Source organism: Mesorhizobium sp. P2_F5 (genome assembly GCF_056403715.1).
The window spans coordinates 1-55,911 of the sequence record NZ_JBFUEY010000020.1; the positions used below are offsets into that span (position 1 = coordinate 1).

58 protein-coding genes and 2 pseudogenes (1 of these 60 only partly in view) are annotated in these 55,911 nt (G+C 61.1%); 28 read left to right on the top strand and 32 right to left on the bottom strand.

Annotation, left to right across the window (positions count from 1 at the left end; all coding sequences use genetic code 11):
* On the bottom strand, positions 1-440 hold a 440-nt coding region (locus tag AC1DYO_RS23905; protein ID WP_477266934.1), incomplete at its 3' end, for an aminotransferase class I/II-fold pyridoxal phosphate-dependent enzyme.
* Between the two features lie 274 nt (positions 441-714).
* Positions 715-1,641 (bottom strand): universal stress protein, encoded by a 927-nt coding sequence (locus tag AC1DYO_RS23910; protein ID WP_477266935.1) that lies wholly within the window; start codon positions 1,639-1,641, stop codon positions 715-717.
* Between the two features lie 91 nt (positions 1,642-1,732).
* Here AC1DYO_RS23910 and AC1DYO_RS23915 point away from each other — a divergent pair, with 91 nt between their 5' ends.
* Together AC1DYO_RS23915 and AC1DYO_RS23920 are read left to right on the top strand one after the other, a co-directional pair.
* Positions 1,733-2,116 (top strand): phasin family protein, encoded by a 384-nt coding sequence (locus tag AC1DYO_RS23915; RefSeq protein ID WP_477266936.1) that lies wholly within the window; start codon positions 1,733-1,735, stop codon positions 2,114-2,116.
* Positions 2,117-2,245: 129 nt separating this feature from the next.
* The gene (locus tag AC1DYO_RS23920) at positions 2,246-2,461 is read left to right on the top strand and encodes a c-type cytochrome (RefSeq protein WP_477267131.1); all 216 of its coding nucleotides are present in this window, start codon (positions 2,246-2,248) and stop codon (positions 2,459-2,461) included.
* A 163-nt stretch (positions 2,462-2,624) separates the two neighbouring features.
* Here AC1DYO_RS23920 and AC1DYO_RS23925 read toward each other — a convergent pair whose 3' ends face one another.
* The 4 genes from AC1DYO_RS23925 to AC1DYO_RS23940 form a co-directional block, all read right to left on the bottom strand.
* A complete protein-coding gene (locus AC1DYO_RS23925; protein ID WP_140561923.1) occupies positions 2,625-3,011 on the bottom strand; it encodes a translational machinery protein in 387 nt (128 codons plus the stop codon).
* Positions 3,012-3,072: 61 nt separating this feature from the next.
* Entirely contained in the window at positions 3,073-3,468 is a 396-nt protein-coding gene (locus AC1DYO_RS23930; RefSeq protein WP_477266937.1) for a lipoyl domain-containing protein, read from the bottom strand.
* Positions 3,469-3,838: 370 nt separating this feature from the next.
* The gene (gene fixJ, locus AC1DYO_RS23935; protein ID WP_477266938.1) at positions 3,839-4,453 is read right to left on the bottom strand and encodes a response regulator FixJ; all 615 of its coding nucleotides are present in this window, start codon (positions 4,451-4,453) and stop codon (positions 3,839-3,841) included.
* Positions 4,440-5,996: a PAS domain S-box protein gene (locus AC1DYO_RS23940; RefSeq protein ID WP_477266939.1), complete on the bottom strand. Its 1,557-nt coding sequence runs from the start codon at positions 5,994-5,996 to the stop codon at positions 4,440-4,442. The genes fixJ and AC1DYO_RS23940 overlap by 14 nt, the downstream gene beginning before the upstream one ends.
* 200 nt (positions 5,997-6,196) lie before the next feature.
* Between AC1DYO_RS23940 and AC1DYO_RS23945 the strand changes: the two genes are divergently transcribed.
* The 5 genes and pseudogenes from AC1DYO_RS23945 to AC1DYO_RS23965 all read left to right on the top strand — a co-directional run bounded on the left by AC1DYO_RS23945 (position 6,197) and on the right by AC1DYO_RS23965 (position 11,057).
* Positions 6,197-7,009 (top strand): universal stress protein, encoded by an 813-nt coding sequence (locus AC1DYO_RS23945; protein ID WP_477266940.1) that lies wholly within the window; start codon positions 6,197-6,199, stop codon positions 7,007-7,009.
* Positions 7,009-9,640 (top strand): annotated as a pseudogene (gene mgtA / locus AC1DYO_RS23950) (magnesium-translocating P-type ATPase). Before AC1DYO_RS23945 ends, mgtA begins: the two are co-directional and overlap by 1 nt.
* Before the next feature lie 23 nt (positions 9,641-9,663).
* Complete coding sequence (locus tag AC1DYO_RS23955) at positions 9,664-10,137, top strand: NUDIX hydrolase (protein ID WP_477266941.1); 474 nt, start codon at positions 9,664-9,666, stop codon at positions 10,135-10,137.
* Between the two features lie 62 nt (positions 10,138-10,199).
* Positions 10,200-10,469 carry a DUF6455 family protein gene (locus AC1DYO_RS23960; protein WP_140879680.1) on the top strand — a complete coding sequence of 90 codons (270 nt, stop codon included), beginning with the start codon at positions 10,200-10,202 and terminating at the stop codon, positions 10,467-10,469.
* A gap of 30 nt (positions 10,470-10,499) precedes the next feature.
* Positions 10,500-11,057: a hypothetical protein gene (locus AC1DYO_RS23965; RefSeq protein WP_477266942.1), complete on the top strand. Its 558-nt coding sequence runs from the start codon at positions 10,500-10,502 to the stop codon at positions 11,055-11,057.
* Between the two features lie 115 nt (positions 11,058-11,172).
* Here AC1DYO_RS23965 and AC1DYO_RS23970 read toward each other — a convergent pair whose 3' ends face one another.
* The 3 genes from AC1DYO_RS23970 to AC1DYO_RS23980 all read right to left on the bottom strand — a co-directional run bounded on the left by AC1DYO_RS23970 (position 11,173) and on the right by AC1DYO_RS23980 (position 12,823).
* Complete coding sequence (locus AC1DYO_RS23970) at positions 11,173-11,871, bottom strand: CBS domain-containing protein (protein WP_477266943.1); 699 nt, start codon at positions 11,869-11,871, stop codon at positions 11,173-11,175.
* Positions 11,872-12,003: 132 nt separating this feature from the next.
* On the bottom strand, positions 12,004-12,471 hold the full coding sequence (locus tag AC1DYO_RS23975; RefSeq protein ID WP_477266944.1) for a DUF2231 domain-containing protein: 468 nt from the start codon (positions 12,469-12,471) through the stop codon (positions 12,004-12,006).
* Positions 12,472-12,589: 118 nt separating this feature from the next.
* On the bottom strand, positions 12,590-12,823 hold the full coding sequence (locus AC1DYO_RS23980; RefSeq protein WP_477266945.1) for a hypothetical protein: 234 nt from the start codon (positions 12,821-12,823) through the stop codon (positions 12,590-12,592).
* A 110-nt stretch (positions 12,824-12,933) separates the two neighbouring features.
* Here AC1DYO_RS23980 and AC1DYO_RS23985 point away from each other — a divergent pair, with 110 nt between their 5' ends.
* From AC1DYO_RS23985 to AC1DYO_RS23995, 3 genes are all read left to right on the top strand, one after another.
* Entirely contained in the window at positions 12,934-13,278 is a 345-nt protein-coding gene (locus AC1DYO_RS23985; RefSeq protein WP_477267132.1) for a PepSY domain-containing protein, read from the top strand.
* Complete coding sequence (locus tag AC1DYO_RS23990) at positions 13,278-13,943, top strand: response regulator transcription factor (RefSeq protein WP_140561940.1); 666 nt, start codon at positions 13,278-13,280, stop codon at positions 13,941-13,943. The genes AC1DYO_RS23985 and AC1DYO_RS23990 overlap by 1 nt, the downstream gene beginning before the upstream one ends.
* A gap of 80 nt (positions 13,944-14,023) precedes the next feature.
* Positions 14,024-15,286, top strand: a complete 1,263-nt coding sequence (locus AC1DYO_RS23995; RefSeq protein ID WP_477266946.1) for a sensor histidine kinase — start codon at positions 14,024-14,026, stop codon at positions 15,284-15,286.
* Positions 15,287-15,293: 7 nt separating this feature from the next.
* On the opposite strand, the gene AC1DYO_RS24000 is transcribed toward AC1DYO_RS23995, so the two are convergent.
* Genes AC1DYO_RS24000 through AC1DYO_RS24010 form a run of 3 tightly spaced genes read right to left on the bottom strand, consistent with a single transcriptional unit; the run spans position 15,294 to position 18,414 of the window.
* A complete protein-coding gene (locus AC1DYO_RS24000) occupies positions 15,294-16,805 on the bottom strand; it encodes an FAD-dependent oxidoreductase (protein WP_477266947.1) in 1,512 nt (503 codons plus the stop codon).
* Positions 16,802-17,545 carry an FAD:protein FMN transferase gene (locus AC1DYO_RS24005; RefSeq protein WP_477266948.1) on the bottom strand — a complete coding sequence of 248 codons (744 nt, stop codon included), beginning with the start codon at positions 17,543-17,545 and terminating at the stop codon, positions 16,802-16,804. The genes AC1DYO_RS24000 and AC1DYO_RS24005 overlap by 4 nt, the downstream gene beginning before the upstream one ends.
* Positions 17,546-17,547: 2 nt before the next feature.
* Complete coding sequence (locus AC1DYO_RS24010; protein ID WP_477266949.1) at positions 17,548-18,414, bottom strand: FMN-binding protein; 867 nt, start codon at positions 18,412-18,414, stop codon at positions 17,548-17,550.
* A gap of 82 nt (positions 18,415-18,496) precedes the next feature.
* Here AC1DYO_RS24010 and AC1DYO_RS24015 point away from each other — a divergent pair, with 82 nt between their 5' ends.
* The 3 genes from AC1DYO_RS24015 (at position 18,497) to AC1DYO_RS24025 (ending at position 20,092) form a co-directional block, all read left to right on the top strand.
* Complete coding sequence (locus tag AC1DYO_RS24015; protein ID WP_477266950.1) at positions 18,497-19,015, top strand: cytochrome b; 519 nt, start codon at positions 18,497-18,499, stop codon at positions 19,013-19,015.
* Between the two features lie 4 nt (positions 19,016-19,019).
* On the top strand, positions 19,020-19,715 hold the full coding sequence (locus AC1DYO_RS24020; protein WP_477266951.1) for a VIT1/CCC1 transporter family protein: 696 nt from the start codon (positions 19,020-19,022) through the stop codon (positions 19,713-19,715).
* A 161-nt stretch (positions 19,716-19,876) separates the two neighbouring features.
* Positions 19,877-20,092, top strand: a complete 216-nt coding sequence (locus tag AC1DYO_RS24025; RefSeq protein WP_436249411.1) for a DUF1858 domain-containing protein — start codon at positions 19,877-19,879, stop codon at positions 20,090-20,092.
* Between the two features lie 3 nt (positions 20,093-20,095).
* Here AC1DYO_RS24025 and AC1DYO_RS24030 read toward each other — a convergent pair whose 3' ends face one another.
* On the bottom strand, positions 20,096-20,797 hold the full coding sequence (locus AC1DYO_RS24030) for a Crp/Fnr family transcriptional regulator (protein ID WP_477266952.1): 702 nt from the start codon (positions 20,795-20,797) through the stop codon (positions 20,096-20,098).
* 151 nt (positions 20,798-20,948) lie between these two features.
* On the opposite strand from AC1DYO_RS24030, the gene AC1DYO_RS24035 reads away from it, so the two are divergent.
* Positions 20,949-21,386 (top strand): pseudoazurin, encoded by a 438-nt coding sequence (locus tag AC1DYO_RS24035; protein ID WP_477266953.1) that lies wholly within the window; start codon positions 20,949-20,951, stop codon positions 21,384-21,386.
* Positions 21,387-21,491: 105 nt separating this feature from the next.
* On the top strand, positions 21,492-22,667 hold the full coding sequence (locus tag AC1DYO_RS24040) for an NnrS family protein (RefSeq protein WP_477266954.1): 1,176 nt from the start codon (positions 21,492-21,494) through the stop codon (positions 22,665-22,667).
* A 49-nt stretch (positions 22,668-22,716) separates the two neighbouring features.
* Here the strand turns inward: AC1DYO_RS24040 and AC1DYO_RS24045 are convergent, their stop codons facing one another.
* From AC1DYO_RS24045 to AC1DYO_RS24070, 6 genes are all read right to left on the bottom strand, one after another.
* Positions 22,717-23,586 carry an SUMF1/EgtB/PvdO family nonheme iron enzyme gene (locus tag AC1DYO_RS24045; RefSeq protein WP_477266955.1) on the bottom strand — a complete coding sequence of 290 codons (870 nt, stop codon included), beginning with the start codon at positions 23,584-23,586 and terminating at the stop codon, positions 22,717-22,719.
* A gap of 52 nt (positions 23,587-23,638) precedes the next feature.
* Complete coding sequence (gene nirK, locus AC1DYO_RS24050; RefSeq protein WP_477266956.1) at positions 23,639-24,745, bottom strand: copper-containing nitrite reductase; 1,107 nt, start codon at positions 24,743-24,745, stop codon at positions 23,639-23,641.
* Positions 24,746-25,186: 441 nt separating this feature from the next.
* A complete protein-coding gene (locus tag AC1DYO_RS24055; RefSeq protein WP_477266957.1) occupies positions 25,187-25,888 on the bottom strand; it encodes a CBS domain-containing protein in 702 nt (233 codons plus the stop codon).
* A gap of 66 nt (positions 25,889-25,954) precedes the next feature.
* Positions 25,955-26,125, bottom strand: coding sequence for a cbb3-type cytochrome oxidase assembly protein CcoS (gene ccoS, locus AC1DYO_RS24060; protein WP_023685546.1), 171 nt, complete (start codon positions 26,123-26,125; stop codon positions 25,955-25,957).
* Positions 26,122-28,401 (bottom strand): cation-translocating P-type ATPase, encoded by a 2,280-nt coding sequence (locus AC1DYO_RS24065; RefSeq protein WP_477266958.1) that lies wholly within the window; start codon positions 28,399-28,401, stop codon positions 26,122-26,124. Before AC1DYO_RS24065 ends, ccoS begins: the two co-directional genes overlap by 4 nt.
* Positions 28,398-28,805, bottom strand: coding sequence for a FixH family protein (locus AC1DYO_RS24070; protein ID WP_477266959.1), 408 nt, complete (start codon positions 28,803-28,805; stop codon positions 28,398-28,400). Before AC1DYO_RS24070 ends, AC1DYO_RS24065 begins: the two co-directional genes overlap by 4 nt.
* Here AC1DYO_RS24070 and AC1DYO_RS24075 point away from each other — a divergent pair.
* From AC1DYO_RS24075 to AC1DYO_RS24105, 7 genes and pseudogenes are all read left to right on the top strand, one after another.
* The gene (locus tag AC1DYO_RS24075; RefSeq protein WP_477266960.1) at positions 28,737-29,600 is read left to right on the top strand and encodes a LysR family transcriptional regulator; all 864 of its coding nucleotides are present in this window, start codon (positions 28,737-28,739) and stop codon (positions 29,598-29,600) included. The genes AC1DYO_RS24070 and AC1DYO_RS24075 overlap by 69 nt on opposite strands.
* Positions 29,601-29,856: 256 nt before the next feature.
* The gene (locus AC1DYO_RS24080) at positions 29,857-31,122 is read left to right on the top strand and encodes a Druantia anti-phage system protein DruA (protein WP_477266961.1); all 1,266 of its coding nucleotides are present in this window, start codon (positions 29,857-29,859) and stop codon (positions 31,120-31,122) included.
* Positions 31,123-31,126: 4 nt separating this feature from the next.
* Positions 31,127-31,264: pseudogene (locus tag AC1DYO_RS24085) on the top strand (competence protein CoiA family protein); the annotation flags it as partial.
* Positions 31,265-31,483: 219 nt separating this feature from the next.
* Positions 31,484-32,746: a hypothetical protein gene (locus AC1DYO_RS24090; RefSeq protein ID WP_477267138.1), complete on the top strand. Its 1,263-nt coding sequence runs from the start codon at positions 31,484-31,486 to the stop codon at positions 32,744-32,746.
* On the top strand, positions 32,743-34,647 hold the full coding sequence (locus tag AC1DYO_RS24095; protein ID WP_477266962.1) for a hypothetical protein: 1,905 nt from the start codon (positions 32,743-32,745) through the stop codon (positions 34,645-34,647). The genes AC1DYO_RS24090 and AC1DYO_RS24095 overlap by 4 nt, the downstream gene beginning before the upstream one ends.
* Positions 34,648-34,654: 7 nt before the next feature.
* The gene (locus AC1DYO_RS24100) at positions 34,655-35,674 is read left to right on the top strand and encodes a hypothetical protein (RefSeq protein ID WP_477266963.1); all 1,020 of its coding nucleotides are present in this window, start codon (positions 34,655-34,657) and stop codon (positions 35,672-35,674) included.
* A complete protein-coding gene (locus AC1DYO_RS24105; protein WP_477266964.1) occupies positions 35,671-41,196 on the top strand; it encodes a DEAD/DEAH box helicase in 5,526 nt (1,841 codons plus the stop codon). The genes AC1DYO_RS24100 and AC1DYO_RS24105 overlap by 4 nt, the downstream gene beginning before the upstream one ends.
* Before the next feature lie 22 nt (positions 41,197-41,218).
* On the opposite strand, the gene AC1DYO_RS24110 is transcribed toward AC1DYO_RS24105, so the two are convergent.
* The 5 genes from AC1DYO_RS24110 to AC1DYO_RS24130 form a co-directional block, all read right to left on the bottom strand.
* Positions 41,219-41,923 (bottom strand): hypothetical protein, encoded by a 705-nt coding sequence (locus AC1DYO_RS24110; protein ID WP_477266965.1) that lies wholly within the window; start codon positions 41,921-41,923, stop codon positions 41,219-41,221.
* A 160-nt stretch (positions 41,924-42,083) separates the two neighbouring features.
* Positions 42,084-42,884, bottom strand: coding sequence for a hypothetical protein (locus tag AC1DYO_RS24115; RefSeq protein ID WP_477266966.1), 801 nt, complete (start codon positions 42,882-42,884; stop codon positions 42,084-42,086).
* Positions 42,881-43,411 carry a hypothetical protein gene (locus AC1DYO_RS24120; RefSeq protein ID WP_477266967.1) on the bottom strand — a complete coding sequence of 177 codons (531 nt, stop codon included), beginning with the start codon at positions 43,409-43,411 and terminating at the stop codon, positions 42,881-42,883. Before AC1DYO_RS24120 ends, AC1DYO_RS24115 begins: the two co-directional genes overlap by 4 nt.
* Before the next feature lie 113 nt (positions 43,412-43,524).
* Positions 43,525-43,797: a hypothetical protein gene (locus tag AC1DYO_RS24125; protein ID WP_477266968.1), complete on the bottom strand. Its 273-nt coding sequence runs from the start codon at positions 43,795-43,797 to the stop codon at positions 43,525-43,527.
* A 407-nt stretch (positions 43,798-44,204) separates the two neighbouring features.
* Positions 44,205-45,266, bottom strand: a complete 1,062-nt coding sequence (locus tag AC1DYO_RS24130; protein WP_477266969.1) for a site-specific integrase — start codon at positions 45,264-45,266, stop codon at positions 44,205-44,207.
* 115 nt (positions 45,267-45,381) lie between these two features.
* Between AC1DYO_RS24130 and dusA the strand changes: the two genes are divergently transcribed.
* Positions 45,382-46,377 (top strand): tRNA dihydrouridine(20/20a) synthase DusA, encoded by a 996-nt coding sequence (dusA, locus tag AC1DYO_RS24135; protein WP_477266970.1) that lies wholly within the window; start codon positions 45,382-45,384, stop codon positions 46,375-46,377.
* A gap of 5 nt (positions 46,378-46,382) precedes the next feature.
* Here dusA and AC1DYO_RS24140 read toward each other — a convergent pair whose 3' ends face one another.
* Positions 46,383-47,087: a TIGR02281 family clan AA aspartic protease gene (locus tag AC1DYO_RS24140; RefSeq protein WP_477266971.1), complete on the bottom strand. Its 705-nt coding sequence runs from the start codon at positions 47,085-47,087 to the stop codon at positions 46,383-46,385.
* 13 nt (positions 47,088-47,100) lie between these two features.
* Entirely contained in the window at positions 47,101-47,334 is a 234-nt protein-coding gene (locus AC1DYO_RS24145; protein WP_477266972.1) for a DUF1289 domain-containing protein, read from the bottom strand.
* Between the two features lie 197 nt (positions 47,335-47,531).
* Between AC1DYO_RS24145 and AC1DYO_RS24150 the strand changes: the two genes are divergently transcribed.
* Positions 47,532-48,530 carry a nicotinate-nucleotide--dimethylbenzimidazole phosphoribosyltransferase gene (locus AC1DYO_RS24150; protein WP_477267133.1) on the top strand — a complete coding sequence of 333 codons (999 nt, stop codon included), beginning with the start codon at positions 47,532-47,534 and terminating at the stop codon, positions 48,528-48,530.
* 9 nt (positions 48,531-48,539) lie between these two features.
* Here the strand turns inward: AC1DYO_RS24150 and AC1DYO_RS24155 are convergent, their stop codons facing one another.
* Positions 48,540-50,060: a sensor histidine kinase gene (locus tag AC1DYO_RS24155; RefSeq protein WP_477266973.1), complete on the bottom strand. Its 1,521-nt coding sequence runs from the start codon at positions 50,058-50,060 to the stop codon at positions 48,540-48,542.
* 75 nt (positions 50,061-50,135) lie between these two features.
* On the opposite strand from AC1DYO_RS24155, the gene AC1DYO_RS24160 reads away from it, so the two are divergent.
* From AC1DYO_RS24160 to AC1DYO_RS24175, 4 genes are all read left to right on the top strand, one after another.
* Positions 50,136-50,759 (top strand): thermonuclease family protein, encoded by a 624-nt coding sequence (locus AC1DYO_RS24160; RefSeq protein WP_477266974.1) that lies wholly within the window; start codon positions 50,136-50,138, stop codon positions 50,757-50,759.
* Between the two features lie 48 nt (positions 50,760-50,807).
* The gene (locus AC1DYO_RS24165; protein ID WP_477266975.1) at positions 50,808-51,419 is read left to right on the top strand and encodes a glutathione S-transferase; all 612 of its coding nucleotides are present in this window, start codon (positions 50,808-50,810) and stop codon (positions 51,417-51,419) included.
* Position 51,420: 1 nt separating this feature from the next.
* A complete protein-coding gene (locus tag AC1DYO_RS24170; RefSeq protein WP_477266976.1) occupies positions 51,421-52,038 on the top strand; it encodes a uracil-DNA glycosylase family protein in 618 nt (205 codons plus the stop codon).
* Between the two features lie 144 nt (positions 52,039-52,182).
* Positions 52,183-52,674 carry an Lrp/AsnC family transcriptional regulator gene (locus AC1DYO_RS24175; protein WP_006333679.1) on the top strand — a complete coding sequence of 164 codons (492 nt, stop codon included), beginning with the start codon at positions 52,183-52,185 and terminating at the stop codon, positions 52,672-52,674.
* Between the two features lie 370 nt (positions 52,675-53,044).
* Here AC1DYO_RS24175 and AC1DYO_RS24180 read toward each other — a convergent pair whose 3' ends face one another.
* From AC1DYO_RS24180 to AC1DYO_RS24200, 5 genes are all read right to left on the bottom strand, one after another.
* Positions 53,045-53,617 carry a DUF3299 domain-containing protein gene (locus AC1DYO_RS24180; RefSeq protein ID WP_477266977.1) on the bottom strand — a complete coding sequence of 191 codons (573 nt, stop codon included), beginning with the start codon at positions 53,615-53,617 and terminating at the stop codon, positions 53,045-53,047.
* A 46-nt stretch (positions 53,618-53,663) separates the two neighbouring features.
* The gene (locus AC1DYO_RS24185) at positions 53,664-54,248 is read right to left on the bottom strand and encodes an N-acetyltransferase family protein (protein WP_477266978.1); all 585 of its coding nucleotides are present in this window, start codon (positions 54,246-54,248) and stop codon (positions 53,664-53,666) included.
* Positions 54,208-54,912, bottom strand: a complete 705-nt coding sequence (locus AC1DYO_RS24190) for a DNA alkylation repair protein (RefSeq protein ID WP_477266979.1) — start codon at positions 54,910-54,912, stop codon at positions 54,208-54,210. Before AC1DYO_RS24190 ends, AC1DYO_RS24185 begins: the two co-directional genes overlap by 41 nt.
* Before the next feature lie 6 nt (positions 54,913-54,918).
* Positions 54,919-55,788, bottom strand: a complete 870-nt coding sequence (locus AC1DYO_RS24195) for an NAD(P)-dependent oxidoreductase (protein ID WP_477266980.1) — start codon at positions 55,786-55,788, stop codon at positions 54,919-54,921.
* Positions 55,789-55,893: 105 nt separating this feature from the next.
* Positions 55,894-55,911, bottom strand: partial view of an ABC transporter permease gene (locus AC1DYO_RS24200; RefSeq protein WP_477266981.1) — the 3' end only. It continues 804 nt past the right edge of the window; only the last 18 of its 822 coding nucleotides appear in the window; its start codon lies beyond the right edge, outside the window; its stop codon occupies positions 55,894-55,896.

Genomic DNA, 55,911 nt, shown 5'->3' on the forward strand with positions numbered 1-55,911 from the left:
CCCTCGATCATCGAAGCGTGGTTCAGCTCGTCCGAGATGATCAGGCAGTTGGGCAAAAGCCGCGCAATGGTCGAGATCGAGGCTTCGTTGGAGACGAAGCCGGAGGTGAAGACCAGGGCCGCTTCCTTGTCGTGCAGGTCGGCCAGTTCCGCTTCGAGCTCGACCAGCGGGTTGCTGGTACCGGAAATGTTACGGGTGCCACCGGCGCCCGAGCCCATCTTGCCGGCCGCGTTCTGAAACGCGGCGATGACATCGGGGTTCTGGCCCATGCCGAGATAGTCGTTGGAACACCAGACGGTGATTTCCTCGGCGCGGCCGTTGGAACGCCAGATGGCGCGGGGAAATTTGCCGACAATGCGCTCGAGATCGGCGAAGACGCGGTAGCGCCGCTCGGCATGGAGCTGGTCGATCGCTTCCTCGAAGAACCGCTGATAGTTCATGTCGACTTTCCTTTGCCTGTTAAGCAATCGCTGGTGCCCGCACTGTCTCCGCCGCCTGGAATTTGATCCAACGGCGCAATTACAGTGCGGCGGCCCTTACCAAGTTTTGTTGCCTGCATGACATATCGCTCTGCGCCCGCCCGCGTTTGCTCGCGGTTTCTTGAACCGCACGTCATCGGCTACGCTCACTTTGGCAACGGTTAGACGTAGCCCTTTGCGGGAAAGGCCGACCTTGATTCATGTCAATATCGGAGAGCCTGAGATGTCTTTTTGCTCAGTTCGAGATGAAGCGATGCAACGAGCCGCTGCGCAGCACAGAACGCGTCACGCCGCCAAAGGTCATTTCCCTAACGCGGCTGTGCCCATAGCCACCCAGAACAATCAGATCAGCCGCAATTTCGTGCCCAATCCGCAGGAGCAAGTCCGCCGGCTCGGAGCGGCGCGCATCCAAAACTTCCGATCGCGCCTTCACGCCGTGGCGTGCCAGGAAGCGCTCGACGTCCGCAACATCGTCCCGAGGCGCGGTGTTTCCCCGGTCCACGGAGACGACCACAACGTTGCTGGCCTCGATCAAAAGGGGCATTGCATCGACGACAGCGCGGCGCGCTTCCCGCGTGTCGCTCCATGCTATCAGGATGCTTGCAGCGCTGATCGGCGCAAAGGTTTCCGAGGCCACGAGTATCGGGCGGCCGGCTGCAAGGATGAGACTTGCCGGATCCAGCATACGATGATGGTCGACGATCAGATCGACCGTCGGCGAGCCAGTTAGGATCAGGTCGGCGGCACGCGCATTGAGTGCGAGCTGGCGAGTGGGATTTCCTATTTCTCCGCACCACGAGGCACGGTTGCTGCCGTTGACTGTGCTCAGGAATTCCTCTCTCAAGCAGTTGAGGCGGCCCTCAATCTCCTCCACCTGACACCACAAGGCCTTGGTCGCCGCCTGGTCATCGGTGCCGCTTGGCAGGACAAAATGCGGCTCGGCTGCACAAAAGCCGATCAGATCGGCATCATGTCGTTGCGCAAGATCCCAGGCCATGGAGATGCGTGGCGCGGCGATGGTGTCCACGTCCAGTTGAACCATGATCGTTTTGAAAGCCATCGCTGCAGCCCTTTTGCGTTGAAGCGAGCTAGTCACGAAGAACGAACGACCACCTTGATGCGTGTCAAACGCGGGAACGATATCGGTGGCGCCCGATAGCATCTGTTGATCCGGATCAACGACCTGGCGACGAATAGCGTTAGCGTCGTATGGTGAACACTTTTGTTTCCACCCTCACAATGGAGTACCGATCATGCAGATCCATCCCCAACCGTCGCAATTCGGCATGCAACTATTGCCGATGGTGGAGAATGGCCAGAAGTTCGTCTTCGCTGCGGCGTCTCTTCAGACGCATGCTTTCAAGGCAATGATGCGCTATCACATCGAAACGCTGGGGTTTCTGAAACATCGCTACGAGCAGGATGTAAAGCTGGTCGGTGACCTGATCGACGGCGCTGAGTTCAACGACGCCTTCGACATCTTCTCCACTTTCCTGCAGAATACGACATTGGAATACACAACCGAAGCCGGCAAGGTCGCGGGCCTGACCTCCAAGCTCGCGTCGGAAACGGCCAAGCGCGTGCGCAAGGAAGCCAAAACCGCAATCGAGGACGCAGCGGCGAAGACAGTTGCGTAGATCGAAAGGCGGAGGCCTGCAACCATGAGCAGCAATATGGGCAACGGGCGTCGCCGGCGGCGGTTTCGATGGGTTTGCGCACCTGCGGCGTTGCTGCTTGGATTCGTGCCTGCACAGGCCAACAGCCTGATGGAACGCGGCCAGGCATTGGTTGAGTTCAATTGTGCCCGCTGCCACGCCATTGGAAAAACCGATCAAAGCACCCATCCCGACGCGCCGGCGTTTCGCACCTTATCGAAGCGCTATCCGATACGGATCTCGAGGAAGCCCTCGCCGAGGGCATTTCGACCGGCCATCCGGACATGCCCGAATGGGTTGCAAGCCCTGACCAGATCGAGGCGATAATCGCCTACATCAGCAGCTTGCAGCAACCGTGATCGAGGTCATGGGCGCAGCAGCCGACCGAACCAGACGGTTCGCTGCGCGATCGGAGTTCATGCAAGCCGCTCTGTAAAATGCAATCGACCTCGCAGCCGATAGCGGGCCATCAGAGCAACTCCAGACTGAGCTAGGGCAACATCCGGTCAGCGGCACGGAAAAACGACCGCGCGTGTGCCACAATCTGGGCCTCCGTAGGATGATCCGCCGTTTCAACACCGACAATTCGATCCTTCAAGTGCGCATGGTGGTCACGGATGTGCTTGGCCAGTTCATCTTTTGCCGATCCTGGTCCCACGATCAGCCATTCCTTGGCTGGCTGCAGGGCGTTGACCACATCGTGGTAGAAGGCATCGTTTTCAGGCGCTCGCTTGCCGTCGATGCTGCCTGCCTTGTTGTGGGTCTGATGATGCGCCAGCGTGGTGACAAGCCTCACGCTTTCGGCTGTCTCACGGTTGAAGAAAAACACCTTGGCTTCGCGATGGTCGAGCCAGGCGACGGCATGTTGGGTCTGCATGTCTATACGTCCTTGAGTTATTGTTGATGAGCGCAATCGTCGCGGTGAGGCGTCGAATGCTTCACGCGGATTGGAACTCCAGCGTCGCCAAGATCGAACCGGGTTCGATGACGGCATTTGCTGTGGCGACAATCGTCGCGCGGCCACTTGCTGGCGCGACAATCTCGTGAAGCGCGTCTTCGACGCGAATTTCGGCTATTAGCTCGCCGGCCTTGATTGTGTCGCCGCTGGAAATGAACCAACGCTCCAGGATGCCCTCGGGCAACATGCTGGACGCCCATAGCGCTTCGTCGACCTTGATGTACTGCATGGCAATCTCCTTCTGCTTCGAATGATAGGCGCTTCGCCAAACTGGGCCTTGATCACGATCAAACAGCTGCGAGGATGCCAGCATGCAGACAGCGGCCGGCCGTTTTGCAACTCGCACAATGGCCGGGTTGGCATGGCCGGTCGCCAAGCGGCGCGCGCTTACCGCCTACACAACCAAATGATTGGACCTCGACCGCTCGGAACGACCGACGCGCTTACTTGCCCACAACGCATCGCGCAATTTCAGAAATGATCCAGGTCAAAGCGCGCCGCGCTGTTTCCGTCAAAGCTAAGACAATGTGGAACTCTATCCTAAGCGCACCGTATGGTCGCGACCTCGAACTCGCCGTCGTCGACGAGGAGGGGACGCATGCGCTCGTATTTCCGTGCGTAAGGAGTCGAGAAGGCTGGAAGAACGCCACCACCGGTGCCCGTGTTGACATCCGGCCGACCCACTGGCGCGATTGGAAGCCGGAGCAGGCCCAAGCCAGAACTGGCAACCCTCTCGAAGGGTCTCCCTAGGGTCTGGATTCCACGATCAACGCCATGCGCACAAGATGTGACAGGCTGCCCGCGCCCATTTTGCTCATGACATTGGCCCGGTGGATTTCGACCGTACGCGGGCTGATTCCCAGATCGTAGGCGATGGTCTTGTTCGGCAGACCCGACACAAGCCCGTCCAGCACCTGCCGCTCGCGCTCCGACAAGGTCGCCAGATGCGTGCGGATGTCCGAAGACTGGGGATGCGCCGCGTTTGCCTGGTTCCGGTTGGCCAGCGCGGAGCGGATCGCGCCAATCAGCATCTCGTCGTCGAACGGCTTTTCGATAAAATCGGAAGCGCCTTCCTTCATTGCCTGAACGGCGAGCGCCACGTCGGCATGGCCCGTCATCACGATGACCGGAATTGTATGTCCGCCTGCTCTGAGCTGTCGCAGAAACTCTATGCCATCTATGCCCGGCATGCGTACGTCGGTGACGATGCAGCCATCGAGACTGCTCGTCGCCGTCGACAGAAAAGCTGTGGCCGATTCGTGCAGGCGTACAGCGAAGTCTGCTGTGGCCAGAAGAAAACCGAGCGACTTGCGAACGTCGACGTCGTCGTCGACCACGTGCACCAGATCACTGTCGGCCATTTGTGACCTCTTCTTTCTCTACGATGCGCAAGGTGAACCGGAACGCGGTTCCACCGGCCGGCACCGCCTCGGCCCATATGTGACCGCCATGCGATTCAACGATGGTGCGGCAAATGGAAAGGCCGACACCCATGCCTTGCTTCTTGGTGGTCACAAATGGCTGGAAAAGTTGCGCCGAGACCTCCGGCGCGAGACCTGGGCCAGTATCGATCACGCTTACCTCGGCCATCCCATCATCCCGGGCAATAGTCGTGACTTTCAATTCGCGTCGTGATGCATCCTGCATGGCTTCAACCGCGTTGCGCATCAGGTTGAGCAGAACCTGCTGAATCTGGATGCGGTCGGTCAAGACCAGTTCGGCGGACGGGTCGAGCTTGTAGCTGACGAGGAGATTCATCTCCCTTGCACCAACCAGGGCCAGGGACGCGGCTTCCTCGATCAGCAAGGGCAGTCGTTCGACCTGGCGCTCGCTTTCGCCCCTAGCAACAAAATCCCTCAGATGACGAATGACGTCTCCCGCCCGCAGGGCCTGCTCAGCTGCCTTGTCCACGGCATCCCGCAGCATGGGCGCGTTCTCTTCCGTGCTCTTTTCAAGCAGCCGTCGACTGCCCTTGAGGTAGTTCGTGATGGCGGTGAGCGGCTGGTTGATCTCATGGGCAAGCGTCGAGGCCATTTCGCCCAGGGCCGTAAACCGCGCCATGTGGAGCAGCTCCTGCTGCTGCTCCTGGATTCTAGCTTCTGCCCGGTGGCGTTCGGTCAGGTCGCGGCAGAAGCCGGTAAAGAAGCGTCCGGTTCCCGGATGCATCTCGCCGACGGAAAGCTCCATAGGGAAAGTCGTGCCATCCTTGCGTGCCCCGGTAACGGTGCGGCCGAGCCCGATGATCCGGCGTTCTCCCGTCGTCAGGTAGCGAAGCAGATAGGCATCATGCTCGTCGCGATAGGGCGAAGGCATCAGCATATTGACGTTTTGACCAATGACCTCGTCTGACTGATAGCCGAACAGCGTTTCGGCAGCAGTGCTGAAGGATTGAATCCGGCCCTGTTCGTCGATAACGACCATTGCGTCTGGCACTGTTGCCAGGATCGATCGCAAATGGTCCTCACGCAGCCGAAGTGCTGCGTTTGCAAAGGAGAGTTCGCTGACATCCGTGCCTTCAATGAAGATCGCGGTGATACGGCCATCGTCGGCCTTGACCGGCTGATAGACGAAATCAAGGATGCGCTCTTCCACCGGCCCGTCGGCTTTGTTGCGAAGACCAACCTTCACCCCCTTGCCCCTATAAGGCTCGCCGGTCGTGTACACATGGTCCAGATGTTCGAAAAACTCATGTCCTTCGAGCTCGGGAAAGGCGTCCCGCACTGACTTTCCAATCACTTGCCTGTTGCCGATCAATCGCTGGTAGGCGGCATTGGTCAGTTCGAAAACGTGACCTGGCTCGCGCATGAGCGCTATAAAGCCCGGAGCCTGATCGAACATTCGTGACAAGAGTGATTTCAGTGTCGTCCCGCCGGGCGACAAACTGAGCGCTTCGTCTTGGATCACCTGAGGTTCCTGGGTTCGAGACGGTGCTACTGGCGCTAACTATCACTTCTCGCCGCACACGCAAAACGGATCGAGACGACGTTTTGGACGCAGATGCAGTTGGCGGATGCAGTTGACGGTCTTTGACGCGCATCAAGGCCTTGGGCGCTGGCGAATGCGATTCATCACGCATTGCACCGTTTCAGCGAAAGGCATCCGCAATGTCCTACAAGTCAATTATCGTGAACCTCGCCATCGATGCGACTCCCGCACCCATTGTGCGGGTCGGGATCGAACTTGCCGAACGATTTGGAGCCCATCTTATCGGCTTGGCGGCAGCTGATGTCCCGCCTCTGGTGGCGACAGGCGACGGCATGGTCTACGAAGGCGAGGTCATGCAGATCCAGCGAACGGAAATCGAAAAGCGGCTTGCTGAATTGCGTGAAGTGTTCGAGAGGCTGGTGCCGGCTTCGATTACCAGCGAATGGGGGCAAGCCGTCTGCAGTCCGACCCGCTTCCTCGGCGTTTCGGCCAGGGCGGCCGACCTGATTGTCACCGGCGGCCGGGATGGAGACAACGTCTTTCGCGCCGTGGATATCGGCAGCCTCGCGCTCGGTGCCGGGCGGCCAGTCCTGGTCACCGCAGGCAATATCGAGCATATCCCCGCAAAAACCGTACTCGTTGCCTGGAAGGACACCAGGGAGGCGCGGCGTGCGATAGCCGATGCATTGCCTTTTCTGGCCAAGGCCAACGAAGTTGTCGTCGCCACGATAGACGCCAATCGCGACGAAAGCATCCGTGACAGCCTTGACGATGTCGCCGCCTTTCTTGAACACCATTGCATCAAGGCGCGAACCGAGTTGATCGCCGGCGAGGCTGACGGCGACCGGTTGCTGACATTTGCACGCTCGATCCATGCGGACCTGATCGTCTCGGGCGCCTATGGCCATAGCCGGTTGAGGGAATGGGCATTTGGCGGCGTCACCCGCACGCTGATCGAAGAGAGCGGCATCAGCCGCTTCATGTCGTATTGATGATAGGCGAAGCTGACCAGCAACCCGTCTCGCCAGATGACGGTGCCTATTGGTCGATCGAGACCAATGACCTTCTGCGACGCCTCGAGACGTCCGCCTCGGGGCTGGCTGCTTCCGAAGCCGCATCGAGGCTCGCAAAATTCGGCCGAAACACACCGGCGTCGAAGTCAGGCGCGTCGGCCCTGGTGGTGTTCGCGCGCCAGTTCCGTAGCCCGCTGGTCCTGATCCTCATTTTCGCGGCCAGCGTATCGGCCTTCGTGGGAGAGGGCCAGGAGGCTGCGATCATCGGGGCGATCGTGCTGGCAAGCTGCGTCCTGAGCTTCACCCAGGAGTACGGTGCATCGCGGGCGACCGAAGCACTGAAACAGCGTATTTCGCGCAAGGCTATTGTTTTGCGTGACGGGGTCGAGTGCTCGGTTGCTGCCGAAGATATCGTGCCGGGCGACTTGATCCGCCTCTCGGCCGGAAACCTCATTCCTGCAGACGGTATCATTCTGGACGCGCGCGATTTCAATGTCAGCGAGGCGGTTCTCACCGGCGAAACCTTTCCCGTCGTGAAGGCACCGGGGCGGTCAATGCCGGAGGCTTCCGTCGCACAGCGCAGCAATGCGGTCTTTACCGGCACATCGGTCCGCAGCGGCACTGCAACCGTGCTTGCGGCAGCGACCGGTGCCCGCACCGAATTCGCGTCGATCGCTGCCGCCCTGGAACGACAAATCCCTGAAACAGGGTTTGCCCGGGGCATAAGACTGTTCGGCTATCTGATGACCGAGATCATGCTGGCGATTGTCATCCTGGTGTTCTTCGCCAACCTGATGCTGCATCGACCGCTGATTGAATCGCTGCTGTTTTCGCTGGCTCTGGCGGTTGGTCTTACGCCGGAACTCCTTCCGGCCATTATCAGTGTGACGCTGGCTAGAGGGGCTCGCGCGATGGCTGCCAATGGCGTCATCGTGCGCCGTCTCGACGCCATCGAGAACCTGGGCAGCATGGACGTGCTCTGCACCGACAAGACCGGCACGCTGACGGAAGGCGTGATCCACCTCGACGGAGCGTTTGATGTCGACGGCAATCCGTCAACCGACATCCTGCTTTGGGCACGTCTCAACGCGACCATGCAGGCCGGACTGAAGAACCCGCTGGACGAAGCGATCGCCGGTGCGCCGGGCGAGGGCGCATCATTGGCCGCTTTCACCAAGGTCGACGAGATCCCTTAATGATTTCATCCGCAAGCGGCTATCCGTTGTTGTGCGGACCAAGGACGCCAAAGATATTCTGATCACCAAGGGCGCCGTGCTAAATGTCCTCGAAACGTGCGGCTTCGTCAGCACGGCGAAAGGGCTGGAACCCCTCGATGAGAAGCAGCGGGCGGTGATCGACGAGAAATTCCGGCGCTGGAGCGCGGACGGCTACCGCGTTCTGGGCCTGGCGATCCGCCGATTTGAGAGTCGGAAAACGTTCAGCAGGAAAGACGAAATCGATCTCGCCTTCGTAGGCTTCCTGCTTTTCCTCGATCCGCCAAAGGAAGGCGTCAGGGAGACGCTTGCCGAGCTCGCCCACCGCAGCATCGCGGTAAAGGTCATTTCGGGCGACAACCGTTACGTTGCCGCGCATCTTGCCCAAGCGGTCGGCTTGCGCGCCGACAGGATCATAACCGGAGAGGAGCTTTCGAAATTGACGAAGAGCGCGCTCTTTGCAGGCGTGCAGCACACCGACCTCTTCGTCGAGATCGATCCCAACCAGAAGGAGCGCATCGTTCAGGCACTGCGGAGCAGGGGCCATGTCGTCGGCTACCTTGGCGACGGCATCAATGATGCGCCCGCCCTTCATGAGGCAGATATAGGCATCTCAGTCGATACCGCTGTCGATGTCGCGCGCGAAGCGGCCGATATCATCCTTCTCAAGCAAGATCTGGGCGTGCTCGTGCGCGGCGTCGACGATGGCCGCAAGACATTCGCCAACACGATGAAATACATTTCAATCACCACCAGCGCCAATTTCGGCAACATGATCAGCATGGCTGTCGCCTCGCTGTTCCTGCCTTTCCTGCCGCTTCTGGCAAAGCAGATCCTGCTCAACAATTTCCTTTCTGACGTTCCTTCGCTCGCTATAGCAAGCGACAATGTCGATGCCGACCAACTGCGCCGGCCACGTCACTGGGACATCCGTTTTGTGCGGCGGTTCATGATCAGCTTTGGCCTGGTCAGTTCGCTGTTCGACTTCGCGACCTTCGCGTTCCTTCTGTTCTTCGCGCATGCGACGGAGGCGGCATTCCAGACCGCCTGGTTTGTCGAATCGTTGCTGACGGAGCTTGCCATCGTGCTCATCGTGCGCACGCACAGGGCTTTCTGGGCGAGCCGTCCAAGCCCGTTGCTTGCCTGGCTTACACTGGTTGTCGGGGTTGTCGCGATCATGATCCCCTATCTGCCGTTTGCAGCCTGGTTCGGCTTCGTGCCCTTGCCGCTACCCGTGCTTGCCGGGCTTGTCGCAATCACCGCGCTCTATCTACTGGCCTCGGAGGCAACCAAGCGCTGGTTCTTCGGACAGGAGAGCCGCCAGTCGCACCGGAAGAGGGCGGGCCAGATGATCGACAGAGGGCCCAAGCCTCATGCGGCCTACCCGAGATCATAGGCCGCGTGGGGAGGCTTGAAGCGATGATGAAGAGAAGCGCGGGCATTCTGCCCTATCGTGGATCGACCAAGGGGCTGCAGGTGCTGCTCGTCCATCCAGGCGGCCCATTCTGGCAAAGCCGCGATCTTGGCGCCTGGTCCATCGCCAAGGGCGAGTATGACGAAGGCGAGTTGCCAGAAGCCGCGGCGCGGCGCGAATTCAAGGAAAAGACAGGTTGGGAGTCCAAGGGGGCCCTGCTCAAACTGGGTGAGTTGCGCCAGCGAAAGAGCAAACTCATCACGGCTTTCGCGCTGGAAGGCGATTTCGATACCGCGACGTTGCGCAGCAACATGTTTGAGATGGAATGGCCACGACGCAGCGGCCGCATGCAGTCATTTCCCGAGGTGGATCGCAGTGCATGGCTGGATCTGGACCTGGCCCGGGCAAAACTGCTTGCCGGTCAACGGCCCTTTCTAGACCGCCTTGTCGCTTCGGTTTTGCGCCACACAGCCTGTTGATCGAGATCAACGCCACCTGCCGCCAACATGGCAATGATGGCGAGTAGGCAGGAGTGATCAATATGAGCTTTCTCGATTACCTGATTTCGGTCGACGCCAGAACGGCTCTGATGGGTCGCATGATGCGGACGGTCGGCGTCGACAGACATTTGAAGGTCGTGGCAGACCATGCGGCAGTCACAAATCGGGCAGTGAACCGCTGCCGTGCCTGCGGCCATCAGGACGAATGCATGACCTGGCTCGACGAACATCAGCAAGCCGAGAACCCGCCAGACTATTGCCGTAACAGCGACCTGATCGCACGACTGCAGCACGTAGCCGACCAACGGTAGTGCATCGAGCAGATCTGCCTTGAGGACGTTATGACTTCGGTGGACGATTTGTTCTTTCCAGAAGCATTTCTGCTCTTTGTTGCACCAGGGCCCACCAACGCTCTTTTGATGGCGGGGTCGGTCAAACGAGCGAATGCGATCAAACTTTTAGCCGCTCAGGCATGCGGATACGGGATCGCATCCGCGTGCTGGTTGTCGCTGCGTCCCGTTGTGTCACCGGATGCCATTCAGATACTGAGGCTGATTGCAGCCGGATGGCTCGTCATTCTTGGGCTGCGCCTGGTGGCGAGCGCCGGGACTAACGTTTCCAAAAACGGCGATGCCATTTCTGTTGCGGCGACCAGTGCCCTGAACCCGAAGGCCTTTATTTATTGCCTGGCTATCGTGCCGATGAACATCGAACTGCGGGCGCTGGGACTCTTCTGGATTGCGCTGCTGGTGATGACAGCTGCCACAGGATCGTTGTGGCTGTTGCTAGGTCGGCGCTTCAGCGGAGGCAAAAGAATGGCAGAGAGAGTTACCGGCGCGGCGCTTGTTACATTCGCCCTGCTGCTCCTTCGGCCATTGATCCTTCTAGTCGCGATCTGAGCGCAGCGAAGCGTAAGCGCGAACCTGTTTCGCTGCCGAGCTATCCTCCAACGCAAGTTCAAGCTCTCTGGGCACAGCGGCTCGCGACACCAACCCGGAGTTGGTCGGGCCTTCGCTACGAAACAAGGATGACGGATAGGGGATCGGCGCAGAAGAGATCGTCCTCGACAACTTTGACGCCGGCGACGTTTTCGGCCGCTACAATGGCTGCCTGCCGCTCGCGTTCGTCGAAGATGGCTCCGCTCAGTTTCACCACGCCTTTGTTCACTGTTACGCTGATCAAGTCCTTGCCGGCCCATTTCTGCATCGCTAGCTCGGTCATGATGTTTTGGCGAATCTGTTCGTCATCGATGACTGCAGGGGCTGCATCAGGAAGGACGCCGAGCAATGCCCGCATAAGATCAGAGCGGGTGATGATGCCGACGACTTTCCCGGCGTCGACGACCGGAATGCGTTTGACATGGTAACGCGTCATGAGCTCGACCACTTCGGCGAGCGATGCGGTAGGGGATGCCGTCACGACATCTTGCGACATCACCTCCTCGATCCGCCGCCCATTGGTACGGACATATTCATCGGCCGCCTTTCCGGGGCTGACGAGAAACTCAAGCCAGCGCGAGCGCTTGCGCTCCGTGCCCAGTTCTCCGCGACGCAGGAAATCGCCCTCACTGACGATACCAACCAGCGTGCCGTTGCCACGAATGACGGGAAAGCCGCTGATCTTTTCGGAGAGCATCAACCCTGCCGCCTCGGCGATCGATGCGGACGGGTCGATGCCGACGACTGGCTTGCTCATTATGGCTGCGGCTTGCATGTTCGCTCTCCCGAGTTTCTCCAAACCTCCGGCTTCTTAGGCTCCACATGCACGAAGCGCCTTGATCTGAATCATTTTGCCGTCGAGGCAAATGGTCCAAAGGTTGGCTCGCAAGTGACGGGCGCGTTCCCGTTAGCCAGCGATCGCGGTCTTGGCGACGTTCACGCCAAGCTCGTAGACAAGCAGTCCACCATAGTAGGCCGTCGCAGTGACCAGAATTGCTCCGCAAATCTCGATCAAAGGGATGGCGATCGTTACAGCCCGAAACTCGCGATTCCGCATCCAAAGCGCGAGCCGCACAAGGCCCCAGATCAGGAAGGCAAGGGCAGTGATACCCCCCAGGCTTTCGTGGATTTCCGCGATATCGCTGCTGAAGCCGGCCGCTTCGGCGTGATCCAGGGCGAGACCGCCGAAGAACCAGGTCCCTATGGCGAACACTCCGGCAGCCAGGGCCACAAAAGTAGAGATCGTGCCAGTGCCCGATTTCCTTGTGACGGCGCTGCCGCCTGCCAGCGCCACAAGGTCGATAGCCGCAAGCGTGTAGATCAGAACGATAGGAAAATGAACAAGAATGGGGTGGATGTGTTGGATGGGGACCACGAAAACTCTCCAGAAATTGGTAGGGGACTTTGGACAATTGCCAGCCTTGCAGCGAGCCTTGGTCCGACATTTGTGATCGTTATGTGCTGCGACGGGCCACGCACTGCGAACGAGAGATCTAGTCGTCTTCGTCGCCCTCATCGCCCTGCCGGTCGTCACATGCATCGTCGTCACCCTTGATGGTTTTCGGAGTGGTGGCGTCCTGCATCGGGATGGCCTGCAGGTCGATCGGGCCGGATGGGTCAACGGACGATTGCGCCCCACATGATCCTTCGTCCGATTCGGCGGCCGCCGGCAGGGCAAAGGTTGTGAGGCCTGCAAGTGCTGCAAGGACAAGCATGGAATTGCGCATGGTCTGGTATCCTTCTCGGCGCGGCCATGATTGGACGCGATAATGCCTGGATATGGACCCTTGGCTTGCTGCGGGCTGAGGATGATTGACAGCAAATTGAAAGCTTGAACGTGCGACATGCCTTGCCGATGAAAAGCCTGTTGATGCGTTTGGCGGTGCTGGGTCTCGCTGGACTTGTCCTGGCCATGCCTGTCGCTGCCCGTGCCGATGAGGACGATGACGGCGACCATGACCGGGCGCGGGATTTGTACGAGCACGGCGAAATCAAGGGCCTTGCCGATATACTGGACGTTGTCCGCGCCAAAGCTCCCGGCGATGTCGTGGCGGTCGATCTCATCCGCAAGGCCAACAAATGGGTTTACCGGTTCCAGGTCGTCGGTGCCGATGGCCGGCGAAAGACCATCGACGTCGACGCCGGTGCCGGTGTCATCCTGCGCGATGGGGAGGGCGACTGATGAAGATCCTCCTCGCCGAGGACGAGCCCCGTATCGCTGCCGATATCGCGACTGCCCTCAAGGCATCTGGAATGGCGGTCGATGTCGTAAAGGATGGTGAAGCTGCCTGGTTCGCTGGCGATGTCGAGACTTATGACGCCGCGATTCTGGATCTCGGATTGCCCAAGCTCGATGGCCTCACGATCTTGAAACGTTGGCGGGCCAACGACCGCCGTTTTCCGGTTCTGATCCTGACCGCAAGGGGGATGTGGACGGAACGCGTGGAGGGGATCAACTCCGGGGCTGACGACTATCTTCCCAAGCCTTTTGAAATGGAAGAACTACTCGCCCGGTTGCGCGCCATCCTGCGTCGCTCGGCAGGGCAGGCGGCGCCCGTTCTGAGGTCCGGCCCGCTGCTTCTGGACACGCGCCAGATGCGGATATCGCTGCGCGGCATCCCCGTTTCCCTGTCGCCGCTGGAGTACCGGCTCCTGGCGTTTCTGATGCATCATGCAGGACGGGTGGTGGCGCCGACCGAACTGGCTGAGCATCTTTACGATTCAGGCAACGACCGCGATCCGAACGCGATCGAGGTCATTGTAGCGCGATTGCGACGCAAGCTCGGCAGCGATGTCATCGAGACAAGGCGAGGGTTCGGCTATCTGATGCCCGACGATGCCGCCTGATGGGTAACTCGATCCGCTTCCGGCTGTGGTTGGCGGCAACCATCTCGATTCTTGTCGCACTGGGCATCGCCGGCGCCGGCTTGCGCTATCTGTTCGAGCTTCACGTCGAGCGGCGCGTTGTGGGCGAACTGACGGTCGACCTCAACGAGTTGATCGGCGCAACGACTTTTGCCAGCGATGGCCGCCTTGTGGTGACCCCGGTGCTGACCGACCCACGGTTTGCCAATCCACTGTCCGGTTACTACTGGCAGGTGGAGGACGTCGCCACCGGCAGCCTCGAGCGTTCGCGATCCTTGTGGGACGCCAAGCTGCTCTTGCCTGCGCGGAGCGCAAGTGGTGGGGTGCGAACGGTCGAGGAGTTCACGGGCCCGGGCGGAGAACTCAGTATTGCGGTCGAGCGTACGATCATCGATGCCGGAGGCCGCTCCTTTCGTGCCATCGTGGCGGAAGATCATCGAACCGTTGAGGTGTCTGTAAGCGAATATGTTCGCGATCTTGCTCCCGCTCTCCTGATGCTCGCTGCAGTTCTCATGGCCGCGTTTTTCATCCAGATCACCATCGGCCTTGCACCGCTGGAGACCTTGCGGGTCGCCGTCGGAAGCGTGATTGCGCAGCGAACGGCGCGGCTCGATGTGGTGGCACCAAGCGAGGTGCAGCCGCTCGCTGAGGAAATCAATCGTCTTCTCGATGCGCAGGAGAAGGCTCTCGCTCGGGCGCGCTCGCGCGCCACCGATCTGGCGCACGGCCTCAAGACGCCGCTGCAAGTTCTTTCGGCCGACATCCGCGCGTTGAGAAAAAAAGGCGAGACGGATCTGGCCGACGAGATCGAGAAGAGCACCGGCGCGATCCGCCGCCATGTCGAGCGGGAGCTGGCGCGCGCCCGCCTCGCGCCCGGCGTCTCGGGCAAGGCATCTTGCCTTGTGTCTGACGTCGCGGCTGGCGTCGTTGCCGTCGTCAAACGGACGCCAAGCGGCAGGCAGCTTTCTTTCACGATGGGGGTCGCGGAAGATATGCTGGCGCCAATCGACGAAGGCGACCTGTCGGAAATCCTCGGCAATCTGGTCGAGAACGCCGCCCGGTACGCAAAGTCGTCAGTCCGTGTCGATGCCTCCGCAACCGCCGGCGAGGTAATCGTCACTGTCGCCGATGATGGTCCAGGCATACCGGATGCCGATCGGGAGTCCGCCTTGTCGCGTGGCGTCCAGCTCGACAGCAAGGGCGGCAGCAGCGGCCTTGGCCTGGCCATTGTTTCCGACATCGTCGAAGCCTATGGCGGACGCCTTGCCATGGCCAACGCCGATCCGGGTCTGGTCGTGAGCATTTCCTTGCCGCGACACAGTTGAGCGTGCTTCAGGCAAAACCCGGGAAATAGTCGACCTTTATCTTCGAGCGGCGAACGCCCATGGCCAGCAGCTTTTGACGCAGCGCCTTGACCATCGCCTGCGGGCCGGAAATGTAGAAGGTGCGCTCGAGGTAGTCGGGTATTGCCAGGCGTATCAGGCGCTCGTCGATGTAGCCGGGATACTGCCCGCGTTCACCCCCGCGCGCCACAGCGTGGACCGTCTTGATACCAAGTTCCTGCCTGGCCGCGCCAAGCACGTCGCGATAGGCGATGTCTTGCTGTCCCTCGGTCCCGTAGAGGATGATGATCGGTCGCCGCTCCTTGCGGTCGATGAGATATTGCAGCATCGAGCGGAATGGCGTGATGCCGATGCCGCCAGCCAGGAAAGCGATCTTGGTTTCACGCCGGGCGGGCAGTGTGAAGTTGCCAGCCAGTTGCGCGGCGTGGATCGTGCTGCCCGGCTTCATGGTCATCAATTCGCGCTTGAAGGCGCTTGATTGCGGATAGAACTTGACGCCGAGGCGGACTGTTTCCTCCGTCGGCGCCGAGGCGACCGTGAAAAAGCGGCGGTTGCCGCGATTGTCGGCACGATCGAGGCCAAGCGTCCATTCGAGATACTGGCCGGCCTCAAAGGCGAGCTTGCGCGGCGACCGGAAGATGAAGTCGAAGCTGTCGACGGCTGATTGTTCGATGCGTTCGAGCGTCAGCACAAAGCGTCCCTTTGGGCCTGCCGCATAGGCAAACAGGTTGCCGGCGAGCAGCGCCAGTTCCGGTGTGAAATAGAACGAGCCGATATGGATGTTGGGAGCAAACAGAAAGCCGACGATGGCGGCAAAGGCGATACGCGGCCATCGCATCGTCGGTGCCGTCAGCGGCTCGGTCAGCATCACAAAGGCAAAGAACAGCAGAGGCGACGAACCCAGTGTCTCCGCAAGAGCGGTCCAGTACTGCGATGGGTCGGTGGTTGCCAGAAGGGTCACCAGCGCTACGACCACAAAGGTCGAGACAAGATCAAGTCGGCGCAATTTCCGCACGATGAGGACGCCGCCCACGAGAACGAGCGGAAGCAGCGGCAGATTGCCGCCAACCCACCAGGTGGCTGGCTGGTCGAGCAGCAGCGCCGACAGCGCCACACCCAGCGCAGCCGGATTGAAAAGGTGTTTCCGGCCGATGGCGAGAATGAATTTGGATGATATCGCCCAGACCGACGCGAACGCCACTGCCGCGATCCCCCTTACGTCCGTGACCGCTACCGGATCGAGGATGAGCGCCAGGATGAGCGCGGTGATGTAGACGGACTCGTTGTTCGCCGGAACCTCGAAAATCCGCGAAAAAATCTTGTTGGTGAGCCAGCAGGCGGCCAGTGCCAGTGCCGTCGTGAAGGCGAGCGCTATCGAATCATGCGGTACTAGCTTGATCAAGCTGAGCACGAACGCGGCGCCAACCAGTCCTATCAGATAGTAGAGGACCAGTCGGTACATGGTCAGGTGATCGAGAAATCGGTCGATGGTTTTGATCATGGCAGGCAAAGGGCTCCGAACCCGGTTGTCGGTGTGGCGCGGCCATTGGTGTCTATGACATAGCCCTCCAGGCCAGGCGTCTGCTCGATGAAGAGAATGCCGTCGCGGCCCATGGCGAAGGCAGCGGTGGCGAAGCGATCGGCTTCGAGCACATCGGCGCCGATAACGGTCAGGCTGACGATGTCCTGGATCGGACTGTCAATTGCATGCGGGTTGTAGATGTGTTGGCCCCGCACATAGGTGCCGGAGGTCGCCACTCCGCGACTGCGGGGATAGACGACTTTTACGATCTCTTCGGCGTTGAAGGGATTGCGGATGCCGACGCTCCAGCCCTGGCCCGAGGCATTCTTGCCGCGGGACTGCACGTCGCCTCCTGCCTCGATGAAGAAATCGCGGATACCGGCTCGCTGAACGATGGCCGCCGCATTGCGGATCGCCCAGCCCTTGACGATGCCAGATGGATCGAGCGATCCGTCGGGCTTGCGAATATCGAAGTAACCGTCGGTCTCGTCTTTCGTCTGCCGCGCGAGAGCAAACACTTCGGTCATCTCGCCGCTCCATTCGACGACGGGGACGTCGCCGCGGTTGATGGCCATGATCTCGCTGTCGGCCCGGTATGTGCTGAAGCGCCGGTCGATATGCTCGAAATAGCCGAAGACTTTCTCGATCAGCTCACGGTTCGACGCGCCGCCGACGTCGACCGTAATGGGCATGCCCATCAAAATACGCGTGTCACGCATGCCTAAGACGATGCCTTCTTCAGCGCGCCGCGCAGCGACTGGATAAAGGCCCTGCTGGTCAGCGTCGCGCCCGAAATGATGTCGACATTGGCGCTTTGGGCGCCGATCGCTTCGTCGCGCAACATAGGCAGGGCCTGCCTGTTGATATTGATGGAGGTGCGGCGATCAGAGGGGTATTTCAGCACCTTCAGCGCCGTAAGCTGCCCACCCTGTACGAGGGCTTGAATCTGGATGATGCCGTAATAGGCATCGGCGGGCGGACCGGTGTAGACGCCGTCGGCATAGCCCTGTGTGGCGACCTTCATACCCACCGGGACAAGACGTGCGGCCGCGTCCGGATATGCCGGCCTCGGCTGGGGGACTGGTATGTAGACGGCGGGAGTTATGGCGAATGAAGGGGTTGATGACACAGGATCAGTGACAGCTGGCGCCACTGGCTGCTCCGGTGGCGCTGGCGATGGTTGCGGTGCCACAGGAATGGCAGTCTGCTTGACGGGATCATTTGGCTGTTTGGCGGGAATGCCCGCCGTCGTTTCCCTTTCGATCGGGAACCTTGTTCTGAACTGGGGTGAGGGCGCCGGCAAGGTCCGGAACATCGGCGCGGCGGCGGCAGGCACCTCTGTCGCGTCTGCCGGCAGCGCCGAACCGAGCACATCGTCGGCTGGCCGTTTGCCGGCCTGATCCCAGACATAGGCGCCGGAGGCGGCGATCACCAAAAGTGACAGGGCAATCTGTTTCATCGGAATTGTGTTTCCAAATTGAACGTTGCAAAGGCGACCCAACTGGTTCGCTTCGGATGCAATATCCCACGACCTAGCTGACAACTGGCTGTCAGCCAGAGGTCGCGCTGCGAGCATGTGAAAGCTCATGGGGACGGCAAATTGACTTGTCCCAGATCAAGGTTGTCGCATAAGCAGCAAGCTAGGAAGGTCTCGAACGAGGTGGCTGCCCATGACTGTTGCCAACGAGCCGGCCGGATACACCGGAACCCAGATAGTGCTGCATTGGACAATCGCGGTGCTGATTATCCTGCAGCTTGTGATCGGTGAGGACATCAAGCCGGCTTACCGGGCGTTCTCGCGCGGTACCGAGCCGGCAGCTGGCGACATCTTCAACGCGAACATTCATGTCTATGTCGGTTTGGCCGTTCTCGTGCTGGCGATCTGGCGGTTTGCAGTCCGTCTGCGGGATGGTGTGCCGGCGGCGCCGCCCGAAGAAAGCGTCCTGCTGAAGCGGATTGCCGCAGCCGCCCATTTCCTGCTGTATCTTTTCATCTTCGGCATGCCGATTACCGGGGCGCTGGCATGGTACTTCAGCTTTCGAGCGATGGGCGAGATTCACGAACTCGCCAAACCGGTGATCATCATTGTCGTCGGCCTCCATGCCGCAGCGGCGCTGCGGCAACATTACTATGTGAAATCGGATGTGCTGGTCAGGATGCTGCGACCTGCCGGACGGCGCGCGCGGTGATGACATGAGCCGGCTGCACAATGAAAACCATCTCGTATCGCGCGTCGGCTGGTTGCGCGCCGCCGTGCTCGGCGCCAATGACGGCATCGTTTCGACGGCCAGCCTGATCGTTGGCGTGGCGGCAGCCAATGCCGCGGCCTCCAATGTTCTGGTGGCCGGCGTCGCCGGGCTGGTCGCCGGCGCGATGTCGATGGCGGCCGGCGAATATGTCTCGGTCAGTTCGCAGTCCGATACCGAACAAGCCGACCTTGCCCGCGAGAGAGGGGAACTGGCGACGCAGCCAGACTTCGAGCGACAGGAACTTGCGGACATCTATGTCAAACGTGGCGTGGAGCCAACGCTGGCCTTGCAGGTCGCCGACCAATTGATGGCGAAGGACGCGCTCGGCGCCCACGCTCGTGACGAACTCGGTATTTCGGAGGTGACGACGGCCAGACCAATCCAGGCCGCGCTGACCTCCGCGGCTGCATTTTCAGTTGGCGCGGCCATGCCGTTGGCGATGGTGCTTGTTTCGCCGGCCGTCTGGCTTGCCGCAACGGTGTCTGTTGCCTCACTCTTGTTCCTGGCGGTTCTGGGCGCCATTGGGGCCAAAGCCGGCGGCGCCAATGTGTTGAGGGCAACTGTTCGAGTCACCTTCTGGGGGGCGCTGGCAATGGCGCTGACCGCCGGTATTGGTGCCGTCGTTGGTACTGCCATCTGACGGTCTTGCGACCTTGATCCCGGCCCGTACCATGGGCGCTCGTCCTACCCCAAGATAATCCCGACACGATTCAACGCCGGTTCTGTGAAGTTGCGAAAGCGCAACGAAGGCGGCACGAGCGGGATGTATCACGAGGCTTCGCAAATCGCGGAGACGCCATCGTGAAGGAACTCAGTTCGATCGGTCGGGACATGGTCGTCGACGAGATCATGAGAAAATGGCCGGCAACGGTGGCAGTCATGCTGAGCTACAGGATGCTTTGCGTTGGCTGCCCGATCGGCACTTTCCATACGGTGGCCGAAGCATGCCGCGAGCATCGGATCGACGAGACCCGCTTCATTTTGGACCTGGAATCGGCTGTTCGCGGAGAACGGTGAGGATCACGCCTTGCTGCGGTTCTCGGCCAGAACCACAAGGCGATGCGCATCCTTCACGGTGACTTTCTGGCGCCCGCTGACGATGACTCCATTGTCTTCCCACTTGCTGAGCAGGCGGCTGACGGTGTGCAGCGTCGTTCCCGTCATCTCGGCAATGTCTTGCCTTGAAATCGGGAAATCGATTTCGATGCCGTTGTCGGTCTTTCGGCCGGTCTGGTTTGCCAATCGCAACAAGGCATGCGCGACCCGCTGCTCCACCTGCTCGGTGGACATCTCCACCACCCGCGTCTGGGCCTCCTGCAACCGGTTCCCGACCGTCCTGTAGGTGGTTGCCCCAAACGCCGGAAACCGCCGCGCCAACTCCGACCAAAGAGCGTTGGGCCAGGCCAGCACCACGCAGTCGACCGCCGCGACGGCGCTGGCGGGATAGGTCGTCCGGCCAAGTGCCGCGGCGACACCAAAAATTTCGCCTTCGCTGATGTATCTGGCGATGACCTGCTGCCCATCCGGCGTGGCGCGGACGACGCGTATGTGGCCAGAGATCAGCACGAAAAACGAATGAGCCTCGGTTTCCTGCTCGAAGATCGCCGAGTCCTTGGCATAGCGTGACGATCGAGCGCCTTTGAGTATCTCGCTTTGCTCCTGGGGCTCCGTCCCCTGGAAGAGCGGCAGCTGCGATATCAGCGATCTGTCCAGCGCAACCAAACGGATTTCCTCACGGTCCTACGGTCCGCACCAATCGTGCGGCAAACCTTTCTTATCCCGAGTTTGCGCCAGCGCAAATTGTCCCCGGCCGCATTGGGCTAAATGGCATGGAACGGCGCAATGCCGCTAAGACGGAACAAAGGACAAATCGATGAAATTCTCCATCCTCGCTGCAGCAATCTCCATCCTGGCGCTCTCCAGCGGCGCAAGCGCGGAAGAGCATGTGGTGCAAATGCTCAACAAGGGCGAAAATGGCGCAATGGTTTTCCAGCCGGCCTTCGTCAAGGCGGCACCCGGCGACACCGTCAAGTTCGTGCCGACCGACAAGGGCCACGATGCGGAGTCGATCAAGGGAATGATCCCGGATGGTGCCGAGCCTTTCAAGGGAAAGACCAACGAGGAAATCACCGTCACGCTGACGAAGGAGGGCGTCTACGGTGTCAAATGCGCGCCCCATTACGGCATGGKCATGGTCGCACTCATCGTTGTCGGCAAGCCGGTCAACCTCGATGCCGCCAAGGCGGTCAAGCACGCGGGCAAAGCAAAGACGGTGTTCGCCGACCTGTTCACCCAGATTCCCGCCAACTGACCAGAAATCGAATACAGCCATGCCTGCCGCATGAAACGGCAGGCGCTGGCCGGTTGGACCGAGGACGGCGGTTCATCCGGCCCCGTTCATTTGAGGATGCAAGTCATGGGGATTCCCCGCCTTCGAGCCTACACCGGGCCCGCATTTCTTTCGTATGGGTTCAGGCCCTTCTTCTTCCTCGGGTCGCTTTATGCCGCGCTCTCAATTCTGCTTTGGCTGCCGATGTATGCGGGCGAACTCGATGCTCATAGTGTTTTTGCTCCCGTCGACTGGCACATCCACGAGATGCTGTTTGGCTATCTGCCGGCGATCGTCACCGGGTTCCTGCTGACCGCCATTCCCAACTGGACCGGCCGGCTGCCCGTGCAAGGCCTGCCGCTGCTGACGCTGGTTGTCCTGTGGCTTGCCGGCCGCATCGCTGTCTTCTTCTCGGCGGATATCGGCTGGCAAACAGCCGCTGTGATCGATGGCTCTTTTCTGCTTGCGGTCGCCGCGGCGGCGGCACGCGAGATCGTCGCCGGGCGCAACTGGCGCAACCTCAAGGTGCTGCTGCCGCTTGCCGTTCTGGCGTGCGGCAACGGCGCTTTCCATATCGAGGCGCACCTCGAAGGAACATCCGATATCAGCCGCAGGCTCGGCATGGCTGCGGCGATCATGTTCATCTCGCTGATCGGGGGGCGCATCATTCCGAGCTTCACCCGCAACTGGCTCGTCCGCGAAAATCCCGGCAGGCTTCCCGCGCCGTTCGATCGTTTCGACATCGCATCGCTTGTCATCTCAGCCATTGCGCTGGCTGCGTGGACGCTCGCTCCCGACCACGGAGTGTCGGCAACGCTCGTGGCCGTCGCGGCAGTCTGCCAGGCATGGCGTCTGTCGCGTTGGGCTGGCGAGCGCACATTGCGGGATCCGCTGGTGCTGGTTCTGCATCTTGCCTACGCCTTCGTGCCGATCGGTCTTGCCCTGGTATCGGCGTCGATCTTCTTTCCCGATGCCGTTCCGGCGGCGGCAGGACTTCACGCGCTCGGGACTGGCGCGGTGGGCTCAATGACGCTTGCCGTGATGACCCGCGCGACGCTTGGGCACACCGGGCAAAAGCTCAAGGCTGGGAAAGGCGCCTCGTTCATCTTCGTGACCGTCCTTCTGGCGGGATCATTGAGAATCCTGGCCGCCTTTGTGCCCTATGGCGTGGTGATCGACATGGCCGGCACCGCATGGGTGGCGGCATTTGCAAGCTTCATCCTGATCTACGGAACCGCGTTGATGACGCCAAAGGCACAGTGAGGCGACGGGAGAGCAGGCGAAACGCGATGGAGCGGACGCTTCTGTTTTTTCACGCAATGCCGAGGTAGCCGAGGAAACGGTTCGCCCATCCTCGATGGTCCCGGACCAGCCTGAATCCAAGATTGTCGGGAGGTGTGCCAACGGCGCAGCCACCGCTTTTCCCGTCGCCGACGAAGTTCGACATGTACGCCCTGTGAAGCCCTTCAAGGACGTGGACGCCGCAATTGTCGACCGAACTCACGACATCGGTTCCATCCGCAGCCAACGTGGTGCGGACATAGCAGGTCGAAGTCCACTCCCAGACGTTGCCGGAAAAGTCGGCGAGGCCTAAGGAATTCACACCAAAGGAGCCACGGCTCCTGGGCAAGGGGTCCGGTTTGCGATTGAGGTCCACCTCGGCCTTGTAGCTGGTGAGCCAACGCCTGGCGGGATTGTTGGCATCGTTTTCGACTTCCTCAAATTCCCCTGCGAACCGCTCGGCCGCGGCAAACGCCCACTCTTCGTCGGATGGCAGCCGCCAGTCGTCGCCTGTCGCCTTCGAATACCATTGGGCGTAGGCATTGGCGTCGAGATAGCTCACTCCGGTAGCGGGAGCATCGGGCGCGATCGCGCGCGTCTCCTGTGCCGGCTGACAGCCGCCAGCCGCCACACAGTCCGCATAGTCGGACACACTGACCTGATAGGTCATGATTTCGATGGGTTCATTGAACTGTCGGCTGAGACGGGGATTCGCTTGCGGGCGTCCATTCCTCAGGAACTCGCCCGGCAGGGGATAGGCGATCGAACCGGCGGCCAAGGTAACTGTCGTGGCGGCGGGGTGGGACTGTCGATGTCCGTTCCGGCTGATGGCGGACAAGCCCATCGGAACCGTTGCGGCCGCCGTGGCGACCGAAACAACCTTCAGGATGAAAGGAGACATGGCTTTTGCCCATGCCCGGACAGCGACGCTGTCCGGGCAAATTGGAGTGCCGTCAGTTGGTGGCGATGGGTTTAGGCGCCTCGACCTGTGTCATCAGGTCGTCGTCCCACTCGCCCTCGACCATGAAGTGAGCGGTCGCCCCGAGTTCCACGGCTTCGATCAGATTGTGGTTGACGTAAGCGTAGACACCGGGCTGCAGGAACGTATAGAGCGCCGAGCCTGCCGAACCGCCGCGGATGAACCAGGTTTCCAGATCCTTGGCCGGCGGGTTGGCAAATTTTCCTTGTTCCCAGACATAGTCGCCGTGTCCACCGATGAGATGTGGCCGCGTATCGCGGTTGGCCTGTGAGTGGACGATCAAGACGGTTTCGCCGACCTTGGCTTTCATGGCGTTGTCGCCGGTCAGGGATCCGACCTTGCCGTTGAACACGACATGCGTCGGGATCAGCCCGCGCATGACCTTGACGATGTCGTCGTAGCCGTCGCCGGCCGATTCGTAGCTCCTAAAATTGCCCTTCTCGTCGCGGGGAATATAGAAGTCGCTCTCGCCGATGTAGAAGATCTTGTCGTATTTGACCGGCTCGCCCTTGTCGTTCCTCAAGCCGTCGCGTGGCAGCACCATGATTGCGCCATTCATGCCGGAGACGACATGCCACGGGATCATCGGACCACCGGGCGCGCAGTGATAGACGAACGTTCCTGTTCGCGTTGCCTTGAAGCGCAGTGTCACCTGTTCGCCGGGATTGACCAAGGTGAGCGCGCCGCCGCCCAGTGCGCCGGTCGCAGCGTGGAAGTCGATGTTGTGGGCAAGCGAGTTGGTGTCGGGGTTGATCAGCGTCAGTTCGACATAGTCGTCCTGGTGCACGACCATCAGCGGGCCGGGGATCGAGCCGTCATAGGTCATCGCATTGAGCTTCGTGCCATCGGCATCGATGACGACAGGCTTTTCCTCGATCGTCATGGTGAACTCGAGGATCTTCGGTCCGCCCTTGGCGATCTGGTCATGCGGATGCACGAAAGGCGGCGCCACGAGCTTGATCTTCTCGCGGGCGAGCCCCTGAATGTCTGCCTTTGTCACCGTTGCCGAAAATGCCGGCAATGCCGCCACGGCGGCAGCGCCGATGGCTGCTCCGAAAAGGGCTTCGCGTCGCGTGATCATGTCAGTCTCCTGTCTTTCTACCGTTGCAGATGAGTAGACGCTATCTGACCCCACGCAGCGTTTCTTTGCGCTGGCGCAATTTGGTGGCTGTTAATCGGGGAAACAACAGCCCTCGGATTGCGTCAGTCTTGTGCGCCAAGTTTGATATGCTGTAGTTTTGGTGCCGCATCTTTCTGCAAGCCTGCGCAGTCACTGGCGGCCCTCTGAAGATCAGCTGCCGATATTGTCTACAGATAGATCTGAATTCACTCGGTGGCCAAGCCCGCCAAGACAGAGGGCTACGGCCATCGCATTTCCGTCAGTGCGCCTGCCGACAGCGTGCTCGCCAAGCATGAAGGGCGCTATACGCCGCAGGAAGTCGCCAACGGCCTCACGTCCAAGCGATGTAGGAAGCGAGCAGAACCCTACAGGACTCTGCTTTGCGTCCCCGCTTTTCCGCAGCTACGAAACCATCATCACAGAGAGCGGATCTGTACCGAGGAAGAGGCTGTCCTTGACTTGCCCGACGCCGGCAACGTTCTCCGCCGCAACGATCGCAGCTTTCCGTTGACGCTCGTCGACAATCGCCCCCGTCAGTTCGACGACGCCGTCGCTGACCCTAACATCAATCAAGTGACCACCGCTCCACGTTTGTCGCTGCAGTTCGGCAAGTATCGCCTTGCGGATCAGGGCGTCATCGGGTGACGTTGTGCCCTGTTTCGGCATTGCGTGGATCAGGACAGGCAGCAAATCAGTTCGCGTGATGATGCCGACGACCCTTTCCCGATCGACAATCGGCACATTGTTGATGCGGTGTTGCATCATCAAGTTGACAATCTGTGCAATCGAGGCGCCTGGAGGCGCCKAAATGACGGCTGTGGTCATCACCTCATGGATGATCCGTCCGTTCGAGCGTGCATAGTCTTCAGCGACTGTGCCCGGGCCAAGATCAAACTCCAGCCAGCGCGGACGCACACGCTGAGTCCCAAGTTCTTCTCGGCGCAAGAAGTCGCTTTTGCTTACAATGCCAACCAGGGCACCGTCGCTGTCCTTCACCGGGAGGCAGCTGACTTTGTTTGAAAGCATGAGCTCGGCCGCTTCGGCGATCGTCGCGTTCGCATCCGTCGTGATGACTGGCTTCGTCATGATGGCTTCGGCTCGCATCCTTACCCTCCTGATCTTACGTTGGACGACGATGGGACATCCCGACCCGCGGCGCTTTGATCTAAGTCACTTGGAACGAGGAGCATTCTCCGCGCCGTCGTCGCGGTCGATGAGAATGCGTTCCGCCGCGCCATCGAGATCGTCGTACTGGCCGCTTCTCAACGCCCACAGGAAGCCGGACAGGCCGAGTGCGCCAAGGAACAGCGCCACCGGAATGAGATAGGCGAGCGTCGTCATGAGGATCGGGCCAAGGCGCCGGCCCGCGCGGGCCTGTCCTGCCGCGCAATTGCGGGCGACGCACCCGTCGCGAAGCCTTGCAGGCGCATGGCATTTCCGATCACGAGCAATGACGAGGCAGACATCGCTATCGCCGCGATAAGGGGGGTAACGTGGCCCAGAATGGCGATCGGCACCGCGACGGCATTGTAGACGATGGCGATGGCGATATTCTGCCGGATCAGGCTTCCCGCCTTGCGCGAGACGCTCAGGGCAAGGGGCACCGCCAGAAGGCTTTCGCGCAGGAATACGAAATCGGCGGCGTTGCGGCCAATGTCGGCAGCGGTGGCCGGTGCGATCGAGACATGGGCCGCGCTCAGCGCCGGCGTGTCATTGAGGCCGTCGCCGACCATCAGCACCTTGTGTCCGTCTTTCGCCAGGGTCTCAATGCGTTCGACCTTGCCGGATGGCAACAGGCATGGAACGAAGTCGTCGACACCCAGCATTTTTGCAACTTCGCTGCAGGCGCCTGCGGTATCGCCCGACAGCATTTCCACGGAAACGCCAGTACGGCTCAATTGCTCGACCGTCGCCCTGGCGTCGGCGCGCAGCGCGTCCTCGAAATCGAAGGTGGCGACAATGAACCCATCTTTTGTCAGCACCGTTCCGCCATAGCCATGCTTGCCCTCGCCACCGGTCCGGGCCTTCCATCCAGCCCATCCGCGGCGACCCAGCCGCCAGGTGCTTCCGGCGGCGGTGGCTTCGATCCCGAAACCCGGGTGCTCGGTCACTCTATCGAATTTGTGCTGGCTGCTGCAGACGGCAATGGCCTTTGAATATGGATGGCGCGAATGTGCTGCCAGGTCGGCAGCGACGGCCAGCATGGTGGGATCGATCGAGGCCGCATTGATGAGCCGAGGCTGTCCGAGCGTGAGCGTTCCGGTCTTGTCGAACACCGCCGTGTCGATTGTCGCCAGGCGTTCCATGGCCGAGCCGTCCTTGACCATGATGCCGTTCTCGAACAGGCGCCGCGCTGCAACCACCTGAACGATTGGAACGGCGAGGCCAAGCGCGCAGGGGCACGTGATGATGAGAACAGCGATGGCGATCGTCATCGCCCGGTGCCAGTCGCCAGTCACCGCCATCCAGCCTAGGAATGTCGCGAAGGCGGTGAGATGAACCACCGGCGCATAGAGCGCTGAAACACGATCGGCGATCCTGCGATAGTGCGCGCGACCGCCCTCCGCGGCTTCCATCAGCCGAACCATTTCCGCCAGGAACGAATTCTTGGCGGCAGCTGTCGCCTCGATCGTCAGCGAGCCGGTGAGGTTGAGGACACCGGCCTGCACGGTTTCACCTGGCGCAACGTTTCGCGGCGTACTCTCTCCAGTGACCAGCGAGCAGTCCAGATCCGACGCCCCATGAATGATCTTGCCGTCGACGGGGATTCTCTCGCCGGCTGCAATGAGCAGCTGCATCCCTGGTTCGATCTCGCCAACCGGCAAATAGTCCCGAGCGCCGTCGCCGCGCAGCACCATGGCGCCGCGCGCGGCCAACTGTGACAGGCCCTTCACTGCGGTCCGGGCGCGCTCGCGCATCACGTGATCGAGCGTGCGACCGATCAGGAGGAAGAACAGCAGCGATACCGACGCGTCGAAATAGGCGTGGTCGCCATGGGTGATCGTCTCATAGAGGCTCATGGCGTAGGCCAGCGACACGCCGACAGCGATCGGCACGTCCATGTTCATGCGGCCGTGGCGCAGCGCATTCCACGCCGACTTGAAGAAGATGCCGCCAGCGAAGGCGAGGGCGGGGATGGCGATCAGTGCCGAGACCCAGTGGAACAGGTCGCGCGTGGCGCCTTCGGCGCCGGACCAGACCGATACCGAGAGCAGCATGATGTTGCCCGCCGCAAAGCCGGCAACGGCGACGGCGCGGATGAGCTCCGACAGCGTCTTGTCCTTTGACTCCGTGTCGGCTTCGAACAGATGTGCCTGGTAGCCGAGGCGCCCGAGCGCAGCGACGAATGGCGGAACCTCGTCGCCGCGCCAGCGGATAGAGACTCGCCTCGTTGACAGGTTGACGCGAGCGGCCTCGACGTGATCGAGTTTTCCCAATGCTGTTTCGATCGTCTGTATGCAGGCGCCGCAGTGAACAGTCGGTACCGACAGGTCGGTCTGATGAAGGTCGTCGCCAAGCGATCGACTCGCCAGCTTGACCTCCTGGCTTGACGGCAGGACTGAAGCGGCGCTGACCAGATCCAGCGCCATTTCAGCGCCCGGTGCACAGCAGCTCATTTCAGCGCTCCATTGGAAATCATGATCCTGCGCACGTCGCGATAAGGTCTTGCCAGGCCGGCATCGGCGTCGATTTCGATGATCCAGACACCATCCCTTGGCATGTGCTGTGCTGCGAAGTCCTGGCCCGAGGCGAGGGCGAGCGTGACGGACTCGTCCTCTTTCTCGTATGCCGGATGGCGAAACAGGACCTGCACGCCATGCAGGGGCACCGGCTTGCCGGTGGCGTCGGTGAGGCCATAGCGAACTTCACCCCAGGCGATGGTCAAGTTGCCGGTCCAGCCGAGGGCTGCCTGCGCACGCCCTTCTTCAGTCAACTGAAGGTCTTCCGAGAAGTGTTGCGGGCCGGTTCGACAAGGCGAGCAGCGGTTGCGCTCGGGATAAGCCAGCCGGCCGTCAGTCAACATGTGAAGCAACTCGAGACCACGCTCGGCATCACACTCTTCAAGAGATCAGCCAACCGCATCGTCCCCTTGCAGGAAGCCTGGGAACTCCTGCGAAACGTGGAACTTGCCCTAACGTCGCTGGATCGGCTGGAAGCGTCGATCTTCGCGATGAAGAACGACGAAAAGCAGCGGATTGCGATTGCCGCGCCTTCTGTTTTCGGTTTCGTGACCTTGCCCAAGGTCGTGGCGATTATCCACGCAAAGACCGCTTCGAATGTCCGCTCGATTTCGGGAAGCTACGAGCAGATCGGCGAGCACATCCTGGCAGGGCGGGCGGAACTCGGAATCTCGAGGTTGCCCTTGGATCCAAGTCTGTTTGAGTGGGCACCGCTTGGGTCAGCTCGCAACGTATGCATCTTTCATCCCGACCACCGCTTCTCAAAACAGACCTGCATCGAGGCACAAGACCTGGCGGGTGAAACGATCGTCGATATCGATCCCCAGTTCGCCGCCCACCAAATGAACTTCAATGCGTTGCGCTTCGCCGGCGTCGAGCCGGACATACTGGTGGAATTCGATTGCAACGGTCACGAAGCCGGATACGTTTCCGCTGGCCTGGGCATTTCGATAACCAATGAGATCATTGCGCGTGAATACGCGGCGTTTCACTTGGGAATAAAGCCAGTGGAACCATCCGCGCTCTATCACTACGTGGCGATTTGGCAGAAGGGCAGGACCTTTTCGAATGCACTGAATGTGACGCTCGAGGCGATCATTGCTGCGTTTTCCACGGAACCGCCCGCGAGAGGTTGACAGGTATTCCTCAGGAAGCGCCAGAGATTGAAGTTTTTATTGGCAGCTCATAGCGGATCGCACTTGCGCCGGCCAGGATGCCCTCGCAACCCGGATCGTGTGCAGGGTTTCCGTCGCGATTAGACTCGTATGTCGTGGCGATTAGAATTGAAAGATCGACAGCGCTGACGAATCTCGGCCTTATGCGGGTGTCGAGTGGAGGCGACCGCCTGCCTTCTAGGCAGATGTTGCGTTTAGACTGTTGATTGATTGTAGAATGCAAACAACAATCTGGAACAACCAGAGGGATTGGGGGAAAATGGCCAGGGGCATACTAGTTAAATTTCCGACGCCGGAAGCGCAACTGAAACGCGCGGTCCGGCAGCATCTCAAGCGCCTTGGGTTCAAAAAGGGTAAGAACGGCTTGCTCTTGCCGCCGGGGCAAGACAAGGAGGCGGTGCGACAGCTCCATGGGGAGCAGCGTAGGGACAAGCTTGAGGCGAACACAGCGTTCCTTGCCCGATGTGCCGAGGAGCTCCTGCCCCATTTTGCGGACGGCGACGAGATTGAACCTGCCAACATCAGGTTGGCGCTTCGGCGAGTGCGCAGCGATACCAAGGATGCCGACCTATTCCGGCTGGCTACGCTAACCTGGTCCGTACCTGTATCGGCGGGTTTTGGCCGCCGTTTGCGCTACCTAGTGTGGGACGAGGGTCACGACCGCCTCGCGGGAATCATCGCTTTGGGCGACCCTGTTTTCAATCTATCGGTACGCGACAAGTTGATCGGCTGGAACTCCGCTGACCGTTCGCTGCGGCTGGTGCACCTGCTGGATGCCTATGTGCTGGGTGCTGTGCCGCCGTACTCGTTCCTGCTCGGCGGCAAGGCTGTGGCTGCACTCGTGCGGACGCAGGAAGTAGTGCGGGACTTCAAGGACACCTACGGTGAGTCCGTCGGCATCATCTCGGGAGCCGCCAAGCACGCCAGCCTGCTGATGGTCACAACCAGCTCATCGATGGGGCGTTCATCGGTCTATAACCGATTGGCCCTTGGCGGCACGCGGTACTTCCAGGCGGTGGGTTATACCATCGGCTGGGGGCATTTCCATATTACAGACGCCCTGTTCGAGAAACTGCGAGCCTATCTTCGGCAGCTCAACCACGGCTATGCCGACCACCACGCGTACGGCAAGGGACCGAACTGGCGGCTGCGCACCATCAAGGCGGCGCTGACGCGGCTGGGCTTCAAAGACTCACTGCTAAAACACGGCATTCAACGGCAAGTGTTCCTGTGCAGCCTCGCTGCAAACACGGTGGACATCCTCCGTGGGAGCGGAGCCGACCCTGACTACAGCAGCCTATTAAGCGTCGCAGAGGTATCGGCGCTGGCCGTAAGCCGCTGGATGGTCCCCCGCAGCGTCCGTGAGCCGGCTTATCGCAATTGGCGCAAAGACCGCGTGCCAGAGCTTGTGAGCGGCGCCGTTGCCGGTAGCCTTGCCGAGTTGAAGGAGCAGTCTGCGCAACCTACCAGTCGAACGGGCTGAAGGGATGTATTTCGCCATCGACGTTGCGAGCGGACAGCGGGTAGAAGCCTCGCTGGCGCAGCGGTACCGCCGCTACTCCTGTCCTGTGTGCGATGCGCGTGTTAGCCCCCGGCAAGGCACCTACCGTGATGCGCACTTTGCCCACGTCTCGGGTGCCGCGCGACCGGAGTGCTACCTATATCATGCGTCCGAGGGATGGCAGGGACCAGGGGCGGAGCCGGCCGTGCAAACGCGGCCAGAGGCAACGACACCTCAGTTGCCCCTTGCCCTTACTCTGCATGTGCAGCCGCCGGTCGGCAGGGTATCGGCCCGTTGGGGCCTTGAGGTGCAGATTCCGCGCGCACCCACCCCGAGAGGCAGGTTGACTTTCGACGGCGGTGGCGACGGATTCCGGGTCGAGGTAGCCTGTGCCCGGCTGCACGCTGGAGCGCAGGCCTACGCAGTTAACCCTGACTCCCTGGCGTTCCGTGTGGCTTGGGTCAGCGGGGACGTGGACAACGCCTTCGGCGTCGCCGTGCAGGAGCGCATATCCGGCTTGGATTCCGCGCGGAGCACGGTCTTTTCGGCCGGCAGAGGCAGCCGACAGGCGTTGGTAAGCGGCTTGGACTGGGGCGCTACCTATTATTTCGTGCAGCGTGCCGAGCTCGTCACGAGTGTGCCGCCGCAACTCGCAGTCAGCCGTCTGGCCGACCTGAAGCAGTGGAGCTGCCTGCTGGTCACGCTTCCGCAGGTGGCCGACGAAGGGCTGGCCGAGTGGATCAGGCGGGCTACTGGTTTGGCGGTGCAGCAGGCCAAACGTCGGTGGGGCGTGGTGTCACCGCCCATGCACTTCATTGATACATCGGCGCGACTTGTCCTGGACACCAAGGGCGAACTCACCTTGGCGGTCCACGCAGGCGATGGCCATGGTGAGGCAAACCTCCTGGCACGCAGCGGTGAAGACGGTGCCTCCGTACCCCTCGCACGGGGACAATGGCAATTCATACGGGTCAGCGGCTTTCCGGCGACCGCGCCGCCTGTTCTGGAGGCCGAGGGGCGGCTATTGCCAGAGGTACTGGTCAGACCTGTCGTGCGAGCTGCAAGGGGAGCTCTTCTGACCTTCGGTTCACGCTCGGTTTCGGCGAGCTCGGCCGAGGCACGGCCACTACTTGAGCAGGTGCGGGCCGGCTCGCTCGACCTTTCTGGTCTCAATGTTCCGCGCGGACTTGTTCCAAGTCTTCGGTCACGGCCGGCGGGGGCTGTCGATTGGGCCCAGCACGTCTTCGCGACCACCGCCGCGGATCTCCATTCGGCAGCCGAAGCAGTGACGATGGAAGCCCTCGCTGAACTACAAGACGCCCTGCGTGACACCAAACGCGACGTGGTATTGGACTTGGGTCCGTTCGGCGCATGGTGGTTCGATATGCGGGTGGCCACGGCCGGGCCGACCCGGCACCTGCCACCAGCCACGCGTGCGCATGCCCGTTGGGTTCTCGCCGCCGCTGGGCAGGCGGGCATTGCTTCAAGGTCGCAGTCCGACGAGGCGCTTTCGACCGCATTGCGCGCCATGATTGCGCCGCGTTGGCTTGAGGCTCACCACCGTCTTGCCTTGACCCGTATTCGCGGAAACAGGGACGCAACATGACCCAGCCGTCGCCCACGCCACAGGCTGTCAAGCGGCTACGCGCGCTCGGTGACCGCGAACTGCTGGCCTTCTTCAACGAAGTGACCAGCAAGACAAGCCGGGAACTGTTGAAGGTGCTGCCTAGCGTTGACGGCTTTCGTAAGGATAGTGCCGCCAGCCTCCCGAAGCGCAAGCAGGCGCTGCTCCATCACTTTCTCAAGAAGGGCGGCGCTCCCAAGGCCAACAAGGAGCACGCCGACCTCGCCTACTATTATCTGTGGCGCGCGTGGGCGGAACAGCATTTGAAGGACGTCGAGGGTCTCGCCGCGATGCTCGACGCGATTGAGAATGCAACAGCAAAAGACCATCCACAGGTGGTCGCGGACCAGCCGCAAGCGGAGATTGAAGCACTGTTCCGCAGTCTGCATGAACAGTCGTTTCTCAACAATTGTGCTGCAGAGACGATCGCGCGGCTTCTCCAGTTTAGCCCCTTCGAAACCACCGATATGCTTGAGCGGCTGGTAAGCAGCGCCAAACCGCAGGTGGCGGTCGAGAGAGACCGGGCGTTGTCTGTCCTGCCGAAACGTCTGCAGGGCCACGAGGACCTGTTGAAAAGCCTGCAGGGCGACGTTGAGAGGTTCTCAGGCGAGCTGGCGCGATTGGCGGAGACCGTGACCGGTCTCCTGGCCCGGCCAACCCCGGTGGTCGAAGAGGGCGTCCCTACGCGCGCACTCGAAGCGGTGCTTGCCGAACTGGCGGCTGTGCGGAAGGAATTGGAAACCCATGGCCAGGCCGTTGCGCGCGTCAGCGACGCGGCAGACGGGCGCCTGAAGGCCGTTGAACGCAGCGTGGCCGATCTCGAGGCGCTCTGGAGCGACACCGAGGACCGGGCGGGCAAGCACACTGCGGAGCTGCAACAACAGCTTGCCGACATCGCCGAGAGGGTTGGGCAACTGGGGCAGAACGCCAGCCCGGCTCCGGTGCAGACCGAGGCACCATCAGTGGCGTCCACCGCTTCGCTGCGGGTTGTGCCGCTGGAGCAACGGCTGGATCCGATTAAGGCCCTCGCGACGGGTACAGAGGCTGCGGCCCTGCTGACATCGAACTATGCAGCGCTTGGCCTCAAGTCTCCGGGCGCCGCAGTCTTTGCGGAGGAAGTGCTCGCCGCTGCCGTGACGGGGAGGGTGGTGTTTCTCAAGGGATCATTCTCGACCGAGTTGGCCCGTGCGACGGCAATGGCACTCGCCGGGAAGCATGTGGTGCGGGCGCGGGTGCCGGTCGGTTTTGTCGATGCAGCGACGCTCGACACCGAGGTGGTGGCGGCACTTGGCAAACAGGACGGCACGATCGGGGCGCTGGTGCTGGAGCGGGTCAACAATGCACCCTTCGAACTGCTGGCCGATGCGATGGCGGACCTGATCCGGGACGCAAGCATCTTGGTGGTGGCAACACTAACGGACGGGGTTTCGACGTTTCCAGAGCAGCCCCTCTATCTCCAACTGGGACCGGTGTTTGACGCGGATGTGCTGGACTGGAGCATTTTTCCGAAGGCCAACGCCGTTGTCTCGGCAGGGGCACTGGTGTCGCTCGATCCCAAGGCCTTATCGATGCAACTCTCCAAAGGCAAAGCCCAAACGGAAGAATTGCTGAGGCTTTTGCGGAAGGATCGTTCGTTGCGCAACCCGCGCATCGAGCGGATTGCAACAGCCTTCATGTCCACGCTTGAGAGTTTCCGTACTTCAAATGCGCCTACCTCGCTCCAATCCACCTCCTATGGCTGGCTGTGGCCGTTTTGGCGCATGACGGGCTTGGCACCGGAGGACATCGAGGACGAACTCGATGGCGGGCGGATCGATAGCGAGGACCATGTAGACACACGGCTCCAACTCCTGCTCGACCTTGCTGGTATCAGGAGGGAGTAGCACCGAGATGGCCCTGTCACTGCGTGTCCTTTCCGCCTCCGAGGTGCTGGAGAGCGTGACGGTCGGCTTGTCGATCCAAGGCTCCCCGGAGGCGGTTCGGCGCGCGTTGATTGCGGCGCACCTGCATGCTGCGTGCGATGCAGACGGAGCGCGGGATGGTCACGGCGTCTTCACAGGGCGCCTCACCGACATGATCGAAACGAATCTTGGAGGCCTAATCGCGCCTGCCGAGGCGCGTCCGCTGGCTAACAAGGTACTGGAGGCGCTCGAGGAAACGGGCGACCTTTGGCGGTCACCTGGAGGCTACTGGAAGTCAACACCTCCGCGCACCGTTGCACTATCGGATAGCGTGTCCTTCTTGCTTGGCGCTCTCCCGCCAGGCGGCTTCGTCGCGGCAGGGGTCATGCGCTATGCGAATGCCGGCGCTACGCAGATGGTCGTGCAGAGCTTCGATGATTGGCTCGGTCGCACCGAGCCCATCGGCGTCTGGATGGGCAAGGCGCTCAAGATCTATCGCCCACGTCTCCAGCAGGCGACAATGCCAGCCGACCACCTCGAAATATACGCTCCGGACCAAGCTGTGCAGCAGTCGCGATCACGCTGGATAAATGCCCGTGAGATTGAACTCGCCGGTGTCTCTTTGCGGCTGTGCCGCGCGCAGGCAAAGCCAACGTCACTCTACAACCGACCGTACTATCTCGGAGAGTTCGAGCCTACGGCCGATGGGCTGCTACTGCGGCGTGCAGCAACGGTCGACCATGGACACGCGCGTCGGTTCCGCTTTGCCTACGACGACGCGCTTCGCGCTACACGCACATTAAATGCGAGGCGGGACAATGATCTGGTGCAGGTTACGCTGGCCAAGGATCTGCCCATGGAGGAGGCTCGCGTTCTCGCGCTTGGCTGGGAATGTGACGGCACAACTCCCCGGTCAGTCCGTTCCATGGCCTTCCCGGTTCGCGCCATGCCGTTCGTAACACATGCGCTTGGGCGGCTTGGGATAAGACTGAGAGGGGGGGCGCTGTGAGCAACGGGGTCGAGCAGAGCGAGCACGGCGTACACGCCACGGTTGGGCGGTTGGGCTCAAGCCTGCGCGGCTACATTGAGGCGCAGTACCACGTGCGCAACCAGGCACTCATCCAAGAGCGGCGGCTGCTGCTGCAGGAGGACGGCGCGGTCGCGCAGGCTCCATTTGTTGAGTCTACCCCGGTTTATGAACTGGGGGCTCCCTATGACCAGCTTGATCTGCCCCCAGCGGTGGCAAGCGTGTTGTCGGAGCTTGCAGCGGCAAAAGTCGGCTTGTTTCCCCGGCCCTACGTCCATCAGGCACAAGCCCTTGAGAGGTATTTCGCGGGCTCCGATCTGATCGTCGCAACCGGTACCGGCTCGGGCAAGACCGAGAGCTTTCTGATGCCGATCATCGGACAACTGACCCAAGAGGCACGCGACCGGCCAGCCACGGCGGCGCTGCCGGGCTGCCGTGCCTTGCTGCTCTATCCGATGAACGCTCTCGTCAATGATCAACTGGGCCGCATTCGCCGGCTGTTCGGCGACGAGATTGCATCGGCTATCGTCTCGGCGGGCCGCGCCCGGCCGGTGCGTTTTGGCAGTTATACCGGCCGATCGCCCTATCCAGGACTGCGCTCGGCCAAGCGCGACGGCGAGCGAATCGAACCGCTGTTCGAGAACTTTTACCTGCCCCTGATGGCGACACCCGAGACAGTGTCAGGCCTTACCAAGATTGGGCAATGGCCTTCAAAGGACCTGACCGCGTTCTTTGGCAGGCAACACGAGGAACTGAAGCCCAATCCCAAAGGCGGTGCACCACGGCGCTATCGTCATTGGGACCGCCGCCTCATCACCCAGCCTGGCGACCGCGAGATGATGACTCGCGATGAAACCCAGCAGGCGTGCCCGGATATCCTTATCACCAACTACTCGATGCTCGAATACATGCTGATGCGGCCAATCGAGCGGTCCATTTTCCAGCAGACGAAGGAGTGGCTGCACGCCGACAGCGCCAATGAGCTGATTCTGGTGCTCGACGAGGCGCACATGTATCGGGGCGCTGGTGGTGCGGAGGTTGCGCTGCTGATCAGACGCCTGCTCGCACGTCTTGACGTGCCGCGCGAGCGCGTGCGCTTCATCCTGACCAGCGCCAGCTTGGGGCAGGGTACAGCCGCCGAGGCAGCGATCGACGAGTTCGCGCGCAATCTCACTGGATTACCGCGCCAATCGCGGCGTGGGTTCGCGGTTATCACGGGTACGCGTGAACAGCGCCACGGCAGCGGCCCGCCTAGCGACGGCGTGACCGATGAGCTCGCGGTTTTTGATTTGGCAGCTTTCGAACAATACGCCACCCATCCGGAGACTGCGCGAGACGCGGTGGCCGCATTGGCCGCTGGGTTGGGCTGGTCGGAACCGACGTCGGCCGAAGACCTGCCCGACTACGTGTTTGCCAACCTTACCGGTTTTCCAGTGCTCGAAAGGCTCATTGAGCTCGTATCCGGCAAGGCTCTGGCGCTGGATGCCCTGCAGGAGCAACTGTTTGAGCAGCATCCCGACGGTACTCGCGCGCTGGCGGCCTTGCTTGCGCTGGCCCCCTTTGCGCGCCGCAAAGCGGACGACCGCGTCCTGTTGCCTACCCGCCTGCACATGTTCTTTCGCGGCCTACCGGGGCTATTCGCCTGCGTCGATCCGAACTGTGCCCATGCACGCCATCAGGGACCTGGCCGGATTCTTGGCAGGCTCCATACCCACCACCGCCGGCAGTGCCAGTGCGGTGGACGGGTCTTCGAACTCCTGACGCACCGTGAGTGCGGTACCGCCTACTTGCGGGGCTACGCCGATGGACCGCAACCTGATTTCCTCTGGAGCACACCGTCCGGGCCATTCCGTGAAGGCCGCCAGCCGCCGCTAGTCGAAGTGGAAGTGCTGATGGAACCGCCCAACCCGAGCTTTCTCGACTGTGTTTCCGCCTGGCTCGACATCCGGAGCGGCCGTCTTAATTACAGCGTCGAGCGGCCGGCAGAAGGCTTTACCCGCGTCTATCTGCCCACCCAAAACCAGGACTGGGTCAAGAACGGCGTAAGGTTTGGCAATTGCTGTGTCTGCGGCGAACCAACCCTGCGCAGTGAGACATCCACGATCATGGACCACGCCACCAAGGGCGAGGCGCCGTTCGCCAACTTGGTAAAGACGCAGTTGGACAGCCAACCGGCTTCACGGACCGAAACCCGCGAGTATCCTAATGGCGGTCGCAAGGTCCTTCTCTTTTCGGACGGCCGGCAGAAGGCGGCCCGGTTGGCTCGCGATATTCCGCGGGAGGTAGAACAGGACATTTTCCGGCAAGTGTTGGCGCTGGCCACACGGGAATTGCTCCTAGCGGGCCGCGAACCGCGGCCTGACCGTAGTCTTTACATCGCGGTGCTCAAGGTTCTGAGCGACAGCAATTTGCCAATCTTTGACCGGGAGGACGCGCAAACAATCGAGGACCAGGTGAGGCGCCTCCAAAAGGACCATGCAGACCAACCTATCGAGGAATTGCTGGCCGATTTCGACCCTGGACCGCCGCCCAGCCGCTACAGGATGGCTCTCCTCAGGCAACTGTGCGGCCGATATTACTCACTGGCCGGCACGACAGTGGGTTGCCTCTTTCCGGCCCGGCGTGCGCTGGCCAAGCTTGTTAGTGTGGCCGCCCCTTTGGTGCCGGCGCTTCCCGCCGCAGATATGGCAGGCCTGGCCGCCGCGTGGCTGATGCATGTGGCAGACGGCTACGCCTTTGACCATACCATCGAAGGCAACGTCCGTGGGTCGGCGGCAGGCCGCTGGAGGAACGCGTGGGGCAGCAACGGCAATTTTCCGAAGGCGATCCGGCCCGCGCTGGCCGCCGCCCTGCAGATCGACCTGACCACCCTCGGCTTGGTCGAGAAGGAACTCGCGAACGAACTGGGGCTGGCTGACTCCACCGGCGCGATCTTCATCGATCCCGCCAAGGTCATCGTTCACATCGACCTGGACATGACTTGGCATCACTGCAACGACTGCACCGCGCTGTTGCCGATGACCGTGCATGGTCATTGCGCGGCTTGCGGTTCAGGATCCCTGGAGTCGGTCACGCCTTCCCAGAGCGAGTATATCAGGGCGCGCAAGGGCTTTTGGCGTTCCCCGGTGGAACGTGTGCTGACCGGCGGTGCGCAACTACGCAGCATTTCGGTCGAGGAACATACCGCCCAGTTGTCAAACCGCGACAATGCACGGGTGCACGCGACCACCGAACAATTTGAACTGCGTTTCAAGGATGTCCGTATCGCGAAGTCCGACAAGCCGATCGACGTGCTGAGCTGCACCACGACCATGGAAGTGGGTGTCGATATCGGCTCCCTGGTTGCGGTAGGCTTGCGCAACGTGCCGCCGCAGCGGGAGAACTACCAGCAGCGAGCCGGCCGGGCGGGACGCCGCGGCTCGTCGCTTTCAACTGTGCTGACCTACGCGCAGAATGGCCCTCACGACGGCTACTACTACAACAACCCAGAACAGATCGTCGCGGGCGATCCCCGCAACCCCGACGTCAAGGTCGATAACCCAAAGATCGCGCGGCGCCACATCGTCGCCTACCTCTTCCAAACGTTTTTCCACAACTACATGGACACTCACGACGTATCTGTCGGGGCGGGATCGTCGGCCCTCTTCCGGGCACTTGGCAAGGCTACGGACTTTTTCCTCGGCGAGCCGATGTCGGGGCTCGATGTCGCAAGCTTCGACATGTGGGTGCGAAAGGAGCTTCTTGCGCCAACCGGCCAGCTGCGCCCTCTCATTCGCAACTGGCTGCCGGACAACCTCCGCGTCGCCCCCCGGACGATCGACGCCTGGATCGGCGATGAGGCCGCAGCCTTGCTGGCGACTCTCGCCCGTTTCCGGGCTGAACTGGTAGCAGCAACCGCAGGCGAAGGCGGGACTGCCGCAGGCGGCGAGGAGGAGGAGGACCGGCGTTCCCAGCGCGAGGCCATCGCTGATCAAGAGCTGCTGGAGTTCCTGTTCTCCAAGGGTCTGCTGCCCAGCTATGCTTTCCCCACGGACCTATCGAGTTTCCTTGTGGAGCGCTTGGTTCCGCGCAACAACGAGTGGAAGATGGAGGTCGTCGAACGGCCGCAGCAGTCCATTGGCAAGGCCCTGAGCGAATATGCTCCCGGACGTCTGATCGTCATCAATAAGGAAACCTATCGCTCCGGCGGGGTGGTCGCGAACACATTGCCCGACGTCGAGAATCGCGCAGAGGCGATCTTCGAGGAACGCCACACGTTGGTGCACTGTGAGAACTGCAGCTTTGTCGCGGATTTGAATGACGTGACGCAGGGCGGGGCGCATTGCCCGGTGTGCGAAAGCGACCTGAAACATACGCACATGGTGGTGCCGCAGGTCTTCCTGCCGGAGGAAGGCAGGGCGCTCAAGGACGACGATCGCGATCAGGACATTACCTACGCGACGGCCGCGCAGTTTCCCGTCCCGGTGGGCAAGGATGATCTGCCCAGCCTGCGACCCGTCGGCAGCAACCTCATGTACGTAGTCACCACTGACCGCCAGTTGGTGACCGTCAACAAGGGACAGGAGACGTCGGACGGTCGCAGCGGATTCTGGATCTGCAACCAGTGCGGACGCGCCTCGGTCGACGAGCAGCCACAGGTGTCCCACAACCGACCCTACAAGATTGAATTCTCTTACCAGAAGCCGAGGCCGGGGCATCAGTGTGCTGGTACCTATGAAAACGTGTTCCTAGGCCACGTTTTCTCCACCGATTTGCTGTTGCTGCGTATCAGCCTAAAGCAGCCGCTTGTCACCGAGACGGGCGACCCCTTGCAATTGAGGATACTCGAAGACGCCCTGTACTCGGTTGCCGAAGGCTTGCGCCTGGCAGCCAGCCGGCATCCACAAATCGATCTCGATCCTTCCGAGTTCGGTGCCGGGTTCCGTATCGTCCCGAACCGGGAGGATGACACGCTGCTGCTTGACGTCTACCTATACGACACCTTGTCCGGTGGGGCCGGCTATGCCGATCTCGCGGCGAGGAACATCGAGCAAATCCTCCAGCAGACCCTCACGCTATTGGAAGAGTGCCCCGCCCGCTGCGAGCAGTCATGCGAGAGTTGCCTGCGGCACTATCATAACCAGTACCTCAAGGAACGTCTTGACCGGAACCTCGGCGCAGAGCTGCTACGCTACGCGCTCGATGGCACGCTGCCCAAGGAGAAGGCGCCTGCGGCGCAGGCCAATCTGCTGCGAAATCTCCAACGGCTGCTTGAACTGGAGGGTCTCGAATGCAAGGGCCCGGCAGAGATTCATGGTGTCCCAGTGCCGCTCGTCATAGAGCACGGGGGACGACAGGTTGCCGTTGGCTTGCGTCCCGCGCTGCTGGCGCCGGATTGGCAAGGGCACTCGTTCGGGCAACTGCCCGCGACGACATCCACCGTGGTGCTCAATGAGTTCATCCTCGGGCGCAACCTGCCGGACGAACATCAAATGGTGCGCAACGCGGTTCTAGGTAAGCAGTAGTCCGGCAGTGGGTCGAGTCTGCTCACGCAGCCTCGCCCCTGAGCGCGGACCGCCCAAGCGCGATAATTGCCCTGTTGAACTGCTCGATCTCGTTGCAAATCTGTTCGGCGAGAGGACGCATATATGACGCAGATAGATCAGTCCTAATAACCTCTTCGATGCGCTCACGGATGGGTCGTTTGCCGAACGGACCATAAATGATCTCATCGATTTTGTGCGCAAACTCAAGGGTTTCGACATTTTCGCTCAAGCTGTCGCGCGCCATGGTAAGGCCTCGAATGATGTCGTCCACCTCCGGTGCGGTGGCTGCCAATAGCTCCTGCAGCCGCTCCTGGTCCTGTTGCGTGCCTCGGCCAGCAGCAATCGCTTCCAGCGGGCGCAACATTCCTGATCTGAAGAAAGATAGCTGCCCCGCCTGGCTGGCGTGTTGATGGACCGTATTGGCCGTGATGTAGGCGCCGACAACGTCGCGAACAGCTTGGTCCAAACTGGCAAACTTGGCGCTATGCTCAGCAAACTTGGCGGTATGCTCATTTGTGCGTTGAGAGAGATCCTTCTCCCATTGGCCTCGTTCCTTCTCTTCCTTGGAAGGATGGGTGACCCGAATAATGTTGGCCACAAGGTCTCCACCAGGGATTAGGCTTGCGACACCTTCGGCTGCACCTCGCATCAAAGCTCGACCTGGATGCGCGTGTGGCGGCTCAATCGGTTTGTCTGAATCGGTCATATGCACCTCCCAGTACTTGGGACCAACACTACCACGGATAGTACTGGCGATGGTCGACTACTTGTTTTGGTTGCGCAGGGAGCTTCCTCGGTGCACGTGGCCGTTCCTGGGCAACCCGACGCCTTCCGACCTTCAACACAATAGTGGAGGAGCCGGACAACTATGATCGAACGGCGCGATCGCCGAGGATGGCTTTTTTAAACCACTCTGGGGGCTTCAATATTTCGGATCCGGCGACGCTGGCGGGAACATCTCGCCAGAACGCGACAATCGCGTCCGAGAACGCCTGAAACTGGTCATCGCTTACCTTGAGGTTCGTGTAGTCCACCAGGTCCAAAGTCCCTGGCAACCCCGAACCCCTCAGCCGATCTTCGAGATATTCAGGATAGGTCGCCTTCAGGTCGTCCAGGGATTTTCCGGAGCCGTGCTTGTATACGTTGACCACCAGCCGGCACGCATCGAGGGCGTTGAAGTAGCCCGTGCTTCGGATCTTCCACCCGAAACTCTCCAGGAGGTCGGCAATCTTGCCGAAGTCGGCAGACCAGACTTTTGCAATTGGGGTGTCTCCTTGATGCCAGTGCTGGATTTCGCGCACCAGCCAGTCCCGCAGCTGTTTCTCCCATTCGTGAAACATTCCCGCGATCACACTCAGCCGGGTTTGGTCGCGCATGTCGCTCAGGAGCTGGTAGAACTCGATGCCGGCGTCGTTGGCGGCCTCGTAGAATTCGCTAGGATCGTGCCGGTCAGGGTCAAACCGGTCACTGCTTTTCTCCAGCCATTCATCCGAGGCCCTTTCGGCTTCGGCTTCCATGTTCGCGAATTGTGACAACAGGCGCTTGCGGGCCTGTTCGACGTAAAACTGATGCCCCCTGATTAGGGACAGCCGGTGAGGTCCCCACATCTTAAATAGGACGTAGTCGTTCATGACAGTGTCTCGCGTCGGGCCGTAGGGCAGGATCATTCCGATTCCTCCAGAACCACTGTCGGCGCCAGATCTCCGAATAGGTCGACCAGGATTTCCCGCAAGCTGCTCCGAGGCACGAACGCTGCACCTGGCACTTCATGATGGTTCTTGCGGACCGGCCGGATTCCGGTCTTGTTGGGCGTCACGCGCCGGGAGTTGGGGAGGTGGTGCAACGCCGCTAGCGGCTGCCCGGGCGCCGCACCAAACCAGAAGAACGGTCCCATGGAGAGGTCGGGTTCAAGACGTATCCAGATCGCGCATCCGCTGGGCTTTTCGGCCAAAGCTCTGGAGAGCGATACGGTGCCGGGTTTTTTCTGCGTGCCGGTCTTGAACTGAATGTGGCGGACGATCTTCCCTCTGGCCATCACCAGATCGTAGCCGTGTGCGTCGAATTCCGATCGGAGTACCTCGACGTCATAGACGCCAAGCCGCCATAGTTCGCGGAGGGCGTCGCCAACGAACACGTGCTCGACGATGCGCTCCCGCAACGTCGAGTAAAGGTAGTTTGATGCGACCGTCGTCATGACCTATCCGCGGTGCGTGCGAGTTGCGAATATTGGCACCACAAGAAACGGGCTTTGCATGTCTTTGTCGCTTTGGCAGACAATGTCGGGCAACCCGGGGGCGGCAACAGCTTTCATCGAGGCCGGGGATTTGGGTTTTTGATCGGCTGCATCTTGATAGCCGGCTCGCCCAGGTTTGAGATGCGGGCCATCACTTTCCGACGCTGGGTGCGAGTTAACGGCGCCAGCCGGAGAAAACCCTTCTTCAGGAACCGCTCATTGGTCTGGTTGCGCTTGGCCGAGATTCCAGCCGGGCCGAGATGGTCGGCCTGTCTCCGTGCGAGATCGACCAAATCCAAGCGATTTCGATTTGTCTTAGCAATCCGAATTCGAAGTCCACGATACATTGATACAAGCTCCTTCCATCGATGATAGAGGAGACTATCGCAGATGCCGGCTATTCCGTCGATGATTGGTCCCGGCCTGTCGCTTTCGAAGGCACCGCCTCCATCCGACCCTTATATTTCGAGTCCCATCATCAAAGGCGCAGAAAATGTCCGAGAAGCGCCAAAAAACTCGGCTAAAAAGCAACTTCCGTTACACAAATCCTTGCACGTCAATCCAAAAAATACCAAATATCGCTGTATAAACAAGTAGATGTAAGAAGGCTATTCGGTCTCCAAAACTGCGGGTCTTTTTGACGACACATGTCGTCGAGGCTATGTTCGAAGCAGCTTGATCGTAACCACGGCCATTGATCGAAGGCGTTATTGCCGGCGGAGAGACTGCGGCCTGCCAAGCCAACTTCCCTCGTCTATGCGGCCCTTGCCGCTCGAATAGTATGAAGCATTTCCGGCTTGAGATGTGTATATCGCCGCAACATCTTCCAATCCTTGTGACCCGTGACCAGCGCTACTTGTTCAATCGTGAATCCGGCCTCGAAAAGGCGGCTTGTCCCCTCGTGCCGCAAGTCATGAAAATGAAGGTCGTGGATGCCCAGGTCACCGCACCCTCGGCGGAAGGCGGTGCCGACTGACCTGTGATTGAATGGGAAAATTCGATCATCGTCGTTGCTTCGCTTGGCGCGCTGCTCCTCAACAATGGTCCATGCGTCGTAACCGGTCGCCGCGAACAGCGGTATGCGCTGATTGTTGCCGCTCTTGTTCCTCGGGTCTTTCCGGTCACGGATGAGAAGCATCCGCGTGCGAGTTTCCAAATCGGACCAACGTGCCTTGCAGATTTCCTCCTGGCGCATCGCGGTTGCGACGGCGAAACGTATGATCTGGCTAATCGGTGCCATCTGACGAGGATTTGAATCGAAGTGAGCGATCAGACTGTCGAGTTCATCTTGCGTCGGCCGCCTGTCACGATGATTTCCTTTCCCAATGAGGCCAAGCCTCTTTAGGGCGATACGCGCGAGATCAACCGGTTCGACCTTGACGGGCAGCCCGTGCACCGCAGCGGCGTGAGCCAGAATGAGTTTTACAAAGCCGATGTCGATACCGAGAGTCATTGGTCCGGCACCTTGGGTGGCTCGATCTCGACCGAAGCGAATAAGTCGTTCGCGATCGAGCGCAGAAATGTTGCACTTCCCAAGATGCCTTCGCAGCATATCGAGGGCTGCGGCCTTGGAGCGGCGAGGGGACTTGCCTACATCGCACATGTCGTCGATATGAAGGTCGATGAGTTCGCCGAAAGTTTTCAGGCGCGCTATGCGGGACTTGGTCGGCGTCTCGCCGCGATCGACTTGGCGCTCGGTTTCGGTTGCCCAGCGCCGTGCGTCGTCTCGGCGCAGGAAGGTCTCGCTGACGTAGCGACCTTTGCGACGGACTTGGACACGCCAGGAACCGGACGAGAGCTTTGTGTAGGTGGCCATTTTTTCGTGTGCGCTCCGTGTGCACTGAGAGATCGAAATGTGGCGAAAAGGGTCGTATTCTGGCGTAAATTCGTGTGCACTCGGCAGGTTCTAACGATTTGATGTTAAAGAAAAAATGCTGAAAAATCAAGACCATAGACTGGCCGTGGCGCCCATGATGGACTGGACGGACCGGCGTTGCCGGTTCTTCCATCGCAAGCTGACGCGCCGTGCGCTGCTCTATACCGAGATGGTGGTGGCGGACGCCGTCATCCATGGCGCACGCGAACGGCTGCTTGGCTTTGACGAGACCGAACATCCGGTCGCACTGCAGCTCGGCGGCTCCGATACGCAAAAGCTGGCCGAGGCGGCGCGCATCGGCGAAGCCTTCGGCTATGACGAGATCAACCTCAATGTCGGCTGCCCGTCCGACCGCGTCCAGTCGGGGACGTTCGGCGCCTGCCTGATGAAAGTGCCTGAGCTTGTCGCCGATTGCTTGGCGGCGATGAAGGCGGCGGTGAAAATTCCGGTGACGGTCAAATGCCGCATCGGTGTCGACGAGCAGGATCCCGAGCCCGCGCTTGATGCGCTGGCCGACGGCGTTTTCGCGGCCGGCGCCGACGCGCTCTGGGTGCACGCCCGCAAGGCCTGGCTTGAGGGGCTGAGCCCGAAGGAAAATCGCGATATCCCGCCGCTAGACTATGACAGAGTCTATCGCCTCAAGGCCGGAAAACCGAACAAATTCATCGGGATCAATGGCGGCATTCAATCGCTCGAGGAGGCTGCTCGCCACCTCGATCATCTCGACGGCGCCATGCTTGGCCGCGCCGCCTACCACACCCCGGGCATTCTGGCCGGTGTCGATGCTGCGTTTTATGGGGATGAACCCGGCGCATTCGATTTTGCCGCGCTGATCGACACGATGGCGGATTACGCCGCGAGGCATATCGAGCAGGGCGGACGGCTCGGTCACGTCACCCGCCACATGGTCGGCCTATTCCACGGTCTGCCCGGCGCGCGCCGCTTCCGGCAAATTCTGTCGACCGACGCAACGAAACCCGGCGCGGGTCCGGATGTGTTGAAGGCTGCTTTCGCGGCTGTCGACTTCGGCCGCACCGAACAGGCCGCCTAGGCGGTTCAGTCGCGCAAAATCATCCGATCGCCGCGCACGTCGAAACCCGACAGCGAGCCGATGAAGTTCATGCCGAGCAGGCTCTGGCTGAGCGTGCCGGGGGCAGCGACCATCACCTGCATGTCCCTGCGCACAATGCCGCCGATCGCCAGTTCGTCGGTCCTCACGGAAGCCGCGCGCGCCATGCCGTTAGCGGTCGAGACCGGGACGGTGAAGCTCAATGCAGCCGGATTGAAGCCGGCCGCTTGTGCGTCTTCGGCGGTGAGCACCGTGCTGGTGGCGCCGGTATCGACCACGGTTCGGATCGGCGCACCGTTGACCGTAATGCGGGCCTCGAAATGGCCGCTGTCGGCCTTGTCCAGGGTCACCGTGGCATGGCCATCCTCGACGCCCAGCGCCAGCGGGCTGCCGGGAACGAGGCCGGCCGTCACCCGGCTGGCGAAATCCTGCAACTCGTAGCGGTACTGGTAGCCGGCGACCAGCGCCAGCACGATCACGGCCCAGGTGCCGAGATTGCGGGCCATGGCGCCGAGCGGTCGGCCGGATCGGACAAGGCCGGCGCTGACCAGCACGCCGATCGCGCCCAGCCAGACCAGCCGGCTGAAATCGGAGTTCTCGATGCCGAACGTGCTGCCGGCGTCGTTGTTGATCATCAGCAGCACCAGCCCGACGCCGATTGCCGCCATCACGATCCAGAACAGTCGGTTCATGGGCTTTGCCGTTTCACGAGAGGACGTCGCGCTCGCGCGCCATGCGGGTGCGGCGTGTTTCCCGGCGGGGCCGGCGCTCGACCGTTTCCAACCGGGCCGGCAATTCGGCCATCACGCCGCGGCGGGTTTCCGGCGTCATGCCCATCCAGGCGCCGATTTCATCGCGCGTGCGGCCGCAACCGAAACAGAAGCCGGTTTTCATGTCGATCGAACAGACCAAGATGCAGGGGGATTCGATGCCAGTCATGATGTTCTCTTGGAGATCCCTTTGAGGAATCCCTGTCTCGCTTCCACATGGTGCAACGGCAAAGCCAATGCAAGCCCTCCGGATTTCGCCGCCGGCAGCCGCATTTGCGGCACAGCCCTGTGTTGCGGCTTGATGGTTGTGCCGGCCGGGCAAGGCGGCTATGCCGCTTGGCAATTCACGAGATGAGCACCCATGCCATGACCAGCGCACTGCCTTTCGACGATTTCCGCGATCTGCTGGCGAACCTGCCGCCGGCTGACGAGACGGCCGCGGCGCGCGTGCGCACGCTGTTTGCCAAGGCCGACAAGCCGATGGGTTCGCTCGGCCGCATCGAGGACATCGCGGCTTGGCTGGCCACCTGGAGCGGCCGCGCGCCACCGGCGGTGAACCGGCCGCTGGTGGCGATCTTCGCCGGCAACCATGGCGTCACCCGTCACGGCATTTCGCCGCGCACTGTCGCGGCGACCGCCAATGCTGTCGAGCTTTGCGCCGCCGGCGGTGCCGCGATCAACCAGGTCTGCATCGCCAACGATCTTGGCCTCAAGGTTTTCGACCTGGCACTGCACATTGCGACCGCCGATATTACTGAGGACGCCGCGCTCGACGAACGCGGCTGCGCCGCCACCATGGCCTTCGGCATGGAGGCCGTTGCCGGCGGCGCCGATCTCATTTGCCTCGGCGATCTCGGCGTCGGCAACTCCACCGTTGCGGCTGCCTTGTGCGCGGCCCTGTTCGGCGGCAGCGGCGCCGATTGGGTAGGCCCCGGCTCGGGCGCCGACGCGGCGATGCAGGCACGCAAGGCTGACGTGGTCGATGCAGCCCTTGCCTTCCAAGGCGCTGCTCTCAAGGATCCGCTGGAGGCGCTGCGCCGGATCGGTGGCCGCGAGTTCGCTGCCATTGCCGGCGCCATCATCGCTGCCCGGATGCAGAAGATTCCGGTGCTGCTCGACGGCTTTACCGCGACCGCCGCCGCGGCCGTGCTGCATGCTGCCAATCCCGCTGCACTCGACCATTGTTTGCTAGCTGGCCTGTCGCCGGAGCCCGGCCAAAGGCTTGCCGCCGAGCGGCTCGGCCTCAAGCCGCTGCTGGATCTCGGCGTCAGCCACGGCGAGGGGGTAGGGGCAGCCCTTGCCGCCGGCCTGGTCAAGGCCGCAGCACTTACCAGTTCGGGCATGGCGGCAGCGGTCAGAGCATAGAACAGGCCGCTAGCGCCGACGCGCCGCTACCGCCTTGGTCGGCAGCGCCGGCAATTCCTCCATCACCCGGCTCAGCGGGAAGATGGCGATCGCCTCGGTGCCTTCGCGCAACTTGGAAAGAAGTTCGAATTCGCCGCCATGCATGGCGAGCAGGCCCTGCACGATCGGTAGCCCTAGCCCAGTACCCTGTTCGGCGCTCTTGATGGCGATCGAGCCCTGGCCGAAGGCGGACAGCACGATCGGGATTTCGTCTTCCGGTATGCCCGGCCCGTTGTCCTTGACCGAAATGTATTGGCCGCCGCCCGCCGTCCAGCCGACGCGCACACGAACTTCGCCGCCAGTGGCGGCGAACTTGATGGCGTTGGACAGAAGGTTGAGGATGATCTGCCGCACCGCGCGCTCGTCGGCGAACAGGCGCTGCAAGGTGATTTCGAAATCCTGGACGATGCGGATGTCCTTGTTGCGCGCCTTCAACTCCATCATGTGGCAGCAATCTTCAGCGATGTTGAGCAGCATCACCGGCTCCTCGTTGAGCTGGTAGCGGCCGGCCTCGATGCGCGACAGGTCGAGGATCTCGTTGATCAGGTCGAGCAGATGCTGGCCGGAATCGTGCACGTCGCTGGCGTAGTCGCGATAAGTGGGGTTGCTCATTGGCCCCAGCACCTCGTTGGCCATCACCTCGGAAAAACCGAGAATGGCGTTGAGCGGCGTTCTCAGCTCATGGCTCATCGAGGCGAGGAAGCGCGACTTCGCTAGATTGGCGTCTTCGGCCCGCCGACGAGCTTCGTCCGACATCGACTTTGCCGTCTCCACCTCGGCGAGCAACGCATCCTTTTCGGAGCGGAACGACAGAAGCATCAGCGACGAGCGGTTGAGATGGCGCGCGATATAGACGAAGAACGGCAATGCGGCGACCAGCAGGCCGACCATCATCGTCTCGACCGGCATCCACAGCTTCGTTTCGGCATAGGCATAGACCGCCACCGGAATGACGAAGGTGGCGAGCAGCGAGCCGCGCAACGACGACGCCGTAATGGCGGTCGCCGCCATCGCCAGCAGCAGCACCATCGCCTTGACCACCTGGAAATGGTCGATCTGGCAGTCGGCGCAGCCGATCCAGGCGAACCACGCCCAACCGAGGCCGCACAGCGAATGGCCGATCAGAAAATCCCGGCGTGTCAGAATTGGGTCGAGTTCGGCCGCTTCGGTGCGTTCGACGCGCCGCGCCATGAAGGCAACGATCGAATAGCAGATCAGCGTGAACAGCGCCCAGATGCTGACCTGCTTGTCCGTCCCCGCCAGAAGCCCGGTCGCCGCGATCGCCAGCACCAAAAGCGGAATGACGGTCGCACCCCCCACCATGGCGCGGGCATGCAGCTTCAGCAGCTCGCGGTCGAAGTCGAGATTGCCGACCTGCTGCGAAAGACGGTCGCGCGTTCTGCGCACCGCGCGCGCCACATCGCTGTTGCGGTGCGGTTTCCTGCGGTCCACAATGAATTTATCCGCTGTGTTCGAGCGTAGCAGAGGCATGGAAACTTCAATTTATGCGCGCAGCGATCTCAATTCGTTAAGCTACGTTCGAATGATTAAGAGACTGTTTGCCATATGAGCCGTTCGTGGTCGCCAAGGCCGCGCCGGCGATACTATCCGCCACCGCCGCGAAGCCTGTGGCGCAAGCTGCTGGACTACGCGCTGACGATTATCCTGCTCGGCCTGCTGATCCTGCTCGCCGCGCGGCTCGACCGCTTCGAGACGCGCAAGGCGGAGGGCGCTGCGATCGTCAACGATGGCGATTCACTCACGCTTGGCACTGAACGCATCCGCATGCGCGGCATCGATGCTCCGGAATACCAGCAGATCTGCCGCAAGGACGGCGCCGACTATGCCTGCGGCAGGCTGGCGCGCCAGGCGCTGGTGCGGCTGATATCAGGCAATCCGGTGACCTGCAGCGGCTGGCAACGCGACCGCTACGGCCGCCTCCTCGGCGACTGCAAGGCCGGCGGCAGGGATCTCAACCGGTCACAGGTCGAGGCTGGCTGGGCCATTGCCTATGGCGATTACGAAACCGAGCAGGCCGTTGCCCGCGCCGGCAAGGTGGGTATCTGGGCTGGCACCTTCGATGAGCCACAGGACTGGCGCGAAAGCCACCATGAAGGCCCGGCCGAAAGACGGCACGGCACGCTTGCTTCACTCGGTGACGCCTTGCGTGAATTTTTTCGCTTCCGGTGAGGAGCGCGCCGTGTCCTATAGTCTGTCCGCAAGATCGGGAGGATTGAGATGAAACTGTTCGACGGTGGCCGCGCTCCCAATCCACGGCGTGTGCGGGTTTTCCTCGCCGAGAAGGGCATCGAGTTGCCGCTTGTGCCGGTCGACATGGGCGCAATGGGTCACAGGCAGGAGCCGGTCAGTTCACGTAACCCGCTGCGGCGGCTGCCGGTGCTAGAGCTCGACGACGGCACAATCATCACCGAATCCGTCGCCATCTGCCGCTATTTCGAGGAATTGCATCCCGAACCGCAGCTGTTCGGGCAAGGCGCGCTCGGCAAGGCCAAGGTCGAGATGTGGCAAAGGCGCATGGAGTTCAATCTGCTCAGCTGCGTCGCTCAGGCCTTTCGCCATATCCATCCGGCGATGAAAGAGTGGGAAATTCCGCAAGTCCCCGAATGGGGCGAAGCCAACAAGACGAAAGCGGTCGAATTCCTGAGCTTGCTCGACACCGAACTGGCAAACCGGGAATTCGCCGCCGGCGACGCCTATTCGATCGCCGACATCACCGGGATGATCGCCATCGACTTCATGAAACCGGCGCGCATCAAGGTACCGGACGAGTGCGCCAACGTGCTGCGCTGGTACAGCGCCGTCTCGAGCCGGCCGAGCGCTTCCGCCTGAGATGGAGGCGGAGCTTGAACGCCTGACGGCAAAGATCCGCGCCTGCCGCATCTGCGTCGACAATCCTGTGGGACGGCCGCTGCCGCATGAGCCGCGCCCAGTGCTGCTGCCGTCGTCCAGCGCCCGCATCCTGCTCGCCGGCCAGGCGCCGGGAACCAAGGTTCATTTGTCCGGCATGCCGTTCACCGACGCGTCCGGCGACCGGCTACGCGTTTGGCTGGGCGTCAGCACGGAGGAATTCTACGACACGGAGAAATTCGCCATCGTGCCGATGGGGTTCTGTTTTCCAGGCCAGGACGCCAAGGGCGGCGACCTGCCGCCCCGCCGCGAATGCGCACCAGCCTGGCGCGCACAGTTGATGGCGTTGATGCCGCAGATCGAGCTCGTTCTGACCATCGGCTCCTACGCGCAGTCCTGGCATATGGGTGAGGCGCGGCGGTCATCGCTGACCGGAACCGTGAGGGACTGGCGCGCCATCTGGGATACGCCGGCCAGCCCGAAAGTGCTGCCGCTGCCGCATCCATCATGGCGCAACTCCGGCTGGTTGAAACAGAATCCATGGTTTGAAATGGATTTGCTGCCCTTCCTGAGATCGGAAATCCGCTATCGCATTGCTTAAGCTTTAAGCAAGATATCACTCGCTTTTGTGCCATTCGGCAGAATTTCTTTCTTGTGAAAGGCCGAAATAAGAGGGAGTATAGCCAATCTATTCCCAAAGCGCGCCGCGCCCGAGGGAACGCGGCCTGCACCAGGGAGCATCTTAATGGATCGCCTCGACAGAAAAATTCTCCGCCTCCTGCAGGAGGACGCGACGCTCGCGGTTGCCGATGTCGCCAAGAAAGTCGGCCTATCGACCACGCCCTGCTGGCGCCGCATCCAGAAGCTCGAGGAAGAGGGCGTCATCAAGAGGCGCGTTGCCATCCTTGACCACGAGAAGGTCAATGTGCGCGTCACCGTCTTCGTGTCGATCCGCACCAATTCGCACAGCCATGAATGGCTGCGCCGCTTCTCCGAGGTCATCCAGGAATTTCCCGAAGTGGTCGAATTCTACCGTATGAGCGGCGACGTCGATTATCTGCTGCGCGTGGTGGTGCCCGACATCGCGGCCTATGACGCCTTCTACAAGCGGCTGATCGCCAAGATCGAAATCCGCGACGTGTCGTCGTCCTTCGCCATGGAGCAGATCAAATACACCACCGAAATGCCGCTGGATTACATGGTGCTGGACAAGGAATCAGGCGCCAACGCTGCGTGATCGCCCGCGTTCAATGTGGGGGAGGTTTTCTAAACAACTCTAGCCCAATACCCAGCGGGATCATCACTGAGAGATACCCTATCGTTGCATAGACGAAATGCATGCGATCATGGTGTTTTGGAAAGACGAATACGTTCAACAAAAAAGCTATGAATAGGCCGGCGATCCACAAAAGGTGGCGGTTGGTTATCGTCTTGATTTCTCTTTGCAGGACCTTGGATACCAAAAATAGGTACCACCCCTTTGCGTCAGTCATGGTCATCTTTCCAACGCATCTGGAAAAGATCTAGCTTACGCCCGGCATTTGGAATTGCAACGAGCTTAAGTGTAGCTCGTCAGTGACGCAGTGGCCGGATGGCATGCTACTTCGCTAGTTCTTCTTTTTATTGAGGAAAGTCCACGGTGAATTGACCGGCAGCGTGATCGTGTCCGGCACGTTGTCGACAGCCACCACCTCGGCTTTGCGCACGGTATAGCCGGACTGAATGACGCTTACGCCGTCGAGAATGAACAGTTGGCTCTTCTCCAAGCCGGGCCGCAAGGCGCCGGTGACAGCAACCGCCTCATAGGCCTGCGACATCTTGTAGGGACGGGCCGGCGTTACCAGCACGATCTGGTTGGGCGGCGGCGTCGGCATGTGACTGCAGGCGCCCGTCCACGGCACCAGCAGGAACTGGTAGACGAGGTCGCCATCGCGGTCGACCGGCAATGCATAGCCGGCTAATTGTACGGTCTTGTCCTGCAGGTTGAGCGACAGCGTCTCGCCATGATCGGGCAGTTTTGCCGCGATCATTGGCAGGCCGGCATCTTCGGCCACCGCCTGCGTCGCCGGGCGCAGATCCTTCCAGAAGATGTGCGCGGTTTGGCCCGAAGCATTGAAGGCACTAGCTGCCAGCAACGCGGCTGCAAGCACCAGGGTGGTCGGCTGGAAATGTTTGCTCATTGGCCGCTTCCTTCGTGAAGGAGTAAAGACGCCGTGGCCGATGGCGTCAACGCTCGAGCCGCATCACATGTCTGCGAGAGCCGGCCATGCCGATCTCATGGAACCCGCGTGCGGTGAACATGTCGCGAAACCCCATGAAACGGTAGCTCGGCGACGCGTCGTCGACCGGGTAGGCCTCGATCGTCTTGGCGCCCTTGGCAAAGGCCTGATCGATGGCAGCGTCAAGCAGGCCGACCGCCAGTCCACCGCCGCGCAGGGCTCTCGGCACATAGAAGCAGACGATCGACCAGATGCCGGTCTCGCCATCGTCCTGCTGCGGCGACAGCTTGCGGTAGGTCTGGCGCGGAGCGACCGAGCACCAGCCGACGGTCTTGCCATCGAGCTCGGCCAGAATGCCGACCGGAGTGCCGGCCTCGACGAGCGCCATCATGGCCCGTTTCAACTCAGCGTGCTGGACATGCTCGCGGCGGCCGGGCAAGGGCCGCCAGGCCATGCACCAGCAATATTTCGGACCGCCCTGCGCTTCGAACAGGCCCTCGAAATTGGTTCGCGTCTTTCGCGTCACCGCGGTGAACCGGACTTTGCCCAGGTTAGCCTTTTCTGGCGGCGATCCGCTCGATGATCTTGGCATTGGTCAGTTCCCGTACGGCGTCCTTGCCGATCCAGCGCGCCGTCTTGTCAGGAGACTGCGCCAGTCGTTCGGCCACGGAAAGGGCAGCGCCGTGCATCTCCATCGATCGCTTGCCGATCGAACGAAGCGCCCAGTTCACGGCCTTCTTCACGAAATTGCGGCTGTCGGTGGCATGCACTTCAATGATCGGCAGGAAGCCGAGGAAAGTCGCTACCGGCTCTTGCTTCCGGTGAACGACGGACCAGGCCATCATGGCAAAGGCGGTGCGTCGAACGAACTCCCGCTCGTCCGCCGCGAACTCCTCGATCAGGTCCTTCCAGCCGTCGGTGTCGACGAAGAGATCGGAGACGCCGTCGACGATGTCCCAGGAATCGAAAGACGCCGCCCATTGCCTTGCATCAGCTGCGGAAAAGCGCTTCGGGTCGGCCGTGACGGACGCGATGAACTGAGCTTCCATGATGCCGGTCTGCCAGAGCTCGAAGGCTCGTTCGTGGTTGCGCTTGATCTTCCTGGCAATCTGCCGCTGCATGCCATGCGAAATGCCAAGCGCGCGTTCGATCTTGATGCCATAGCGCAGCATGCCGCGGCGATTTTCCTCCGAACCGATCGACCGCAAATGCGCGACAATTTCGTCGGCGCTAGATTGGGGCGAAAGCTCGGCCATGCCAGCCTATTTTTCCAGGCGCGCCAACAGGGAAGACGTATCCCATCGCTTACCGCCCATCGCCTGCACATCCTTGTAGAACTGGTCGACGAGGGCGGTCACCGGCAGTTTGGCGCCATTGCGGTCGGCTTCATCAAGGCAGATGCCGAGATCCTTGCGCATCCAGTCGACGGCGAAACCGAAATCATATTTGCCGGCATTCATCGTCTTGTGGCGGTTTTCCATTTGCCAGGAACCGGCTGCGCCCTTGGAGATCACCCCGATGACCTTCTCGATGTCGAGCCCGGCCTTCTTGCCGAAATGGATCCCTTCGGCCAGCCCCTGCACCAGCCCGGCAATGGTGATCTGGTTGATCATCTTGGTGAGCTGGCCGGCGCCCGACGGCCCCATCAGCCCGACCATGCGGGCAAAGGCATCGATGACCGGTTTGGCCTTGTCGAAGGCAACCTGATCGCCGCCGACCATCACCGTCAGCACGCCATTTTCAGCACCCGCCTGGCCACCGGAGACCGGCGCGTCGAGGAAGGAAAAACCGGCCTTTTGCGCGGCGTCGGCCAGTTCGCGCGCCACCTCGGCCGATGCTGTGGTGTTGTCGATGAAGACGGACCGCTTTTTCATCGCGGCGAACGCGCCGTTGGCCCCGGTTGTCACCGAGCGCAGATCGTCATCATTGCCGACGCAGGAGAAGACGAAATCCTTGCCCTCGGCGGCCTCGGCCGGTGTCGCGGCGAGCTTACCGCCATGCTGGGCCACCCATTGCTCGGCTTTGGCAGCGGTGCGGTTGTAGACGGTGACGTCGTGGCCGCCCTTGTTCCTGAGGTGCCCGGCCATGGGATAGCCCATCACGCCAAGACCGAGAAATGCCACAGATGCCATAGGTTTACCCTTCAGATGGAAAACGAAATTTGCTGCGAAAGCTCTAGGCCCTGCGCTCAATTCGTCAAGACGCGCATGAGCCGATCGACTGGTGCAGCCGACCAGTCAACGCTTCAGATGTAT

Coding starts and splice junctions, on each gene's coding strand:
- AC1DYO_RS23910 (WP_477266935.1), bottom strand. CDS start 1,641: ATGCTATCGGGCGCCACCGATATCGTTCCCGCGTTTGACACGCATCAA.
- AC1DYO_RS23915 (WP_477266936.1), top strand. CDS start 1,733: ATGCAGATCCATCCCCAACCGTCGCAATTCGGCATGCAACTATTGCCG.
- AC1DYO_RS23920 (WP_477267131.1), top strand. CDS start 2,246: ATGGAACGCGGCCAGGCATTGGTTGAGTTCAATTGTGCCCGCTGCCAC.
- AC1DYO_RS23925 (WP_140561923.1), bottom strand. CDS start 3,011: ATGCAGACCCAACATGCCGTCGCCTGGCTCGACCATCGCGAAGCCAAG.
- fixJ (WP_477266938.1), bottom strand. CDS start 4,453: ATGGCCGACAGTGATCTGGTGCACGTGGTCGACGACGACGTCGACGTT.
- AC1DYO_RS23945 (WP_477266940.1), top strand. CDS start 6,197: ATGTCCTACAAGTCAATTATCGTGAACCTCGCCATCGATGCGACTCCC.
- AC1DYO_RS23955 (WP_477266941.1), top strand. CDS start 9,664: ATGATGAAGAGAAGCGCGGGCATTCTGCCCTATCGTGGATCGACCAAG.
- AC1DYO_RS23960 (WP_140879680.1), top strand. CDS start 10,200: ATGAGCTTTCTCGATTACCTGATTTCGGTCGACGCCAGAACGGCTCTG.
- AC1DYO_RS23965 (WP_477266942.1), top strand. CDS start 10,500: ATGACTTCGGTGGACGATTTGTTCTTTCCAGAAGCATTTCTGCTCTTT.
- AC1DYO_RS23970 (WP_477266943.1), bottom strand. CDS start 11,871: ATGCAAGCCGCAGCCATAATGAGCAAGCCAGTCGTCGGCATCGACCCG.
- AC1DYO_RS23980 (WP_477266945.1), bottom strand. CDS start 12,823: ATGCGCAATTCCATGCTTGTCCTTGCAGCACTTGCAGGCCTCACAACC.
- AC1DYO_RS23990 (WP_140561940.1), top strand. CDS start 13,278: ATGAAGATCCTCCTCGCCGAGGACGAGCCCCGTATCGCTGCCGATATC.
- AC1DYO_RS24000 (WP_477266947.1), bottom strand. CDS start 16,805: ATGATCAAAACCATCGACCGATTTCTCGATCACCTGACCATGTACCGA.
- AC1DYO_RS24005 (WP_477266948.1), bottom strand. CDS start 17,545: ATGCGTGACACGCGTATTTTGATGGGCATGCCCATTACGGTCGACGTC.
- AC1DYO_RS24010 (WP_477266949.1), bottom strand. CDS start 18,414: ATGAGCTTTCACATGCTCGCAGCGCGACCTCTGGCTGACAGCCAGTTG.
- AC1DYO_RS24015 (WP_477266950.1), top strand. CDS start 18,497: ATGACTGTTGCCAACGAGCCGGCCGGATACACCGGAACCCAGATAGTG.
- AC1DYO_RS24020 (WP_477266951.1), top strand. CDS start 19,020: ATGAGCCGGCTGCACAATGAAAACCATCTCGTATCGCGCGTCGGCTGG.
- AC1DYO_RS24040 (WP_477266954.1), top strand. CDS start 21,492: ATGGGGATTCCCCGCCTTCGAGCCTACACCGGGCCCGCATTTCTTTCG.
- AC1DYO_RS24045 (WP_477266955.1), bottom strand. CDS start 23,586: ATGTCTCCTTTCATCCTGAAGGTTGTTTCGGTCGCCACGGCGGCCGCA.
- nirK (WP_477266956.1), bottom strand. CDS start 24,745: ATGATCACGCGACGCGAAGCCCTTTTCGGAGCAGCCATCGGCGCTGCC.
- ccoS (WP_023685546.1), bottom strand. CDS start 26,125: ATGACGACGCTCGCCTATCTCATTCCGGTGGCGCTGTTCCTTGGCGCA.
- AC1DYO_RS24065 (WP_477266958.1), bottom strand. CDS start 28,401: ATGAGCTGCTGTGCACCGGGCGCTGAAATGGCGCTGGATCTGGTCAGC.
- AC1DYO_RS24080 (WP_477266961.1), top strand. CDS start 29,857: ATGCAAACAACAATCTGGAACAACCAGAGGGATTGGGGGAAAATGGCC.
- AC1DYO_RS24095 (WP_477266962.1), top strand. CDS start 32,743: ATGACCCAGCCGTCGCCCACGCCACAGGCTGTCAAGCGGCTACGCGCG.
- AC1DYO_RS24100 (WP_477266963.1), top strand. CDS start 34,655: ATGGCCCTGTCACTGCGTGTCCTTTCCGCCTCCGAGGTGCTGGAGAGC.
- AC1DYO_RS24110 (WP_477266965.1), bottom strand. CDS start 41,923: ATGACCGATTCAGACAAACCGATTGAGCCGCCACACGCGCATCCAGGT.
- AC1DYO_RS24115 (WP_477266966.1), bottom strand. CDS start 42,884: ATGATCCTGCCCTACGGCCCGACGCGAGACACTGTCATGAACGACTAC.
- AC1DYO_RS24120 (WP_477266967.1), bottom strand. CDS start 43,411: ATGACGACGGTCGCATCAAACTACCTTTACTCGACGTTGCGGGAGCGC.
- AC1DYO_RS24125 (WP_477266968.1), bottom strand. CDS start 43,797: ATGTATCGTGGACTTCGAATTCGGATTGCTAAGACAAATCGAAATCGC.
- AC1DYO_RS24130 (WP_477266969.1), bottom strand. CDS start 45,266: ATGGCCACCTACACAAAGCTCTCGTCCGGTTCCTGGCGTGTCCAAGTC.
- dusA (WP_477266970.1), top strand. CDS start 45,382: ATGCTGAAAAATCAAGACCATAGACTGGCCGTGGCGCCCATGATGGAC.
- AC1DYO_RS24140 (WP_477266971.1), bottom strand. CDS start 47,087: ATGAACCGACTGTTCTGGATCGTGATGGCGGCAATCGGCGTCGGGCTG.
- AC1DYO_RS24145 (WP_477266972.1), bottom strand. CDS start 47,334: ATGACTGGCATCGAATCCCCCTGCATCTTGGTCTGTTCGATCGACATG.
- AC1DYO_RS24150 (WP_477267133.1), top strand. CDS start 47,532: ATGACCAGCGCACTGCCTTTCGACGATTTCCGCGATCTGCTGGCGAAC.
- AC1DYO_RS24155 (WP_477266973.1), bottom strand. CDS start 50,060: ATGCCTCTGCTACGCTCGAACACAGCGGATAAATTCATTGTGGACCGC.
- AC1DYO_RS24160 (WP_477266974.1), top strand. CDS start 50,136: ATGAGCCGTTCGTGGTCGCCAAGGCCGCGCCGGCGATACTATCCGCCA.
- AC1DYO_RS24165 (WP_477266975.1), top strand. CDS start 50,808: ATGAAACTGTTCGACGGTGGCCGCGCTCCCAATCCACGGCGTGTGCGG.
- AC1DYO_RS24170 (WP_477266976.1), top strand. CDS start 51,421: ATGGAGGCGGAGCTTGAACGCCTGACGGCAAAGATCCGCGCCTGCCGC.
- AC1DYO_RS24175 (WP_006333679.1), top strand. CDS start 52,183: ATGGATCGCCTCGACAGAAAAATTCTCCGCCTCCTGCAGGAGGACGCG.
- AC1DYO_RS24180 (WP_477266977.1), bottom strand. CDS start 53,617: ATGAGCAAACATTTCCAGCCGACCACCCTGGTGCTTGCAGCCGCGTTG.
- AC1DYO_RS24185 (WP_477266978.1), bottom strand. CDS start 54,248: ATGCCAAGATCATCGAGCGGATCGCCGCCAGAAAAGGCTAACCTGGGC.
- AC1DYO_RS24190 (WP_477266979.1), bottom strand. CDS start 54,912: ATGGCCGAGCTTTCGCCCCAATCTAGCGCCGACGAAATTGTCGCGCAT.
- AC1DYO_RS24195 (WP_477266980.1), bottom strand. CDS start 55,788: ATGGCATCTGTGGCATTTCTCGGTCTTGGCGTGATGGGCTATCCCATG.